The following is a 52,537-nucleotide window of genomic DNA, read 5'->3' on the forward strand; positions in this document are numbered from 1 at the left end:
CGGCGATGCCGGCCAGCCTGAGCATCGGCGGCGACCCTCTGGCCTGCTCGGGCAGCAGGTCGAGGGCCGCGATCACGTCGCCGCGCTCGGCCAGGCGGGGGCCGTGGGAGTTGAGCAGCGCCGCGGCGAGGTCGGGGTGGGCGGTCGCGACGGCGGCGCGCAGGGCCAGCTCGGGCTGGTCGTGCTCGACGTACCAGCGGGCGGCGACGGCGGCCACGTCGTGGGCCTCGTGCCGGTCGAGCGGGGCGTGCCTGGCCAGGACGTGCCTGCTGGTCGAGGTCAGCCGGTGGCCGTCCTGGTCGGCCTCGATGAACAGGCCGCGGCTGGTCAGGGCCGCGAGCGTGTCGGGCGGCGCGCCGAGCGTGGCGGCCAGGCCGGACGTCAGCACCGGCAGGACGGTCGCCGCGCGCAGCAGCTCCCGCATGCCCGCCGGCAGGTCCTTGAACGCGGCGAGCGTCAGGTGTTCGAGCGTGGCCGAGTTGGCGGCCAGGCTCGCCGCGGTGCGCGGCCAGCTCGCCGGCTCCTCGCGGGCCAGCGCGTCGAGGGCGGCCTGGACGGCGGCCGGCCAGCCCGCGCACGCCTCGTGCAGCCTGGCGGCGATGTCCGCTCCCTGCTCGCCCAGCCGCTCCCTGGCCCAGGCGCCGGTCTCGGACGCGGTGAGCGCGAGGTCGGTGGCGTCGAGGTCGAGCACCTCGTGGTCCTGGCGCAGCCGGGCCGTCGGGAACGGCAGCGGCGCCCGCGAGGCGGTGACCAGGTGCAGGTGCCGGGGCGCGGCGCGGACCAGCGTCTCGACGTAACGCACCGAGCCGGGCGCGCCGATGATCGCGTCGACGCCGTCGAAGACCAGCGCCAGCCCCCTGGTCAGCCGCCGGGCCAGCGCCTCGGCCAGCGCGCCCGCCAGCGCGGCGGCCCTGGACAGCTCGTCGGCGTCGGGCCCGAGCGGCGCCCCGGCCGCGGCCAGCAGGTCGGCGGGCAACCCCGGGACGGCCTGGGCCAGCGCCGACGCCACCGAGCCCGCCAGCGTCGGCAGGTCGCGGTCGGCGGGCCCGAGCAGGTGCAGGACGCCGCCCACGGCGTGGCTCCAACCGGCGAGCGCGATCGACTTCCCGTAGCCTGTAGAGGCCACGAGCGTGGTGAGCCTGTGCGTAAGCGCCCCGTCGAGCCGCCGGTCGAGGGCGGGACGGGGTTGCACCCACCCTCGTTCCACCCCCGCATGCTACGCCCGGGCTCGCGGGGGACTCCAGAGTTCGCAAAGTGCCACCTCCCGGTAACTGGCCGGTTGGCGCACTATGGTCGTACTTCATTTCCAGGAGGCACCGTGGAACAGGATCTGCCTGGCGGTGTGAGGCTGATCGTGGGGGTGGACGAGTCCCCGGCCTCGCGTTGGGCACTCGCCTGGGCCATCGGCGCGGCCAGGCTGCACCGGATGGCTCTGGTGGCCGTTCACGTCAGTCGTGCGCCCGTCCATCCCTTTCCCGAGGCGCTGCCCGTGCAGCACGCGATCCGGCAGGGCGAGGAGTCCCGCTGCGCGGAGGTGATCGCGGGCGTGTTCGAGGACGTCGCCGGGGGCGTGCCCGACGACCTGCGCGTGGCGACGCTCAGCAAGGTCGGCGACCCCGGCTACCACCTCGTCGATCTGGCCCGCGAGGGCGACCTGCTGGTGCTCGGCCGGGGGCGGCGGCGGCTGCTGAGCCGGATCCTGCTGCCCTCCACCAGCATGTACTGCGCCCGCCACGCCAAGACGACCGTCGTCATCGTGCAGCAGCCCTCGCCGCCGGACGATCCGGAGCTGACGGGGGACCGGGCGCGGCGGTTCTGGAGCCGGCGCAACTACTGACCGGGCGCGGCGGTTCTGGAGCCGGCGCAACTACTGACCCGGCGTGGTCGTCCTGAGGTTGTCGGTGAGCAGGCGCAGGCCGGGGCCGATGTCGCGCGGCCCGATCGCGCCGTAACCGAGCACCAGGCCCGGCTGTGCCGGGGTCTCGCCGCAGTAGGCGTCGAGCTGCTCGACGGCCAGGTCCGGCACGGGCCCCAGGGACACGCCGGGGGCCAGGCGGGCGCACACGTGCAGACCCGCGGCGGACGGGATCAGGCGCAGCCGCTCGTCCCCGGCCAGAGTCGCGGTGACCAGCTCGTGCCGGGCGGCGTACTCGCGGGTCGCCTTCCTGATGTGCCTGGCCAGCAGGCCCTCGTCGATGAAACGGGCCAGGGCGGCCTGCGTGGGCATGTCGCCGTGCCAGTCGGACAGCTGCCGCGCGGTGCACAGGGCCGGGCCGAGCGAGGCGGGGGCGACGAGGAAGCCGAGCCTGAGCATGGGCAGCAGGGTCTTCGAGAACGAGCCCACATAGATCACCCGGCCCGACCGGTCGAGGCTTTGCAGGGGTTCGAGCGGGCGTTCGCCGAAGCGGAACTCGCTGTCGTAGTCGTCCTCGATCACCACGGCGGCGCGGCGTTCGGCCCAGGCGAGCAGGGCGGCGCGGCGGGCCAGCGACATGGGCGTGCCCAGCGGGAACTGGTGCGAGGGCGTGACGTAGACCAGGCTCGCCGAGCGGGGGATGGCCGCCACGTCCAGGCCCTCGGCGTCCACGGGCACGCCGATCACGCGGGCGCCGAGCGAGCTGAACAGCCGGCGGGCGGGCGGGTAGCCGGGCTCCTCGACGGCGACGGTCGTGCCGGGCTCGATGAGGACGCGTCCGATGAGGTCGAGGGCCTGCTGCGCGCCGTTGGTGATCAGGACGTCGTCGGGTCCCGCGTGCACCGACCGACTGATCCCGATATGACGCGAAATAGCCTCACGCAGTGGCTTGTAGCCGGACGAAGGCTCGTACGTCGCCAGCCCCACCCGCAGTTCCCTGGCCACCAGCCTGCGCCAGGTCTCCATCGGGAACAGCCGCGCGTCCGGCACGCCGACGCGGAAGTCGTACCGGGCGGGCGGCACCTCGACGGTCTCCGCGAGCTCCCGCCAGAACGCCCGCGGCCTGACCACCCCCTTGGGCGCGGCCCGGCCGCGCACCGGCTCGGCCGACACGAACGTGCCCGCCCCCGCCCGGCCGATCAGGAAGCCGTCGGCCACCAGCCGGTCGTAGGCCACCGCCACCGTGTTCCTGGAGATCTCCAGCCGGCCGGCCAGCTCCCTGGTCGGCGGCAGCCGCTCGCCCGAGCGCAGGCGGCCGTCGAGTATGGCGTCGAGCAGCTGCCGGTAGACCTGTGCGGCCAGGTCACCGCGCCCTCGGAGGCTGATGTGAACGTCCAACTTGGCCCAATCAACTTGGCGGAAATTGGAGCTTATGTCGGGACAAGAGTACGGCCAAGATGGGCATATGACCGAACGCATGGAACTCGGCAAGTTCGCCGGCGAAGCGTACAAGGCGATGGCCGGCCTGGACCGGTTCGTGGCCCAGAGCACCCTCCCCAAGCCCCTCCTCGAACTCGTACGGCTGCGCGCCAGCCAGATCAACGGCTGCGTCTACTGCGTGGACATGCACAGCTCCGACGCCAAGCAGGCGGGGGAGAGCGACGCCAGGCTGCACGCCGTGGCCGTCTGGCGCGAGGCCCCCTTCTTCACCCCGCAGGAACGCGCCGCCCTGGCCTTCACCGAGGCCGCCACCCGCCTGTCCACCGACGACGTCACCGACGAGGTCTGGGCGCAGGCCGCCGCGCACTTCGACGAGCAGCAGATGGCCGCGCTGACCGTGGCCGTGGCCACCATCAACGCCTGGAACAGGATGGGCGTCGCCACCCGGATGACCCCGGAGTCATACAAGTCATGAGAACCCAGCGCGTGCTCGCCGCCGCGCAGCTCGCCAACTCCATCGGCGACGGCGCGTACCTGGTCACCTCGGCGCTCTACTTCGCCGACGTCGTGGGGCTGTCGGCCACCGAGATCGGCCTCGGCCTCACGCTGGGCTGGGCGGTCGGCTCGGTGGCGGGGGTGCCGCTCGGGCACCTGGCCGACCGGCGGGGGCCGCGCGGCGTGGCGGTGCTGCTCGCGCTCACGACCGCGGTGGCGGCCGGCTCGTTCGTGTTCGTCCACTCGTTCGCGCTGTTCCTGCTGGTCGCCTGCCTCTACGGGACCGCGCAGACCGGCCTGTCGGCGGCCCGGCAGGCTCTGCTGGCCGGGCTGGTCGAGCCGGCCCGCCGCACGGTCGTGCGGGCGGTGCTGCAGTCCACGCTCAACGGCGGCATGGCCGTGGGGGCCGCGCTGGGCGGCGTCGCGCTGGCCGTCGGCACCCGGGCCGGATACGTCGCGGTGTTCACGCTCGACGCCCTGAGCTTCCTGGTGGCCGCGCTGGTCCTGCTCAGGCTGCCCGCCGTGCCGCCCGCGCCGGCCGCGCCGGGGCCGCGGCTGGCCGTGCTCAGGGACCGGCCGTACGCGCTGGTCACGGTGATCAACGCGGTGATGCTGTTCTACATGCCGCTGCTCAGCCTCGTGGTGCCGCTGTGGATCGCGCAGCGCACGTCCGGGCCCGCCTGGATGGTCTCGGTGCTGCTCGTGCTCAACACCGGCAGCGTGCTGCTCTTCCAGGTACGCGTGGCCCGCCGGGTGCGCGACCTGCGGGACGCGTCCACGGCCGTCCGCCGGGCGGGCGTCGTGCTGTTCGCCGCGTGCGCGGTGTTCGCCCTCAGTCCGCACGGCTGGATCTTCCTGATCGCGGCGGGCTGTCTGCAGGTCGCGGGGGAGATGCTGCTGGCCGCGGGCGCCTGGGAGATCGGCTTCGGTCTGGCCCCCGACGACAGGCAGGGCCAGTACCAGGGCTTCTTCGGCACCGGCACGGCGGTGGCGAGGATGCTCGGCCCGGCCGTGCTCACCACGCTCGTGCTCGACGGCGGGACCGTGGGCTGGTTGCTGCTGGGGCTGGCGTTCATGACGGCCGGCGCCGCGATGGCACCGGCCGTCAGATGGGCTCAACGATCACTCGACCCGGCGGTCACCTGAAGCGGCGCAGCCGGAGGCTGTTGCTGACCACGAACACGCTGGAGAAGGCCATCGCGGCCCCCGCGATCATCGGGTTGAGCAGGCCGAGCGCGGCCAGCGGCAGGGCGGCCACGTTGTAGGCGAAGGCCCAGAACAGGTTGCCCTTGATGGTGCCGAGCGTCCGGCGGGAGAGCCTGATCGCGTCGGCGGCCACCAGCAGGTCGCCTCTGACCAGGGTGAGGTCCGACGCCTCGATGGCGGCGTCCGTGCCGGTGCCCATGGCCAGGCCCAGGTCGGCCTGGGCGAGCGCGGCCGCGTCGTTGACGCCGTCGCCGGCCATCGCCACGACCTTGCCCTCCGACTGCAGCCGCTTGACCACGTCCACCTTGTCGGCGGGCAGCACCTCGGCGATCACCTCGTCGATGCCGACCTCGTCCGCGACCTGCCGGGCGACGGCCTCGTTGTCGCCGGTCAGCAGCACCGGGGTGAGGCCCAGCGCGCGCAGCCTGGCGATGGCCTCCGCACTGGTCTCCTTGACCACGTCGGACACCACCAGCAGCGCCCTGGCCTTGCCGTCCCAGCCGGCCGCGACCACCGTGCGGCCCTTGGCCTGCTCCTCCTCAAGGGTGGCCGCCAGGTCTGCGGGCAGGTGCTGCGACCACTCGGCCAGCAGCCTCGGCCGGCCGACCAGGACCGCGTGCCCGTCCACGATGCCCTGCACGCCGAGCCCCTCGACGTTGGCGAAGTCCTCCACGGTCGCGTCGGACTTCGCCTCCCTGGCGATGGCCTGGGCGATCGGGTGCTCGGAGGCGTGCTCGATGGCGCCGGCCAGCCGCAGCACCTCCTCGCGGCTCTCGCCCTCGGCCAGGTGCACGTCCACCAGCGTCATCCTGCCCTCGGTGACCGTGCCGGTCTTGTCCAGGACGATGGTGTCGATGCGGCGGGTGGACTCCAGCACCTCCGGCCCCTTGATCAGGATGCCGAGCTGCGCGCCCCGGCCGGTGCCGACCAGCAACGCCGTGGGCGTGGCCAGGCCGAGCGCGCACGGGCAGGCGATGATCAGCACGGCCACCGCCGCGGTGAACGCGGCCCCCGCGCCGTTGCCGGTGCCGAGCCAGAAGCCCAGCGTGCCCACCGCCAGCGCGATCACGATCGGGACGAAGATGCCCGACACGCGGTCGGCCAGCCGCTGCACCTCGGCCTTGCCCGTCTGGGCCTCCTCCACCAGCTTGGCCATCTGGGCGAGCTGCGTGTCCGCGCCGACCCGGGTGGCCCGCACCACCAGCCGGCCGCCCGCGTTCACCGTCGCGCCGGTGACGGCGTCGCCGGGACGTACCTCGACGGGCACGGACTCGCCGGTCAGCATCGAGGCGTCGACCGCGGAGGTGCCCTCCTCGATCACCCCGTCGGTCGCGATCTTCTCGCCCGGCCGCACGACGAACGTGTCGCCCACCTTGAGCTGCTCGACCGGCACCCGCCGGCCGTCGGCCAGCTCGACGTCCTTGGCGCCCAGCTCCATCAGGGCCCGCAGCGCGGCCCCCGCCCGCCGCTTGGAACGCGACTCGAAGTAGCGTCCGGCCAGGATGAACGCGGTCACCCCCGCCGCGGCCTCCAGGTAGATGTTGCCCGAGCCGTCGGTGCGCTCGATGGTCAGCTCGAACGGGTGCGTCATGCCCGGCGTGCCCGCCGTGCCGAAGAACAGCGCCCACAGCGACCAGCCGAGGGCGGCCAGGGTGCCGATGGAGATCAGCGTGTCCATGGTGGCGGCGCCGTGGCGCAGGTTCGTCCAGGCGGCCTTGTGGAAGGGCCAGCCGGCGTAGACCACGACCGGCGCGGCCAGCACCAGCGACAACCACTGCCAGTTCGTGAACTGCAGCGCCGGGACCATCGCCATCGCGATCACCGGCACGCTCAGCGTGACGGCGGCGATCAGCCGGTCGCGCAGCGGACGCAGCTCGTCGGCGGGCTCGGCCTGTTCCTTCTGCTCCGTGGCGACCGGGAGCGCGGCGGTGTACCCGGCCTTCTCCACCTCGCTGATCAGCGCCTGGGGGTCGAGCCCGTCGGGAAAGGTGACCTTCGCCTTCTCCGTCGCGTAGTTGACCGTCGCGGTCACGCCCTCAAGCTTGTTCAGCTTGCGCTCGATGCGGTTGGCGCAGGACGCGCACGTCATTCCGCCGATCGCGAGCTCGACGGCCTTTTCCTCGGTGAGGGAAGACATCACCTCTCCTTTCTCGATATCTCGGTGTTTTCAGTGGCCGTGGGGGGCCGACGGTTCCGCGGCGGTCGCGTCGCCCTGCGTGGCGCGCACGGTGAAGTCCGCGGTGCGGACCTCGTCCCCGTGCTTGAAGTCGAGGAACAGCCGGTAGTCGCCGATGCTCGGCACCTCGGCGTAGAAGGTGATCTGCGGACCGGCCTTCTCGCTCTGCTCGGGGTGCACGTGCAGGTAGGCCAGGTCGCCGGCGCGGAGGGCGACCAGGTGGCCGTACGCGCCCAGGTAGGGCTGCAGGTCGGTGACCGGTTCGCCGTCTTTGCTCACCGAGAGGGTGAGCTTGCTCGCCCGCCCGGGGACCAGGTCTCCGTCGAGGCTCACAGTGTAGTCGCCGACCTTCGAGGAGCGGCTCGCCTCGGGCAGCGGCTTCGGCCGGTAGTCGCCGGCGGCCTGCAGGTCCGTGCCGAGCGTCAGCTTCTCGCCGCCGGTCGGGTTCCCACCGCCCGTCGGGTTCCCACCGCCGGTCGGGGCGAAGTCGGCGAAGGCCCGGTACGGCCCCGCCGCCGGCAGCGTCAGCCCGACCGACCAGATGCCGTCGGGGGTCATCTCCGGATGCAGGTGGAGGAAGGTCGTCAGGTCGCGGGAGACCACGATGAAGTGCAGCTTCTTGTCGTGCTCCACCTGGTAGTCGGTCACCGGGCGGCCGTCCGGGCCGGTGACCGCGAAGCGGAAGTCGGTGGCCTTGCCGGTCTCGATCGGGGTCAGCGGGTTGAGGGTGTATCCGTTCTGCGACACTTGCAGCCCCCCGGGGGTGTCACTGGACGCCTGCTCCGGCGTCCCGTGCTCCTGGCTCTTCTCGCTCTTCTGCCCTTCGCGGCCCTCTTGGTCTTCGCCGGCCTCCTGGCCCGCGTGGCCCTCCTGGCCCTTCAGGGCGTCTTGGCCCTCGTGGCCCTCCTGGCTCTTCGCCATGGCGGTGTGGCTCTGTGTCGGCGGGTCCTGGGCCACTGGGCCGACCGCCCGGCCCACGCCCAGGGCCCCGCCGAAGACGACGGCGAGCCCCAGGGCGTAGGAGCCGAGCTTGGCGGCCGTGTTCATGACTGCCCGACCAGCTCGTATCCGGCTTCCTCGACCGCGGAGGCGATCTGGGACTCCTCGATCTGGCTCTCGCTGGTCACGGTGAGCCGCCCGCTGGCCAGGTCGACCTCGACGCCGGTGACGCCGGCCACGCCGCCGACCTCCTCCTTCACCGAGCTCACGCAGTGGCCGCAGGTCATGCCCTTGACGGTGTAGGTGGCGGTGCTCATTACGGTCTCCTTCAACGTGGTTCCGGTTCCTGCCGAATACTCTAACACGGTACCCCCCTAGGGTATTCCGGAGGGCATGAGATTCAGCTCACGGTTTCGCGTACGGACCGCTGGCGCCTCAACGGGGCGGCGAGCGTCGCGCGGCGACCGGCCACCACCGCGGTGCCCGGACGGGCGGCCCGGAAACCGCGGGAGTCGTTTCCGAAGAGCACCACGAGCAGGGGCATCGCGGTGGGGGCGACGAGCGCGCCGCCGACACCCTGCCCTGCGCGCCCGGCGAGCCCGCCCTGGCCATCCCGCCCTGGCCGTCCCGGCCGCGGCGGCGATCACTGGCCCGCCGATCGGCGCCACCCATCCGGGGACGAACGCCCTACACGCCCCGAACAGCTCGGACCACCTCATACAGCGGGCCCCCGCCGCCGGCCGAGAAGCCACGACCGCGCTGCGTCTCCGGCCTCGCGACGGACGCTTTTGCGATCACCATGAACTGGGCGGCGGCGGGAACGTAAGATACGGGCAGGGGTATGCCGCGCGCGCGGGACGTCCGGATATTTGGCATGATCGGGATGTTGTCCGAAGTGATTGGCAGGTTGCCCAGGACGGGATGGAGACAGGCCGGGGTCGAAGGGGTGATCCAGGCCGAGCTGAAGGCTCGTTCTACGCACAAGCCGCACATCAGGTTCGTGCGCAACACAAGGAGCGCAGCCATCCCTTGCTAGGCTGCATGTCAACCGTTGGGTCTCACCCCGGCAGGTGAGACCGTCGAAGAAGTGGGGTCACACCGTGAAGAAGCTGCTCGTTCTGGCGCTGGTCGCCCTTGGGGGATTGCTGATCTGGCGTAAGGTGCAGGCTGACCGCGCCGAGCTCGATCTCTGGACCGAGGCGACCGGCAGCGAGAACTAACCGACCGGCGAGGCGATGAGTGACGTCGTCCCCATCGAGCTGGCGTGCCTGGACCTGGCAGGCACCACAGTCGGTGACATCGCCATGGTCGAGCGCGCCTTCGCCGAGGCGATCGCCACCCAGGGCATAGTGCCCGGGACCGGAGCGTACGCGCGTGCCATGGTTCACGTGCACCGGTCCCGGGGCTGTCCCAAGATCGATGTCTTCCGGGGCATCTTCCCCGGCAACGAGGCCCAGGCTCAGGCGGCGAACCTGACGTTCGAGCGCTCCTACGAGGGTGCGCTGGAACGTGCCGGTCTGGAGCCCATGCCCGGGGTCCTGGAGGCGCTGGACAAACTCCGCGGCACCGGGGTCAAGCTCGCCCTGATCACCGGGTTCAGCCGTACGACGCTCAGCCGCGTGCTCGGCGTCCTCGGCTGGCACGACAAGATCGACCTCGCCATCTCCCCGGAGGACGCGGGCGGCCGCGGCCGTCCCTGGCCGGACATGGTCCTGCACGCCGTGCTGCGACTCGGCGTGGCGGACGTACGGCACGTGGCGGTCGTCGGCGACTCGGAGAGCGACATGCTCTGCGGGCGCCGGGCCGGGGCCTCCGTGGTGGCAGGGGTGATGACCGGCGTGCACAGCAGGGAACGGTTGCTCAAGGGCGGCGCCACGCACATCCTGGACTCCATCGCGGACTTCCCAGGCCTGGTGCTGAGCGACGACCTCGGGACGACGCGGGTGGCTTCCCCGGCCCGGTAAGCTATCTTCGTCGAAGGGGCCTTAGCTCAGTTGGCAGAGCGCCTGCTTTGCAAGCAGGATGTCAGGAGTTCGAATCTCCTAGGCTCCACCGCAGGTGAAAGGCCACTTCCTATGATCGGGAAGTGGCCTTTTCGATCTTGTACAGCTGCAAAGTACAGCTACAGCTCCGCCTTCCATCGAAGGCTGTTCCAAGGTGCGGTTCTCGTAGGCGGGAACGGACTGCGAAAAGATCATCCGCCCTTGACCGGAGCCTCCACTGACATGGCCCTAACGGTGTCCCTCTCCCTCCTTGCTGAGATGCGCGCCAGACGCCGACCTGGGACGAAGGGGGCCCATTGCCCCTGAACGTTGGCATGGCAGAACTACTGCCCAGGTGAGGATGTATCCGATATCTTCTGGCCATGGCTGCCGCCGTTCCGCCTCCATCTAAGGGGTCCCTCGTTGCGAGGGGACGTCGTCGGCTGCGGTCACTTGCGGGTTTAAACCGACCTCGGTACTGGCTCGTGACACGAGCAGTGTGGGTTCTGCTGGCCGTTGGAATACTTTTCGCAATAGACGGATACCTGATTGGCTGGTCGCCAGCTTACGAAGTGCTGATCGGTATTAAGTCTCCGGCGGAAGTTGGCTACGCGCCGGTGAGCTGGGCAGTCTCGCTGGTTGGCTGGCTCATCGCTCCGGCCTTCGTGGGCGGGCTGGTTGGTTATCTCGTTACCAGGCAGATCGACGCTCGACGGACTGAGTCTGAAGCCGACGTGCTTCAAGATCTGCGAAAGCGTGCACGTGCTAACAAGTCTGCTGGGCGTGGAGGCAGACCATGAGGTCGCTCCGTGACCTCCACAGGGAGGGTGAAGGCGGGAAGAAATTCGCAGAACTCTTTGCTGGAAATCCACACGGCGGTAGATGGACGATCGCAGAAGATCACTGGGAGCGTACCGTGCGGGAGCTCCTGCACAGGTCCGAGGAGATGGAGAAGCTCAGTCGAAGAGAAGCCGTCCGCAAGGCTGAAACGGTTGCTCAAGGCTTCCTATGGGGACTTGCGAAGGTGGGTCGCTGCCCATGGTGTGGCTGACCGGGAACTTCTCGTCGGCGCTATGGCGAGTTAGGTTGGAATCATGGCAGAGCGTGTGAGCATGGCGAAGGTCTTGGAGGGCCTGATCGCTGACGCCTGTCCAGAGGTTCCCTCAGATAATGCTGAAAACCTCGCGAACTTCATTGTGGAGTTGTCAGAAAGACGTCCGATAGCTGAAGCGGACGCAGACCGGATTGCAGGCACGCTCCTTCAGTGGCTACCCACGCGCTCGGGAGAGCCTGGAGATCGGCAGCGGCTACGGGCAGGTCACGTTCATACGTCCTCCTCCGGTGTATCAACGGGGACTGTGAAGTGGTTCAACGTAGATAAGGGATACGGATTCATCGCTGTTGATGGTGGTAAGGACGTTTTCGTCCACTACTCGGCCATCCTGACGGACGGGTACAGAAGCCTTGAACAGGGTCAACGTGTTGAGTTCGTGATAACGCAAGGGCAGAAGGGGCCTCAAGCAGAGAGTGTTCGTGTGATATAGCAAGGTTGCAAGCGTCTGCATGACAACCAACGGCGGTGATCGCGAACACCAGCGAACGTGGAAGGCCATCCCCCCGTGATCAAGGGAATGGCCTGGTTGACCTTCGCCGGAGCTGGACGCTACTACGACTCCAACTGATCACCGAGCTTCTTGAGTGCTCGGCGCGTCTCTGCGGACGAGACTTCGCTGTACACGTTCATGGTCACGGAAATCTGTGAGTGGCGAAGGATCTGCATGGTGACCCGCGGGTGGACGTCGAGGGCGACGAGCAAGGATGCACAGGTCTTGCGAGTCGCGTGGACGTGGACTTTCCGGACTCCCCCCTTGGCGCAGGCGTTCGCGAAGCTGCGCCGGAAGTTGGATGCCTCGATCGGCCGGCCACTGGCGGTAGTGAAGACGAATCCCGTGTCCTGCCAGCCGTCTCCAGCCGCTTCTCGGGCGGTGTCGCGTGCTCGTTGACGGGCACGGAGGGCCATTGTGACGATCTCTGGGAACGGCAGCGTGGCGTCGGACGCGTCCGTCTTCGTCTGGCGGTGCAGCAGCTTTCCTCCGACGCGCTGGAGCTGCCAGCCGATCGTCATCTCGGCCTGGTCGAGGTCCACGTCTTCCCAACGCAGCCCGAGTGTCTCACCAAGGCGCAGTCCGAGGACGAGCACCAAGACGTAGGCGGGGTACATCGGATCCTCGTTCTTGCGGGCCGACTCCAGGAAGGCCCGTGCCTCTTCGACCGACCAGGGCTTGACCTTGCGCTTGCGAGGAGCCGGCATCTTGATGTTGGCGGCGACGTTGCGGGTCAGCACCTCCTCGCGTACGGCGTTGCTCAGGGCCGCGCGCAGGGTCATGTAGGCGTCGTGGACGGTCCAGTCGGAGGGGACGGCGTTGCAGCACTTGCCTACGGCGCAACACTGCTGGCGGCGCTTCGGGTTGCTGTGGACTTTGGGGCGGGCGGCGTCCTTGCCCTGGTCGCAGCATTGGCAGGAGCGGCGCATCTTGGTCACCCACGCCTGAACGTCCCGGACGGTCAGCTTGTCGAGCCTCTTGCTGCCGAGTGCCGGAGTGATGTAGAGCCGGGCGAACATCTCGTAGTTGGCGGACGTCTTGGGTGCGAGGTTGGGTTCCACGACGTTCTTGAGCCAGTACGTCAGGTAGTCCGAGAGCTTCGGCGACTTGGTGACCACAGGACCCTTGCGGGCCAGCTCGTGGAGCTTGAGCCACTTCTCGTGGGTTTCCTCGCGGGTCTTGCCATAGGCCCACTTGCGGGTCTTCTTGCCCTCGGGCGTGGTGACCCAGACGTAGCCTGCCCAGCCGTTCTTGTACGGGAAGATCGAGCCTTCGTTGTTCGCGCGGGTACGGCCGCCGTTGCGAGGTCGCTTGGGCTGCTCTTCTGGAGTCGCGGGTGCGGTCTTGGCGGGCATCAGGCAGCCTCCTCACAGAGTTGGGTCACGTAGTCGTTCAGGGCGGACACTGGGATGCGACGACAGCGTTCGCCGACGATGACCGAGGCGAGCGCGCCTGAGCGAATGAGGTTGTAGAGCGTCCACCGGCTGACCTTCAGGACGGTCATGGCCTGCGGAACGGTAAGCAGTTCAGGCGTCAAAAGGTCCCCCGAGGTGTGGCACATGGTGACCGGTGATGGCTGCGGCAAGGAGTTGTTCTCCGATGGACAGGCCCTGTCCGGCGTACTCCCAGTGAGCGACGACGAGGACGGTGTCCTCGTCGAAGAGCGGGAGGCGCCCCGTGATGATCTCTTCTGAGCGCATGTGTTCTTCGCGGGCGGCGCGGAGTTCGCCGAGGGTGGTGGAGTAGTGGCGGCTCTTGGTGGAGAAGTGGCCGCGGAAGCCGAGCATGTGAGCCCAATGGGTGAGCCGCAGGTCAGCCAGGTCGGCGTTCTCGCCAAGGCGCATGCAGGCGGCGATCAGCCGGCGGGCGTGATCGCGAACAGGTAGGGCGTCGAGATTGTCGAGGGGTTGGATGCGGCGGTCCAGAGTGCCGACGCACTCGGCGGCCTTGGTGGCGTACTTGGCGATGTAGGCGGCGACGGCTTGTTCGGTGAGGTCGCCGTTCATGGTGATGCGGCGGACGTCGAGCTGTGTGCCCCATCGGAACGTGCGGCCCAGCGGCTTGATCTCGGCGGTTACGGCGGTTGCCGCGTGCTGGACGGCGTCGGCCAGGGCGTCGGCGGTGGCCCAGGCCGGCGGTGGCGAGTTGGGGCCGTCGGGTCCATCCAGGCGGATGACGGCGTGGAAGTGGACGACGCCGCGGCGCTGGTACTCGGCGACCTTGGCGAAGGCGATGGTCACCTGGTCGCGCAGGACCTTGACGGTCAGGCCGTTGAGCCGGGCGAAGCGGCGGCGCATGGCGAGGGTGAAGCGGCGCCACAGTTCAGGGCTGATGGCGTTGAACAGGACCGAGCCGTCGTAGTCGTAGCAGTCGGGGCAGAGCGGTTCGCCGAGGCGCGGGTCGTCGGCGTGGTGCCGGTCGGTGCAGGACATGAGCTGTCCGTGCGGGCAGGTTTGGGCGTTGCGGCGGGCGTGGCAGGGCTGGACCTTGCCGTCTTTCTCCCGCCGGACGTGGACGCTCCCGAAGGAGGTGCGGTGAGGGTGATGAACAGGCACGGGTGCGAGCTGACCGTCGCCGGGACGCCCTTGCCGCCGATGAGGCCGGCGCGGACGAGTTGGTAGGTGTCGGCGCGGTAGACCTCGGCGCAGGCCGGGCAGCGGGAGGCGCGGCGGGTCTTGCACGGGACGCGCAGGACGCCGTTCGGTTCGCGGTTGGTGGTGTAGCGGTGGAGCAGTTGGCCGGTGGCCTGGTCGTAGTGTTCGACCTTTCCACGCAGGTGGATGGGCTGGCGGCAGCCGCCGGTGCGCTTGATCTGGTGCGCCCAGCGGTCGTAGTCGGGTTGGTGGAGCCGGTCGATCATCCCGGCTACCGCGTGAGAGCGGGCAAGGTGGGGCAAGATGGGTTCCGTCCTATCCAGTGACGCTGGTGTGGATGGCCCCCGGCCTGGCGCGGATCTTGGCGGATGTGTGGCCAGGCGGGGGGCGCTGCGCGTTATGCGCCGTGGTTGTCGATGCCGCTGCCGTCGCAGTCGCGGCAGGTGTCGCTGTCGCCGTCGAGGCCCCTTCCGTTGCAGGTGCAGCAGCGGCCGTAGGCGAGCGAGACGGCGGCGAGGATGTCGGGCCAGTCGGTCCAGGGGTCTTCGGTCGTCATGGGCGGTGGTCCTTGCGCGGTGTGATGGTGACGTAGAGGCGGTAGTTCCGCGGCCGGCTCCTGTCGGGGAAGGCCCGCGACATGCTGGTGACGGTGAAGATCTGGCGTAGGTGGATCATGCCGAGGGTGAGTTCGGCGCGGTTGCCTTCGAGGCGGATGCGCATGGTCAGGGCTCCTGGTTGGTGTCCATCTGGATGCAGTCGCGGTAGCTGTCTTCGGCGGCATAGCGGGCGCGGGCGGCGGCGAGGATGGCGATGAACTCGTAGCGGACCGGTCCGAAGCCGATGCCGGTCATGTAGTGGTCATGGGGCAGGTGGTGGGGGTCGATCTCCGTGCCGAGCAGGGCGGCGACCTTGTCGACCTCGGCGCGCATGTCGTGGTCGGAGCCGTTGTCGGGGAAGGCGCGGAGGGTGACGGGTGCTATCGAGGTCGGGATCTGAGGGTGGGCCTTGAGGAAGCCCGCCATGGAGATGAGTCCGGCGATGAGGGCGTCTCGGTCGTTGTTCATGGTGGTGCGCCTTTCAGATGGTCACTGGGACGGTGCGCAAGGTGTGGATCAGGTCGGAGGCGAGTTGTTCGGACACGCCCAGGCGGGCGCGGAGAACGTCGCGGGTGATGGGCTTGCCGTGTCGGGTGTGGTGTTCGTCGGCGACGCGGCGGGCGTAGTCGACCAGTGCCGGGGACGGTCCGGGGTGTTCGTCCTGGCGCCCCTGGGCGGGGACGAGGGCGGGACGGTCTGCGGACGGGACGGCTACGGGGGCGTCGGGACGCGGTGGGGACGCGGGGACGTCTTCCGGGGACGTCCCGAAGACCTCTGGGGACGAGTCGGGACGCGGGCCGGACGTCCGGCGTTCGAGCATGGAGACGGCGACGAGGAAGGCGGCGGCCGGGGTGGCGGCGGTGATCCAGCCCCAGGCGGTCGGGTCGGCTTGTTGGAGGTTGGCGGCCAGGGACAGGACAATGCCTCCGGTCAGGACGAGGACGGGCCAGGAGATCAGGCCACGCCGTACGCGGGCGGTCTTCTTGTCGCGTTGCCGCTCGCGGGCGGCCATGACGCAGGTGAGGTCGATGCAGACGGCGATCGCCCAGGCCATCCAGCCGGACTGTCCGTGGTCGCTGGCGGTGTCGCGGATGTGGGTGAAAGACCCGGCTCCGGCGATGAGGGCCAGGACGAGGACGGGGCCGGTGTCGAGCAGCCAGTGGGCGAGGCGTCGCATCGGAGTTCAGGCCTCTCGTGGGTCAGGGATGGAGTTGAGGAACTCGGCGAGATCGGTGTCGCTCACCTGGGCGGCGTGGCCGGCGACCACGTCGGCCCAGACAGGTGAGCGGTCGGCGTAGGTCGAGGCGGCGAGTTCGGCGGCTTGTTCGCCGACGTAGTAGGAGCGGGCGCGGTACCACTGGCCGTCCTGTGAGGCGACGATGGCGACGCCCGGTGTCTCGGCGGGGATGGCACGAGCCGAGGCAAGGGCCGCCGGGTCGAGGTCGCCGAGGGTCATGGTGGCGGTTTCGGGGTCGTTGACGCGGTGGCAGATCCGTCCGGAGCACTGAGCACGGAGAGCAGTGACGCCGGGTCCGAGGTCGGAGCCGATGCGCTGGCCGCAGCAGAACAGGTAGATGCCGAACGCCCTGCCGAGCTGGGCGACCCGCAGTAGGGCTGTCGAGGTCTTGGCGATCTCGTCCTTCTCCGACTTGTCGGCCATCAGGTACAGCTCGGCCAGTTCGTCGACCAGGACCACGACGGGCACAGGCCGCTGATCGTCCGGGAGTTGCCAGATGTTGCGGGCGCCGGCCTTCCGGCACTGGGCCATCCGGCCAGTCATCAGACTGACGAGGTCGTCCAGCAGGCCGACGCATTCAGGTCGTGTGGTGCCCAGCGCCGACAGGCGAGGGCTGTACGGGGTGAACTCCACGCCGCCCTTGAGATCGAAGCCGACCAGGGCGACCGGTTGTGGAGCTAGCCCTTGAACCAGAGCGTTGGCGAGGTTGGACTTGCCGGACTGGGTTGCTCCGGCGTTGAGCCAGTGCGGGACGGTCCTGAAGTCGATGGTCCAGGGGCCGCCGGTCTCCAGGCGTCCCACGGTGACCTTGAGCAGTTCGGGCGAGGTCGGCAGAGTCTCGACTCGGACGAGTGGGTCGCGGACGGTGGCAGACAGGACGACTCGTCCAGGACGAGGGGACGAGACGCGGATCGCGTGCACGCCCCACGAGTGGGCGAGCCGTTCGGCGGCGTCGGCGTAGTCGGCGGGGATCTGTCCTTCCAAGGTGTGCAGGGTGACGCGCCAGCCGTAGCGGGTGGGCTTGGGCAGCCACATGAACGGTTTGGTGTCCACGGCGATGCGCTGCCACTTGCGCCGGACGCGGACGACGCCGGTCGAGGCGACCAGGCCGGGGACGGTGGTGAACCAGAAGCGCTGCCGCTTCTTGGTGAGGTGGCAGCCGAGGGCGACCTTGCGCCAGCTCGCCCGTACGCTGATCGCGACCAGCGGGAAGGCTGCCACAAGCCAGAACGACGGGTAGTGCCAGCGGCGCCAGGCCCAGAGCCCGGCCGCCGCAGCGGCCAGGACCCCGAGCGCGAGGAGCGTGGTGTCAGACACGGAGCGGCTCCGTGTCTGCCGGTAGGAGGGTGGCGGCGCGGTATGAGATGCCCCACCGGCCCGCGATCTCCCAGACGTAGCCGACCATGCCGGACGGGTTGACCTGCTGACCGGCGGCGATCGGGGGTTCCCCCGAAGTGCCGATCTTGACGAGTTCGATCCGGCCGAACTCGTCTTCCACCGAGACGGTGATCTCGTAGACGGTGTTGCCGTTCTTGTCGGTCTTGATCTCGCCGGTGTCCTTGTTGACCAGGCGCGGCTTCGGCGCCTTCACGCAGGTGATGACGAGCTTGGAGGTGTCGACGGGGATCGGGATGGTGCGCATGAGAGCTGGTCTCCTTTGGAGTGACTGAGCTAGTTACAAAGATACCTAGGTATCTAGCTCTGTAACCCGAGATCGCTAAAGCGCTTCGAGATTCCTTACAGGTTGCCCAGAGACCTAGGCACCTAGAACCGCTAAAATTGAGTGCATGGCAACCACTGACCGGCGCCGGCCGTACCTGCGGATTGCCGAGGACATTCGGCGCGACATCGCCTCAGGCCGGTATGCAGTGGGAGAGCAGCTCCCCGTAGCACGTGAGCTGTCAGAGAAGTACGGCGTGGCCATGATGACCATCGGCAACGCCCTGGCCGTACTCCGCGATGAAGGGCTCATCGAGACCCGCCAGGGGGCGGGCAGTTTCGTCACCCGCACCCCTGACGACGTCGAGGCCGTCCCCGCCCCTGGCGAGCACAGCGAAGAGTTCCGCATCATCTCCGAGCAGTTGCGCGAGATCCGTCAGCACATGAACAAGCTGACGGTCAGGCTGGACGAGCTGGACGCTCGGACTCGCCCTGATCAAGCCGAGTAGAGACCCTCATCGCACGCCGCTGGAGTTCGGTCAGGTCGACCGCGATCTCCGCCAGCTCGCGAAGCAGGATCTGTCGTTCAGTCTCGCTAAGACCCACGTATCACCCCATCGTGTAGGCAGAACGCCGAAGCGTCCCCGGGTTACCTGCCGGGTGAGGAGCCATTGCGCGGATAGCCCTCCGTTCGTCGTGCTCAGAGCAGCCGCATCACCTTCGCGAGGTTGAGAATCTCGCGCTGACGATGCAGCTTGCCGCTGTCTCGCAGGTCGCGCACGATGTTGCGGACCAACGGACGGTTCCGGACGTGCTGAGGCGCGATCCGGTCGGCACGGAGCAGAGCGTCTGCGGCTTCGTTGTCCTTTCTGTTCATGTGGTAGCCCGCCGCGGTGCAGGTCCAGTAGTGAGCCTGGCGTTCGGACGAGGCGATCTCAGCGATCTCGACGTGTTCGGCCCGCGAGATGACCTCACGAGGCCGGCCCAGCTCCATGCTGACCTCGACGGCGTGAATGGTGGTGTTGACCCGGTTGAACTGGGTCTGGAACGCGTTGCCGTCCCGCGGCAGGACCTCGGCGACGCGGCGGGCCTCGTCCAGGTGGCTCTCCGCCTCTCTCTGGTCCCACAGCCGGGAGTACGCCACGGCGGCCCGTAGATGCAGGGCACCCCACATCGCCTTGATCGTGTCGTCTCCGCTCACGTACGGCTCGATCTGGTCCAGTGCCGACAGGGCCGCGTCCTTGGCCGGGTCGAGCTGCGCTTCGTGCAGCCACACCCCGCACAGGTCCCAACTCGCCGCCGCGATCAGATCGGGTGAGCCGACGTGCTGTGCGGCCACGAGTTCGCGCTGTACCGCCGTCCAGCCGAGATCATGGTGACCCAGCAGGTTCGACGACACCCGCGCCATATGGCAGGCCCGCAGCATCAGCGCCTCGGCCCGGTCGCGATCGGCCGAGGAGCCGTTGATGATCGCGATCAGGTCGGTGAGGATCCTGGGCAGCACCTCACCGAGGGCGGTGAACTTGGCGTCCTGACGAAGCTGCTCCGCCAGGCGGACGTTCGCCTCCAGCTCCTGCAACGTCCGCGGCTCCCCGCGCACCGGCAGCCCGATCCCGCTGGGCAACGACGCCTGCTGGAGCGCGAGCCGAAGCCCCGGAACGGCCGCGTGCCCGGAGTCGAGCTCCGTCGTCTCGTGCTGGTACGGCTGGCCCGTCAGCTCGCCGACCTCCACCCCGAGCGCCTCGGCGAGCTGCCCGACGACGCTCATCCGGTCCAGGGGCATCCGCCCGTTCTCCACTTTCGACAGCCAGGAGACAGATCGGCCGACCTTCTCGGCGAGGGTTGCCTGATCCCAGCCCCTGCGGTGACGAGCCCGCGCGATCCGCTGGCCCTGCGTCACGTACTCTGTTGCCACGTCGCCGCCCCTCCTTCTCGTCGTCGCCTGCTTCGACGATAAGACGGGTGACCTGCGTCACTGGCAGAAAAACTGCCAGTCGAAGGGCATGCGAAACCGCAGGTCGGCCTTCGACCTGCGGAAACGCTCGTCACTGATCGATTTCAGAAAGTGACGCTACGTGTGCATGGCTCGCCGGATCCGCGCGTCGTTACCTCGCTTCCCCTCGCATGAGCTGTCGCCACAGCGTCATGGCATCGGCGACCCGCATGCGCGGGCTCTCCACGACGTTCGGGGAGGGGGCGGACCGGTCGTAGCGCCGGATGAAGCTCTGCCCGCCGGCCATGCAATGCTCGAAGACGGGCGACCGGCATTCGCAGGTGTAGTTCAGGACCCGAGTGCCATCGGGGCGTTGCTCGGCTGGGAGCCACCTCACCGACACCGCGTGCGGTCGAGGCGAGGCGGGGTGCGTACTGTGAAGGTCTCCGACTTCTGTCACCGGGCTCACCGTCCTTCGTAACGCGCGATCGCCGGCGCGGCGCCGGCAGTGCTCGCGGATGTCGCGATCGATGAACAGGCGTTGGTGAACGAGGAGCTGTCTCCAGCCGCACAACGCGTCCTCGCGGAGTGGCAGACCGAAGCGCCCGAACGGAGCCCCACCCGGCGGGACTCCGCACAGCCACTCACCAACGCCATGACCAAAACCTATCCCAGCCTGTCCTAGCCTGTCTATAGCATTGCTAGCCATGCCTGTTCTATGCCGTTAGGTGCAGGGATACCTAGAGTCGTCCCGTGATCGAATGGGACCCGCGGCTCTACAAGTGGGAGCAGATAGCCAACGTCGTTGCCGAGCGCATCGGCGATGGCACCTACCCGCCCCTCACCCTCATCTCCGAGGTGAAGCTGCAGGAGGAGTTCGACGTCGCACGAGTGACCATCCGCAAGGCGATGGAAGCGCTCAGGGAACGAGAGCTGATCACCACAAAGCCCGGCAAGGGCTCCATCGTGTCCCCACAGTAGTCATGCCTGCCCATCTCGAGTGACACCCTGAGGGGGGATCTGTCCACGACACCTTCAAAGGCGCTGGTCTCCGTCATTCGACGAGGATGGTCCTGGAGAGCTTCGGCCTTAGACTCGGGCCGTGGCCAGGATTGACCGCGCCAGCCGGCTGATCGCGGCACCACCGGCGACCGTCTACGGCGCCCTGCTCGACCGGGAGTCCCTCGAAGCCTGGTTGCCGCCGGACGGCATGCGCGGGCGGATCGAGCGGTGGGATCCCCGGCCTGGTGGCGGGTTCCGGATGGTCCTCACGTACCTCGACCCCACCGACAGCCCAGGCAAGACGTCAGACGCGACGGACGTCGTCGACGTCGCGTTCGCCGAACTGGTTCCACCGGAGCGCGTGGTGCAGCGGGCAGTGTTCGAGGCCGATGACCCATCGTACGCTGGCACCATGACGATGACCTGGCACCTGGCCGCCGCCGGCGAAGGAACCGTAGTAACCGTTACCGCCACAGGCGTACCACCCGGCATCAACCAGGCGGTGCACGAAGCCGGGATCACCTCCTCGCTGGCCAACCTGGCCTCGTACGTCGAAGGGGGCCGGCTGACTCAGTCCGGACTGCACCCGAAGGTGCTACCCCCAGCCTGAACAGCATCGCCAGCGCCGGAGAAGTTGACGAAACAGCAGGTCAGAGGGCGTGCTTCACAACCGGATGAGAACTTTCCCTACGATTTCAAGGCCGTCCGCCTGCGGCGCCCGGCGCGCGTCTGGGCGGTCGCTGGCCGCGCTGCGGCTCTTCGGCCGGTCGCGGCCAGCGTCACCCACGCGCGGAAAGCGACGGGGGAATATTGTCCGAAAGTGCGAGTGACGATATGGGGAGCGACCTTATATAACTCTCCATGAATTCCCAATCAGGACTACCTGACGACGTTACAGGAAGCTTGATGACGGACTCTCGCATTCGGGCCGTAAACCACTTCCGGCCATAATTATACCGATACTTCTCCGTGCGGATTACGGTGCACAAGAACATGCAGGCCGCTTCAGATATTGGCTCATTCGGATGGAGAACTACCACGTCATCGGAAGCGACGAAAGGTTCCGGCTGATAGAAAGCTTCGCCGACACTCCCATTGCTAGAGACCGTAATCAGTCCGCCAGGAGAGTTCGGCGGAAGATCCACATACTGACTTACGCCATTCTTGTCTGCAGTCGCTCTAATGTATGGGGTGGCCCCCTCCGCTAGTTCCCTCCGAATGTACCGTATTCCCCGGACAAGGGTGAAGATATCGGAGAATCGAAATTCCTTCCAGGATGCGACGTCGAGAGCGAGATCGTTATGAGTTACCCCTGCCGATTGCCGATCAAACACGGGAAGCTTTGACTTTTCGACCCACTCAGGAACCTCATCGGGGAGCACCAAATGAGGAAGGGTCTTATTAGCCTGCCGTCCATAGTTGAATCGGTATCGATTCGCTCGGATGCAGGCTGCCCACCACAACTTCTCCTTGACACTCATGTCATACTTAGGGAGTAGGTAGCTCACATCTCGACCACAATAGAATGGATTTACTTGGAGACTCGTCTCGAGAGCGTAGTTGCGCCCGCCCAATGAAACGGATAGGGCTCCAGCAGGAGCGGGGGCTAGGCTGTCAATTCTCTTGACCCGCGCGGAAACCCCATTATTTCGCGCAGTCCTGGACACGAATGCTATCGCCCTTGGCCCTGTATCTTTCTCCAGACGATTGAGTTCGAGAGAGTGCCCATAGTGCACCACGAAGAGGTCCATCACTCGGGGCATGCTACTCTTCCCCCTCGACTTCCTCTGACGATGACGTTCTCGTTTGCATCAACCTATAAAGCGCATATTTACGGAGGTCTCTTTCGAAGTCCGCTTGCGTAAGGCTGCTGTAGTCCGTCTCAAGGTAGGCCTCGGCGCACCACTCATCGTCAGCTGATACTCGTCGCAGAACGCTCTTGCCAGGGACAACTGCCCGGCTGTGATAGGACGTCAGCCAGGCGTCGCGGATCGACTCCCACTCTTGGTTGAGATCGATACGTCCGCGATCTTTTGTCTTTACGAAGCCATCGTTTTTCCAATAGCCAAACCACGTGGGCGCAGGAGCGTGGACATGAGGCTGGTGGGCCTTGAAGACCATTGCGCAGGTTACGGTGCCGACAGGCGCGAATAGATCGTTGGGCAGTGACATCACCGCAGTAAGCGTATGTTGCTCCAACAGCTCACTCTTTTTGGGATGCGGCATGATCGCGCATGACATTGGTACAACAACTACCGCCACGCCTCCCGGCTGAAGACATTGCAGCAGTACAGCTACGAAGTCTAGTTCATGCAGTCCCTCTCCCTTCTGGGAGTAAGGAGGATTGATTAGGCCGACATTCGGCCGCTTATGCCGGCGGTCTACGCCCTTTGAAAGTTTTTCGATAATATCAGGCTGAAAACAGCTGGCCCGGTAAAGATTGGCCTTGCCATCTCCTCTCAGGATCATATTCGACGCGGCCAGAGCAAACATGTGCGGCTGCTGCTCTACTCCGATGAGTTGTTCTTCGCGGATACGTCGACGGCCTTCGACATCATTACCTAGCTTAACGTCCATCTCTGCCATGGCGGCAATCAGAAAGCCGCCGGTCCCAGCGCAGGTATCGACGACGGTGTCCTCGGGGCCGACAGCCGCAATCTTTGCGAATAGCTCTGTCAGATGGCGCGGCGTAAGAACGATTCCAAGCCCTCGTTTGTCACCGCCTGTGTAGCGAAGAAACTCGCCGTAGAACTGGCCGATCACATCAACGTCGTGATAAGCATCAAGGAAGGGGCTTACGTGCTCATCGATATCGTCCACAAGACGATAGAGCGGAGTCTCTCCTTCGTTGTTAGGCCTGCTCAGTTCAGGATGAGTACGAATGAATCGGTAGGGATCGAGCATGATTTCACGCTTGGCGTCATTGAAATCTGCCTCTTGTGCAACACGATCGATAGCACTATAGAGTTCACGTGCGAGGTGCTTGGGTCCGTAGTCGGACCAGCTACGCTTAAAAACTGGATCTTGAAGAGCAAGCAGAATGCCAGATACCACTAGTGGCTTCTCTGGCTCTGAGAGCTTTGCGTAGTCCCGCATATAGTTATGCAGAACTCGACTGAAGGCGATTAGCTCCGCTTCATTGCGTGCCCGTACTGCCGGATCCCACGTTAGGAGTTCAATGTAGTTCTGTACTGGCAAAAGCTGATCGACTGGCCCATGAGGCGAAGGGAGCGCTGTTGCAGCATCGGCGCCCTTAAGCTGTCGGAACGTTGACACTTTTAGATGTTCACTAGCAGTCCCGCTGACGGCGATGCCAACTACGTCGAAGTGTCGAGCAAGGTGTGACGAATAGTGCAGGACACCATCGACAGCGAACTCTCCGAACTTATCTCGAGAAGGGCTTTCGTGTTTCGCGGCGTTCGCCTTGCACTCGATGACGATCACTAGTTTGGGATAGGTCTCCGGGAATGAGATCAAGAACTCAGGCTTGCCCACGCCACTGCCGGTCTTGCTTGCACTGGCGAGCGCGCGCTTGATCTGCGGATGAGAGCTCGTCTGCTCCTCCACCCGCTGGCCGGCGACACCGTGAGCCCTGAGATGCTGGCGGACGATGTCCTCCGTCGTGCGCTCGTTGACCACCCTTGCGTCCTCTCCTTGACCGTCTTCAGTCCCGGCCTGAGACGTTGGTCGCAGCCAGGAACCTGACGGCCTAAGGGTATAGACCTCAGCGCGCTTATGGGCACTCCTGTACGAATCGCCTTCAACTCTGATGCGCGTCGACATCTGAGCCCTCTCATCCTCGTCTATGTGACATAGATAAGGTTAGCAGTACGATCTTCGCTTGGACGACGGGGCGTAGGTATGGTTGTGGACAGTCGGCGCGCAAAGAAGACTGATGGGGCCATTGGGCGGCAAATTGGAACGCGACTTTTGGACGGTGCTTGACGTTGCGGAACGTTTGGGAGTAACCCCTGCCACGATCCGGTCGTATCGCTACCGAGGGGTGCTGCCAGAGCCGCGGTATATCGGTCGAACACCCGTGTGGGAGCGTGACGTGATTGAGGCATGGATCATGAAACGTCCAGGGCAAGGAGCAGGAGGCGGTAGGAAGCGGACGGACGGTCGCCAAAACTGATGCAGCGATTGAAGGGCAGGCTGCCGCGCCGCTTCCGGTGCTCGGGCCTGGCGGCCCTGCGCTCCGGGTCGGCTTGCCACTGGATAAGCGGGCTGGTCGCCTGCCTGACTGCTGTACAGCAGCGAAGTACAGCAACGCCGACGTCCAGCAGCACGCTTCACCAGCGATCACCTACCGCTTGGCCAGGCGAAAAAGCGCCCCGCCTTGTGACTGGCTCCCGTTTGCAAGCAGGATGTCAGGAGTTCGAATCTCCTAGGCTCCACTCATACAAAAGCCCAGGTCAATGGCCTGGGCTTTTGATCTTCAGCGGGCCTTGTTCTGGGGTCGTGCCCGCTGCGTGCCCGATGTACTCAGGGCTCCCCTTGCTAGCTCGTCAAGCGCAGGCACGCCTACCGCTGGCCCTCCGCCCGCCCGCCGTCCGGGCGTGCGGCCTGGGGCCGGTCCTGGACGGCGGCGGGACACCGGGCCGGGGGCCACACGCCTGCTGCGTCGTACGAACCGGGCGCACCGACCATGGTTGCCGCGCCGCCGCACCGACGAAGCCCACACGATCGCCACGGCATGGCTGGCCGCCGTGCATGGTCGGAGGCGATCGATGGCTGGTCTGCGAGTTGACCCCTGAACCGGCTGATTGCGGTCCGGTCATGCAGGGGGCAGAGGACGATGCGACACCAGGTGCGTTCCGAAAACGTTGTAAGTGGAGAGGGTGGCGGTTCCCTCTCTACGATCATCATCCGGGTGGGCAAGCACAACAAGACTGTTTCTTGGCCTATGCCTTCGCCAAGCTGTATCCGTGAACGCCACAAGTAGCGAGGTCTGGGATCCGTTCGGCACCCTCCGCAATGCCCTGTGGATCGGAGGTGGGCAATGGGCCGGGAAATCCACCGTTGCCAGGGTGCTGGCCATCCGGCACGGGCTGACCGCCTATCACTACGACTACCACGACGCGCGCGCACACAATGACCGTCGGATCGCCCGTCGAGTGCGACTTGGCGAGCCCACCGCGGATCCTGACCCGGAGACCGTCTGGGTGAACACCACCCCTCAAGAGATGGCCGACGAGACCCTGGCCGGCTTTCCCGCGCGGTTCGAGTGGGCGTTGGACGACCTGCGCGGCCTGGTGTCGGGGCGACCTGTCGTTGCCGAAGGCTGGGGATTGCGTCCCGAACTGGTCGCTCCCATCATCGACTCGCCCTGTCGGATGATCGTCATGGTGCCGAGCGAAGCATTCCGTCAGCGCCAGCTACGCGAACTGCCCCGTGCCGGCAGCCTCCGCCTCCAGGTGAGCGACCCTGAGCGAGCTCAGGAGAACCGGCTTGCCCGAGACCGACTCGTCGCAGATGAGGCGGTCCGCTCCGCTTGCCGCTTGGGCATCCGAGTCCTGGAGGTCGATGGCTCCGACGATGCGGAAGTCGTGGCAGACACCGTGGCCGACCACTTCGGTTCCTATCTGTAGCTCACGTTGATCGACGGGTCTTACAACACAGGTACGTCTCGCCCCTCGTTTGGGATCCAGCGATGCCACGAGGACCTGTCTCGGAGTTACGGTGCTGATCCGCAGGTTCTGCGTTCGCGTCCGGAGATCTCCCTTAGCGTTGGGGCTTCAGTCCTGTTGCAGACGGAAGGCCAAGTCGGGGCCGGAGCAGTCACCAGATGTAAAACCGTCAGCTCTGCCTAGAGGAGCTCAAGCTATCGTTCGCCCTGCTTAACGAGGTGGGCGAACGGTTCAACACGCCCCTGCGACACAATGATCTCGTGCAGCGATTCGATGCCGCAGGAACAGACCTGGTCCCTGGTCAACGGGTCCGGGTTCGAGTGACCCAGCAGCACCCATGGGGCGTCATGGTGGAGATCGTGGGTCACGAGGGCATCGGTGCATCGATCGATGGCGCGGCGATCGACAGTCCCTCCGGCGCCGGACGGGCGTGGCTTGGCGAGTATCCGGCTGTGGGGACGGAGGTGGACGCCGTGGTGCAAGAGATCCGTCGATGGAGTCCGCCGGCGTGGGCGCGTCTGACGATTCGATCTCAGGACCTTCACAGCTTTCAGTGGCTGTGCGATTTCTGCGGTACGCCCACCGTCCTCAGCCCGGCAGGGGACGGCGTGGTCATGGATGTCAGGAGCGCAGACGGCCCTGGCAGCCATACCGTCGTCACGCACCGAGAATGTCTGAGAAGCCGTCTGCATGAGTCGAGCAGCGAGCACGCGCGTGTCGATTCGGTGGGGCGGGGATGAGCGATGGCTGCATTCCGGATGAATCGTCACTACGTGCCAGCGTGCTGGCATGCCGTGGCCATGGCACTCCGCCGCGGTCGCCGACCTGACGCAATGAGCATGCGCCATAGGTGACGAGCTCTATGATCAGGTTCGTCCTGATCGTTGAGATTCGGAGAAGATGTCAATCTCATGCGCCGCGCCATGGTCCTTCTGGGTGGCGTCGCCCTCGCCGTCGGCGCGTTCGTCCTCTTCTACCGGGGCCCGGGACAACCGTTCATCCGTGGCTACGTGAGCGACGTCGCCGCCACCATGCTGGTCTACGCGTTCTTGGGCCTGCTGTGGCGCACCACCGCCGCACGCCGCACCCTGGCCACGGCCGCGATCGCCGTCGCCGTCGAGTTCTACCAAATAGTCGGCATGACCCCGCCGGGCATCGGCGGTGTCCTGGTCGGCGCGTTCCCCGACCCATGGGACCTGGTCGCCTATGCCGTCGGTATCGTCGCGGCCCTGGTCTGGGAACACCGATTGGTCCGATCCGGTGATCAGGCCGGCTGACTCTCGGACACCACCTCACCGGCACGCTGACGGTACGGACGCCCCACAGCGGCGAGGTCATCGGGTTCGTCCTGCGCGGTGGCCAGCCGTCGCAAAGCAGGATCGCCACATCTCGGGATAAGCCGGCGCATCGCGTTTCTCTTGATCGCGGTCAGTCATTGTCGTGCTTCCAGGAACTACGGTAGTAACGGCAAGATCAAGGCATTACGTGTCCATCGACCAGGATTCCGATGTCCGCCCATCGGGATCCTTCTGGCTAACCGCCTGGATGCGCCTGTCCGTCGACCTAGAGTTTTGTATGGCCGCTCACACGTTCCTAAGCCCCGGCCTGCCGAATCTCCTAGGCTCCACCAGCCAAACCGCCGCTTCTCTGATCACGGGAAGCGGCGTTCGTGCCATTAGCCTTCAGGTCGGTCAGGCTCGCCCCTGACTGGGCGGCCAGGGTGTTGCCGGTGTGGCGGAGGTCGAGGAAGTGCAGGCCCTGTGCGTCCATCTCCTTGAGCGCTTTCGCCCACTTGGCCTCGCGTCTGAAGTTGCCGCCCCTCAGGAAGGCCCCGCGCTTGCCTAGGAAGACGAAGGCATCGCCCGGTGGGGCGACGTAGGTGGCCAGGTGTTCGGTCAGTACGGGATGACGACTGCCGGGATGCTCACCGTCCGGCGTCCTGCTCGTGACTTGAGCGGGCCCAGGCGCATCTCGCCGCCGCCCGAGTGGCCGCCCGAGCGCGGCCCCACGCTACGCGTGCGGCCTGAGGGCCGTTCCCGCACGCGTCCGCGCTCGGATCACGCCTACTTACACCTTCCGCACCATGACGCCGGCCGCACGGACGAAGTCCTCCACCGCCACGCGGACTTCCGGAGTCAAAGCCTTCACCTCATCCGAGGTCTCGGCCTTGTTCATGCTCTTGACCAACTCCATGGCGTGGTTCGCGAGTCGTCTGATCTCGACATCCTCTGTGATCAGTTCTACCTGATACAGAGCCGTCCACCCCGCTGCACGTGCGCGCAAGACCTCATCCACCGCCGTGCGGTAGGCCTCGCTGTTCCTGTCGTCCTTGGCCCGCTCACTCCAGGCCCGTCGTTGGGCACTGCGGAAGTCCAGGATTGTACGCGCAAAGTCGCTGTAGATCTTGATCTGCTCGCCTCGAAGCCGCTCCGCTCGAGCGAACCTTTCCGATCTGTCGATGGAACGTCGCTGGAGCAGAAATGTCATCAGAGAACCTAAGAGGGTCCCTGTGACCGCAATGATGGATGTGACGATCGCCGACATTCCCTGAGTTGACCACGAGGTGCTTTCGCGTGTGAAGCGCAGCCAGGTGCTCTTGCCTCCGGCGAGGGCGCTCCGGCTCCGGGATGGTCGTCATGCCGGGTATCAACGCGGTAGGTGGCTGAGGTGCAAGCCTGATCATCGCGCCCGCCATCGGCTCTGGCCGGCTTTCCCTTCGGGCGGGTCGACGGTAGACGGGACGATCAGAGGACGGGGTCCTCGCGTTGGGCGGAGTGCCCAGGTGGCGAGCGTGATCGTCGTGCCATTAGCGTGCCATTAAGGGCGGTCAACAGCGGTTGATCGCGGTCACTCGCGGACTGTCTCCCGCGCAGGTCGAGGCTGTTGTCCTTCAGGATCAGGCCGATTTGCAAGCAGGTGTCAGGAGTTCGAATCTCCTAGGCTCCACCGCAGGTCAAAGGCCACTACTCGTGATCGGGAAGTGGCCTTTTCGATCTTGTATGGCTGCGAGGCCCAGCCACGGCGTCAATCGTCTGCGCGCACGCTCTGCTCTTGCGGGATGGGGAAGCCGTAGCGCTGTGAGATCTCCTTGAGGGCTTGGACGCAGGCCGACTGAACTGGCTGGTAGTTCGCGTAGTTCAGTTTCACGCTCGCGTATGGCTCGTTGCGACACGGTCCTCGACCGGAGGTCGTTCCGTGCCAGCCGCACAGGCCTTTGTATCCCTCTGTGCCTGGGTTGTGATTCTTGCGTTCGTAGGGCTTCACCCAAATCACGACGTCTGCCATGACTGCTGACGTTACGAGCCTTGTCGATGGCAGGGTAGAGAGCGGTTGCTGTACGAAGCCGTGAATTGCGAAAGCCGCCCCGGTCACAGGTGGCCTACTGTGAAAGGTCCTTCTGTCTCCGGCGTTCTAAATGATCTCCAAGGCACTTGAGTATCTTGCGTATGTCTTCTCGTCGATCGTGTCTTCACTCGTAATTAAGGGGTCTGGGGGTCGAATCCCCAAGGCGGCTCCCAGCTCAAAGGCCTCCCGGATGATCCGGGAGGGCCTTTTTTGATCTCCGTACAGCAGCGCCATACAGCAACCCTGCAGCCCATGCCCATCGATGGGCTACGGATTAGGCTGATCCGGTGGATGCGACTGCCCTGGAGAATCTGCGCTTGGCGAGCGTGTTAGCAAGTCAGTTCACACATCGATCTGAAGCCCCGGTCATAGGCGAGGTCTGGCTGAGATTCGAGACGTTGACCGTCAACCTAGGTGTGGCCGCTGATTGGGAACTCAGGATCGACCCCGAGGAGCCGGGGGAGGGCTACGTGATGGAGGAGCTGGGCAGTCGCGTGGATGTGATCACCGCTCCCGATGAAGTTCCCTTCGTGAGGTACATCGGTCAGCGGTTGCGGCGCTTGGTCGAGGAGTTCGATGACTTGTCCGGCCAACGCATGCGCATGGCCTTCGAGTTCGAGGGTGGAGCTGTCATCGCCCGAAGTTGGGGAGGCGACTTGCAGATGGCCCACGCCTAGAACTGAAGCGCCCCGACTTCGATGGAGACCTCAACGGTTGATTCCGGCGGGTTCGTTGGGCTGATGTTGAGTGTAGTAGAGAGCTTCGAACTCCTCTGGTGGTAGGTGACCGATCGCTGAGTGCAGACGGGTGGCGTTGAACCAGGCGACCCATTCGGCGGTGGCCAGCTCGACGTCGGCCAGGCTGCGCCAGGGTCCTCGGGGCTTGATCAGCTCGGTCTTGTAGAGGCCGATCTGCGATTCCATCAGGGCGTTGTCGAGCGCGTCGCCGACGCTGCCGACGGAGGCGTCGATCCCGGCCGCCAGCAGATGCGTGGTGAACCGGAAAGACGTGTATTGACTGCCGGCATCGCTGTGATGGATCAGCCCCGGCTCGACTGGCCGGCCGATACGCTCCCGCCGCCACAGGGCCATGTCCAGGGCGTCGAGTACGAGCGTGGTGTGCTTGGTCAGCGAGGCGGCCCAGCCGACGATCGCCCGGGAGTAGACGTCGACCACGAAGGCGACGTAGACGACGCCGCACCAGGCGGTCACGTGAGTGAAGTCGGCCACCCACGCCGCATTCGGCCGAGTCGTGGTGAAGTCGCGCTGGAGCCGGTCGGTCGCCCGCTCATGGCCGGGGTCGGCCACGGTGGTGCGCACCTTCTTACCGCGACGCGCGCCCTGCAAGCCAAGGGCGCGCATGCGGCGTTCGACCGTGCAGCGGGCCACTTGGTGCCCTTCGCGCTGCAGCTGATGCCAGATCTTGCGGGCGCCGTAGACGCCGTAGTTGTCGGCGTGGATGCGGGTGATGTGCTCGTCCAGGTCGGCGTCGCGCAGGGCGCGAGCCGAGGGCGGTCGGTTCTTGGCGGCGTAGTAGGTGCTGGTGGAGATGGGGCAGCCGTGCTGGGTCAGGACACGGCAGATCGGCTCGACACCGAACACGCCGGCGTGCTGGTCGATGAAGGTCACGAGTGCGTGTGTGGCCGGTCGAGCTCGGCCGCGAAGAAAGCCGACTTAGATTCAAAGAGTCAAGGCAACACATTGGGCCGGGGTTCGGTAGCCGAGGCACTTGCGTGGGCGGTTGTTCAGCCGGGCCGGCTGCCCTCGTCGATCTGGGCCTGGCGGACCCAGGTGCGCAGCGTCTCCGCGGTGCCGATACCGAGCTTGGTCGCGACCGCGTTGATCGTGGCCCACTCGGTCGGGTAATCCGGTCGTACTTCGGCGACCATCCGCACCGCTCGGCGGCGAAGCTCGGCGGGGTAGGGAGACTTACCTGGCATGGACTCGATCCTCTCAAGAGATCAAGTCTCCACCGAACCCGGGACGATTCAAACCGCAGCGGAGACCATCCTCTAGCCATGGGAATGGCCTCCGCTGATGCGTTGCATGACTAGGGTTCTGCGGGGCTAGAGATCTAGGCTGGCGTTGAGCTTGCGAGCTCCCTCCTGGACCCGGCGTCGGTGCTTGAGCGCGGTGACGCACAAGGCCGGGAGCGGCAGCGAGGCGTCTGAGTCGGTGGTTTTGGTGGTGTCGCGGTGGAGCAGTTTTCCGTGGACGCGGTTGAGCTGCTGAGAGATTCACGGCTCTTGGCCGTCGAGGTTGATGCTGTCCCAGGTGAGGCCGAGGACTTCACCACGCCGGAGGCCGAGGACGAGCATGAGCACGAAGGCGGCGTAGAGCGGTTCGTCTATGGTCCGAAGGTGTTCAAGGAACGTCCGGGCATGCTGATCGCCGCGACCTCGAAGAGCATGGTCCGTGGCGAGGCGCGCAGCAGGAGACCTGCCAGGACCACAGGCAGCAGGAGTTCGGCCCACGAGAGCAGCTGCCACCATGCACTTGTCGTCATGAGGAAGGGAATGACGAAGTCGGCTCCCCGGCAGATCCCGATGTTCAGCTCTGCCGCGCTGATCCGGGAGGTCTTCAGGATGACCGGCCCGGAGACGGCCAGGACCGCCCCGGCGCGGAGTGCCCCTGCGAGAAGGTTCGTCTCCGCATGAGGTGTCTGCCCCACGACAGCTTCCGTTCTCCTGCTTGCCGGTAGATCGACTCGGGCGACAGTAGTGGACGAAGGTCATGGTCCAGCAAGCGCGATGACAGCAGCCCTGACCGCAACGTCCCCGCACACGGGCTCACTGCGACGACCGTCCATCACCCTCTGAACACGGCGTCCGCATCAGCCTGGGCTTCTGATCTGGCGTTCATCTGTGGGGTCCTGAGAGGGCAGCGCGGCTCGGGTGCGATCGGTTCGCTCGGAGGAGCTGTCCAGGTAGCTACGTGGAGGACGAAAGCCAGATTCCCCCCACCTGTCCGGGGTGTCGCCACTGGTGGTCGACTTCTCGGAGTGGCGAATAGGGGGCTGCGGCTAAGGGGTCTGAATTTTTGCTGTGCTCAGTCGCCTTGGGCTGGGATTATGCCCTTTGCATGTCAAATCGAGGCAACCCTCGATGAATGGCAGAAAGGTGCGTCATTAATGGTGCTTCGTGGGGCTAGCCCTAGCCAGCAGCAGGTTGTCATGGCTGCCGGACATGCCTATGCGGCGGGGCGGCGGGTCTTCATCGCCCGGTTCACTGCCCCTCTGGACAAGGCGCCCGAAGGGAGAACTCTCCCCGAGATCGGTGAGCTCATCGAGGAGATCGAGGGGCAGGGGTGGTACTTGGAGCACATGGCCACCAGCGTCCTGGTGGCCGCCTTCGGCCGCCGCCACGACAACATCACGTGCCTATTCCGTCGTGGTGAATGAGAGGTGAGCGGCGGTGGCGTCGTCGTAGGTCTTGCCGCGGGGCCAGCGTTCGCCGTGCGGGTCTGAGTGTTCGGCGGCCCGGACTTGAGAGATGAGGTTCGCCGGCCCGTGCTGGTCGAGTACGTCGAGGGCTTCGCGCCAGGTGGCCAGGTGGAAGCGGTCGACGAGGAGGGATGCGCCGTCGCTGAGCAGGGCGGCCGCGCGTACCCGGTTGGCGGGCATGTTGCCGGTGAGGGCCTGGTCGGCGGCGAGGGGGTCGGTGGCGGCGACCCAGAAGCCGCCGTCGCGGTTGCGGTAGGAACGCAGGGTCTCGACGTAGCGTCGGTGGGCCGAGACGTGTGCGTCGCTGCCGGAGTCGAGGGCGTCCATCTCGGCTCCGTAGTGGGCGCCTACCTGGGCTCCCTTCGTCGTCTCAGCTCAGGATGATGGGGTTGGTGAGCGCCGCCATGTGTTCGTTGGGATGACGCACCTCAACGCGGACGAAGGACGATTCCTCCGCATTGGTATGCCACTCCAAGACACCTGATCCATCGCCTGGCAATGCTGCGCGGTGCACCGTCCCTCGATCGGTGTGAAAGCTGACAATGCCGGACGGCACACCACAGACGTCCACCCGGACCACCGCCGGTTCGCCGTAGGTATCCAGCCGCCCCCCGATATCGGCGCTGCCATCACCAGCAAAGGCCTGGAGCGACAGCTCAACCGTGGCCGATTCGGCGATCCAGCTCCGGCCGGCACGGATGCCGGCGAGGACCGCGTCCGCACTCAGTTCCTCAGCCAGCACGACGGTGTGCGGTCTGCCGATCTGGCCCTCCAGATGGGTGTCGCTGTTGCCCATCGCAGGTCGCCACCGTCCACGGCGGATGTCGACGGCCAGGCCCCGGCCCCATTCGGCCAGTGCTGCCGCATTGTCCGCCTGCCAAGGCTCATCGGAGAGCCAAAGCCCGTTCCACACCTCCACCACATCAAATCCCTCGAACGAGTACATGAAGCCACCAGAGGGGTACGGCGCATGCGGGTGGGCCGCCACGCAAAGGCCACCAGCCTCATGTACCTGATCCAGATGCTTGCCGATCACGTCGTCGCGGACGCCGTACCGCCAGTCGACCAGCTGCCCCGGATTGATGCCGAGCGCCAGCCAGTGCCCGGTCTGGCTGGTGGCCTCCTGGCCAAGGATCACCAGCAGGTCGTCGCCGACGAGCGAACCCCACGCACCATGCGCATCTGCGGTGTTGTGCTCAGTGGTCGCGATGAAGTTCAGCCCCGCCGCACGAGCGCCGGCCGCAAGCTGCTCCGGCGTCAGCTCTCCACCGTTCGAGAGAACCGAATGCACATGGCAGTCACCTCGATACCAGCCACGCGCCTGACCAACCACCCGCTTCGGCGGGAACTGCGATTCCGACGTCCCATTGTCCGTGACCATTCCGGCAGCGTATTCACTTCACAGGAGAAATCCACAAGTAAGCTCGTCGGACTTGCGTGCTACTTCGCGTTGACGTTCGTCCGTGGAGTGCTGGCAGGTGAGGGTGGCGCTGGTGCTGTGCGGCCCATGCGGGCCATCGGCTCCTCGATCAAATGGCGGGACACCGGGCCGGCCCCGCACGTATGAACCGAACGCTCCAACCTGGCCCAATGCCGTCGTACAGGTGCAGCCTTGACGATCGCCACGCGTAGTTGGCCGTCGCATATTGCTGGGGGCGGTGTGATTGCGGTCTGCTGCCAATCTGAGGCATGGACCAGTCGGGGCGTAGATGCGGCAAACTACGCACTTTCGGATCGTGGATCAACGTGGGATGCTCTCGCCATGACCGCGGTAGGGACGAGGTGAACGATGCTCCATACAACCCCGCCCACCGAGTCGGACAAGATCGATACCCTCCGCGTGTGTGGCACCGTTGTCCTGGTGCTGGGCCTGGCTCTTTGCGTAGGAGCCCTGTTCTTCGCAGAGGGTGAGCCACCCTGGCAGGTCCTTGGAGTCTTCACGCTCGTGGTCCTGGTTGGGTTGACTCTGCGCATTGAAGCGGCTGTCCGTCACCGTTGACCACTCCAGGCCCCGGAGTACGTTCGATGATCTTGGGCTCAGGTGTGAGCGGTTCGACATGGGGGCAAATCAGAGGGCTGGTGGGGGCGCGGGGAACGCGGTTGAGCTACAGCGCGCCTAGCACCTCGCCCAATAGATCATCCGACCGTACGAACGCAGCATCGTCGAATCAGGTGGCCCGTCATGGATTCGTGACTCGATGCGGGGGCCGTCTCCAGAGAGAAGAGCGTCGAGCTCGAAAATCGCATCCTCGATGTCCTCGTCGAGTTCACTGGTACGGCGTCGATCCCAGAAATGCAATCCGACGCGTTCCGTCTCCACGCAGACTGCGACCGCAATGACGTCAGCAGAAATAAGTCCCAATAATGCTTGGACCGCATCCAGAACTATCGCGTTCTCTCGCTCAAGTTCCTCTGAACTGGTCATGGGCCCACTCCAGTCAGGGGTGACCGACATGATCACAGCGTATGACGTGCTGCTTGAGCAGCGACGATCCGTTGGAGGAGCCGGGTATTCTTCCGGTCTGATCCACAGGGTTCAGGTCGTCAGGCTGCCCTGAGAGTGGTGACGGTCTCCGGCGCTTTCCAGCGCGTGCCTGTCATCCGTACGTGCCACCCACGTTGTAGTCATCGCCGGAGACGACGAGACGGAGATGACTGATGGACGACGGGTTCGCCCAGTACGTGGCGCATCGCCATCTACGGCTGTGCCGGATGGCGTACCTCCTCACCAGGGACTGGGGCACCGCCGAGGACCTGGTGCAGACGGCGTTGGCCAAGGCATGGGTGGCCTGGCGGCGGATCGAGGGCAACCCCGATCCGTACGTCTATCGCATCATCGTCAACACCCACGCCACCTGGTGGCGTCGGTTGTGGCGTGGCGAGGTGCCGGTCGAAACCCTGCCCGAGACGGCCGACCCGCAGGACCACGCGGCCGCCGTGGGGGACCAGGCGGCGCTGTGGAAGGCCATCGCCACCCTGTCGCCCCGTCAGCGGGCGGTGATCGTCCTGCACTATTTCGAGGGACGGACGCTCACCCAGATCGCCGACATCATCGGCTGCTCGCTGGGCGCGGTCAAGAGCCAGCTCGGCAGGGCGCTGACCCGTCTGCGCGTCGATCCGGACATCCGCACCATGAATCTGAAGGAGCTCCAGCGATGAGGCACACGGAGAGCAACCTGCGCACGCTCCTGGACACGTACGCCCATGACGCGAACAGCAGGGAACCGGTCCCCCACCTCGACGCGATCGTCCGCCGAGGCCGCCGGATGCGGCGGGTCCGACGTTCGCTGAACGTCGGGGTGCTGGCCGTCGCCACCGTCGCTGCCGTCACGTTGACGGGCCCCGACCGGACCGATCAGGCCGCGGTGGCCGCGCCGCCCAGCTCGGCGCGGATCCAGACGCCCCCGGAGCTGCCCAAGACGTTCCCCGTAGCGCTGGGAGCCGAGAAGTTCACCCTTCCCCTCATCCACACCCAGCGCTTCGGTACGACAGGCGTCCGCCAGAGCGTGACGTTCACACCAACGAGCTTCTCCACCGGTTACAAGGTGGTTTGTGCTGATCCCCGAGCATGGGTCGTCGTCAGGGTCCCGCTCAGGAGCGGCGAATCGGGCGGCACGTCCGGGCGGTGCGGCGCCGGGGTGGGCGGCCACCACGACCGGCTGTCGGCACCGACCAAATGGCTCAAGGGCCGCCAGACGATCCAGGTATGGGTCTTCCCCGCGGACGCCCCCGTCGTCAGGGTCGCCGAAGAACTCGGCCGCTGCCTGCCGTCCCGGAAGGGGGCGACATGCGACGAGCCGGCGGCCAGCGCCTCACTTCCCCGTCCGGACGTGCTCGAACGCCTGTCGGCGGAGGTCGGCGAACAGCCCGGCGAGTGGGCGGTCGGCGTCTACGACCGCCCAACCACCGTTGATCGCGGTCACCGACCCTCCTGATCACGGGGCACGATGCCGGACGGCGTCCCGCCCGACAGGAGGCACCGGAAGAACGGCACCGCGGCCCTCACCCCGCCCGCCGTCCGGGCGCGCGGCGGGGGCCGGTCCCGGATGGTGGCGGGCCGGCAGTCTGTGCGGGCCGATCGGGGTGTAGTCGATCATCGCCTGTTCGGCCCGAACGGAACATGGCCGGCAGTCGGACTTTCCTGCGCACCGCTCGCGGATGCCTGTCCGCCCACTAGGCTCCAGCCGTGATCACGATGGTCGACTATGACCCCATATGGCCGGATCGGTTCGAGGCGCTGCGCAGGGAGTACGCCGAGGCATTGGCAGCCGCCGAAGTCGCCGTGATCTCCATCGAACATGTCGGCAGCACGTCAGTTCCCGGGCTGGCCGCCAAGCCGATCATCGACTGCGACATCGTGGTGGCGGAGCAGGATGTCGCCGCCGCCACGGACGTCCTGATCGGCCTGGGGTTCTCGCCGTTGGGCGAGCGGGGGATCCCCCAGAGATGGGCCTTCAAGGCACCCGCACGACTCGCCGGGACCCACACCTACGTCATCGTCGACGGTTCGCTGTCCCTCCGCAATCATCTCGCGGTCAGAGACACCCTGCGAACCAACGCGAGACTTCGCGACCAGTACGCCATGGTGAAGAAGCACGCTGCCGGGAACGCCGCCGACATGGACGACTACGTCCGAGGAAAGAACGCGACGGTCCAGGCCATCCTCGCGGAAGCCGGCCTGACCGACGCTGAACGAGCCTCGATAAATGCCAGCCAGGTGCCGTCCCAATAGGGGCTCGGCGTGCACAACCGAGGTCAGGTGTAGTCCGCGTACGCCATGTGGATCCCGCAGTTGCGGCACCTGAACAGGTAGCCGGTCGGGTTGCCGTCTTTGTCGAGCGCGGCAAGGAATTCGTCCACCTGCTCGGTGGTCCACCCGCCGGTGGAATTCTCGAAGCGCAGCATTTCCCGCGCATCCGGGTAAGCGACGAGTTCCGATGCCCCGACTGCGCCGAGGAAAGCAGCTCCGTCGCCACAATGGAACAGCCAACGGTTTCCCTGCCAGGTGGAGAAACCGGGGGTGCGGCGGCTGATGACCTCGATCACCTTCGTTGGGACGTCGTCCGGGACGTCATACACGTCCACGAAGGTGGCATCGAAGCGGGTTGCCAGACTTCCGTCCGCGATGCACCAGGGGCATGGCTCACCGGCGAGAGACTCGACGCAGTAGACCGGCCCTGTATAGACGTAGCCTCTCTGTCTCTCGCAACACACGCAGGCGGCATCAGATGCCGTCACCGATCCCGTGTTGAGGGGGGCCGGGTGATAGGCGAAATCGGGCAGCATGGCGGTAGCGTACGCGGGTGGACAAGTAGAGCCGTGCTGCCGCAAGCCGTCACCTCTCCAGGCCGGGAAACGGGCTCGTAGGAATGAGGGGCCCAGCCGACAGCCGCGTCCTTCCACCGGACGCCACATCCCGATCTGCTGCCTGTGCTGCTCCGGACTCTTCTGCGATGCTCTGCCGTGTGAATGAGCCGGACGACGCCGCCACCCCGGAAACAGGCGCAACAGGTGACGCCCTTACCGTGAGAGCCCTGGGGAACGCCGCTTTCATACTTGCAGCGGTGGTGACCGCTTTCGATCTCATTTTCCAGCAAGAGCTCTCCACCAATGCTCTCCTCGGGACGCTCATTTTCGCTGGGATCGGTGTCGGCCTTCGCATCGAAGCCGCGATTCGCCTGCGTGATTGACCGGCCGTCCCGCTGCCAAGCTGCCTGTAGGCGTCGCATGGGAACAGGTCAGCCGATAAGGGTCGGCCGGGCGTCGTAGGTCATGATGCCCCTGGCGGGTTACCGAAGAGCAGAGGGCGTGTCGATGGCTGTGCGCAGGACGGACCCGCCTTCTCGGCGTGAGCGACGAGCAAGGAGCGGGCTCTTGGGCCCCGCCCTGGCCAACCTCGCGCTCGGCGTGCCCGCGGCCCTGCCGCTCGCTCTGGCGCGCTGGCTACTGACCGAGTACCTGCCGATGGACTGCAGGAGCACGGAAGACCTCGCCAAGCCGGGTCTCGTCAACTGCAACTACACGACGCTCGATCACGCGAGCGTCGTCATATTCCTCCTGGCGGTGACCGGCGCCGTCATCCTGGCGCTGGTGGTCGTGGTCGACGTGGTTCTCCCGGTCCGGCGCGGGCGGGGGCTTGCGGCCCGGCTCGGCACGGCGGTGCTCATCCCGCTGCCGTTCGCGGCCTGCCTGGCGCTGCTCTGACGCCGGGACCTCCCGGGAGCAACCTGTATCCGCACGGTCGTCGTTTTCTGCGGGTGCTCGGGCGGATTTGCGAGGGCTCCGACGGGGTCCATGTCCTGATCGGCGGGGGGCGCGTGCCCGCCTCCGGTGCGGGGTCGGAGGCGGGCGTGGTGCGGGGTTGAGTCGCAGTCAGGCGGGGAGCAGGCCGATGGCTGCCTTGGCCTGACGGACCTTGGCGCCGGCCAGGTCGCGGGCTTGTTCGGCGCCGGCCCGCAGGGCCTTCTGGACGTGGCCGGGATCTTCCGACAGGTGCACGTAGCGGTCGCGGATGGGGGTGAGGGTGGCCACCACCGCGTCGGCCACCGCCTCCTTGAGCTCGCCGTAGCGGTCGAACCGGGACGCCAGGTCCTCAGGGGCGTGGCCGGTGCAGGCGGCCAGGATGGCCAGGAGGTTCGAGACGCCGGGTTTGCGGTCGGGGTCGTACGCGACCGTGTTGTCCGCGTCGGTGACCGCGCGCATCACCTTGCGCCGCAGCACGTCGGGCTCGTCGAGCAGGCGCAGGGCGCCGCCCGGCGTGGCGGCCGACTTGCTCATCTTGTCGGCCGGGGACGTCAGGTCCATGAGACGGGCGGCCACCGGCGGGTTGACCGCCGTGGGCACGGTGAAGACGGGGGCGTACCGGGTGTTGAACCGCTGGGCGACGGTTCTGGCCAGCTCGACGTGCTGGCGTTGGTCCTCGCCGACGGGGACTTCGTCGGTGTCGTACAGCAGGATGTCGGCGGCCATGAGGATCGGGTACGTCAGCAGCGACATGCGGACCTGCTGCTGACGGCCGGACTTCTCCTTGAACTGGATCATCCGCTGGGCCTCGCCGTAGCCCGTGGTGCATTCGAGCAGGTAGTGCAGTTCGGTGTGTTCCGGGACGTGCGACTGGACGAGGAACAGGCAGGACTCGGGGTCGGTGCCGGCGGCGAGCAGCAGGGTGGCGAATTCCAGGGTTCGCCGGTGCACCTGGGTGGGGTCGTGGTCCAGGGTGAGCGCGTGCAGGTCGGAGATGAAGACGACGGTGTCCGTGGTGGTCTGACCGGCGATGATCGGCGCGATGGCGCCGAAGTAGTTGCCGAGGTGCAGGTCGCCGGACGGCGTGAAACCCGTGAGACGTCGTGGCATCGGTGGAGCTCCCTCAGGTCGGGAGCCGCCTGTCGTCCTGGATCGGCCGAGAGATGAGGACACCGACGGGCCGCCCGGGACTGGGCGGCCGCTTTGTCAGGTCTGCGCGGATGAGCAGTGCCGCCCGGTTAGGGGCGCCACCAGCCGAGAAATGAGTGGATCATCCGCATGACGCATACCGTACCACCCGGTTTGGAGCGGGCGGTCCGCCGGTCGATGAGTATGGTCAAACGTCTGGTGGTTCGGTGGGTTGGTCCGGGATCATGCTGCCCGTGGCGATGCTCCGGTTGTTCGCGATAGGCCTGCTTGCCGGTGCTGCGCTGTGCCTGGTCCTGTGGCCGCCGCTACGTGCGGACGATTTTCAGCATGCGCGACTCTCGACGCTGATGGCCCTGGAGATGGGGCAGTTCGTCACCGTGCCGATCGCGCTGGTCGGGGGGTTCGTGCTCGCCGTGAAAGGGGCATGGGCGCGGACTCCTGGCTATCTGCTGGGCACGGTCACGACCCTTTTCGGGGTGCTGGTCGCCACTCAGGCATGGGCCATGGGCGAATGGGTCGAGACCGGCCCGTCCGGGGGAAGGCGAAAGCGTCCTGGTGCTTCTGGGCCTCTTCTCCGGTGCGGTGACCACGGTCGTCGGCCTGTCCATCTTGATGTTGCGATGGTCCGGCTACGATTCCTCGACCGCGCCGGTACGTCAGCGACGCCCGCGCAGGCGCAGAGGTGGTCAGAGCGGCCGGCGTCCAGGATGAACGGGGTCGGCCGAGCGTTTCGTTCAAGACCGGGATGTGGCGTACGGCTGAGACTGCGCTCATGTCGCAACAGACCTTCACCCCCGCCCTCGGACGCCTGAAGTTCACCCGCCTGTACGACCCGGTGGTCGCCCTGACGCGGGAACGGCTGTGGCGCAGCCTGGTGGCCATGCACGTCGCCCCCAGGCCCGACGACACGATCGTGGACGTCGGCTGCGGCACCGGTTCGCAGGCCATGCTGCTGCACCGCCTCGAACCGCGGGCCCGAATCATCGGCGTCGACCCCGATCCGGAGACGCTGGCCCAGGCGCGACGCAAGAGCAGGGCGAGCGGTACGGCCCCGGAATGGCGGCTCGGCATGGGGGACGCGCTGACCGGCCTGCTGGGGCCGGGTTCGGCCGACACGGCGATGTCGAGCCTGGTCCTCCACCAATGTCCGCTTCCGATGAAACGCGCGATCCTCGCCTCGATGCACGCCGTGCTGCGGCCCGGCGGCAAGCTGGTGATCGCCGACTACGGATGGCAGCGGACGGCGTCGATGCGGCTGGCGTTCCGTGTCGTGCAACTGGCCGACGGGGTGCGGGACACGCAGCCCAACGCGGACGGCGTGCTGCCGGAGCTGATGACCGGCGCGGGGTTCGCGGACGTCCGGGAGGCGGAGGTCGTGCGGACGGTGACCGGCTCGATCTCCGTCTACGTGGCCACCCGCGGCTGACCGGCTCGATCTCCGTCTACGTGGCCGACCGCGGCTGACCGGCTCGATCTCCGTCTACGTGGCCGCCAGCGGCTGACCGGCGCAGTAGCGGCAGCACGGTCGCCGGTGTGAGCCCCAGCATGTCGCGCAGCTGCCGGTGGAAGTGGGCCTGGTCGGCGAAGCCGCCGTCGAGCGCGGCCTCGGCGATCGAGCGGCCGTCGGCCAGGGCGCGGGCCGCGCGGGTGAGCCGCCGCCAGATGCGCCACCGGGCGAGCGGCATGCCGAGTTGCAGCCGGGCCAGGGCGCGCAGGCGTTGGGGGGACAGCCCGGCCTGCGCGGCCGCGTCGGCGACCAGGAGGTTCCGCGACGTCAACGCCTCCATCGCGATCACCAGGCGCGGATCGAGCGCCCGGGACGGCCGAGGCTCCGCCACCAGACGGAAGTCCTCCTCACGGAGGGCATGCAGGTCGGCGGCCGCGGTGATCACCCCACCGACGGACGGGAAGCCGGAGCCGCCGAAGGAGCCGACGGTGGGCGGAAGGCCCGAGCCGGCGGGGGAGCTGCCTCCCGCAGCTGAAAGGCCGGAGCCGGTGGATGACCGGTCGGGGGCCGGGGTGCAGCGGTCGCGCAGGGCGGACGCGTACGAGCACTGCGGCTCGACGAACCAGATGCGGACGTCCGGCGCCCCCGGCATGCGGTGCCGGACCATGGGCGGGATGATCAGGGCAGGCCCGCGATGACACGCCCCCCGCTCGTCGATGACGGTCACCTCGCCCTCCACGGCGGCCGTCACCTGGTAGGCGGCGTGACGATGGAGCGAGTTGTCCGCCGACGGCCCCTGGTACGACGCGTACCCCTCACCGATGAAGAACCGGCTCGTCATCCCTCACCCCGCATCACCGAACCACCGCCCATGGTGCCGGAAACCGGGACGTGCGGGATCAGCTCCAGGTGGCGCGCTTGAGCACGCCGGCCAGCCCGTAGGTGTTCCAGGCGTCCACCACCAGGATCCCGGACCGCGGCAGGAACCACTCCTTCTCGTTCCACCTGGCGGTGGTGCGGCCGGTGTCGTTCGTCACGCAGCGGTTCGGCCAGGTGGTGTACGTCGCCTTGTGCCCGGAGCCCACCGGCCGCAGCCCGCGGTAGGACGCCTTCTCGCCGGGATACCAGCTCAGGTTGGAGTTGAACGGGCACGGGATCACCCCGCTGAACGGATGGAACTGCTGCTTGCCCGTGTACGTGACGGACCCGCCGCCGACCGGCACGTTCGTGTAGTCCTTCGGGCCGAAGATCCAGAAGCTCTCGCAGTCGGGCGCGAACGGCTCCGGCTTCTTGCACAACAACCCGGTCACCACCACGACGTGGTCGCCCGACCGGTGCACCTTCCAGTCGGCGGGGATCCGCAGCGTCATGCCGCGGAAGGAGAGCGTCTTCCCGGCGGTGGAGGCCGACGCGAGGGACGCGGTCGCGGGCAGCGCGGTGGCGGAGGCGGCGGTCAGGGCGGCGAGGAGGAGAGGGAGCTTTCTCATGGTTCGGGAAGGTACGCACCCCCACTTGCGGAGGGCTGGCCATCCACTTGGAGGAGGTCCGTCCTGGGTGGGTATGGGGTAAAGCATGATCTTCCTGAGACGGGCCGTCCTGATGGCCGTCCTCGCCTTTCTGGTCGTCCCGATCACCGAGGTCGTCGCCGCGCCGCAGCCGGCCGCGGCGCAGTCCGGCGCGCGCGCCCACGCGGGCGCGCAGGCCGGTGCGGCGCGGGCCCGCCGCATGCTGGCCCAGCTACGGGTCGCCAGGCCCTTATCCCTGCGCGGCTACACCCACCGCCGGTTCCAGCCCAGGTGGGGACGTCACAAGGGAAGGTGTGACGTACGCGAGACCGTCCTGGCCCGGGACGGGCGGCGGGTGCGCAGGAACGCGGCCTGCCATCCGGTGAAGGGCGTCTGGTACAGCCCGTACGACGGCAGGCGGTTGAAGAGCGAGCGCATGGTGGACGTCGACCACGTCGTCCCGCTGGCCTACGCCTGGCGCTCGGGCGCCAAGAGGTGGAGCCAGGCGCGGCGGCGGGCCTTCGCCAACGATCTCACCCGTCCTGAGCTGGTCACCGTCAGTCATTCCGCCAACATCGCCAAGGGCGGGCAGGGGCCGCAGAGCTGGCGTCCGCGCCGCCGCGCCTACTGGTGCCGCTACGCGACGTCGTGGATCACCGTGAAGCACCACTACCGCCTGTTCGTGACGCGCAGCGAGCGCGTGGCGCTGTCCAACATGCTCCGCACCTGCGGCCGCTGACCGCACGTCCAGCCGGCCGCATGTTCACTGGCCGGGAGCCAGCAGTTCCTTGAGCGCCCGAGCCGTCGCGCGCGGGAAGGCCGTGTTGCCGTTGTGGCCGCCCGGCAGCGTGACCGGCTCGACGCCGAGCAGCTCGGCCAGCGCGAGCGCGCAGCGGTAGGTGTGCACCGACGGCCGGGTGGCGAGGCCGATCGCCGGGATCACCCGGGTCCCGGTGCCCACCGTCTCCGCCGGGGCGAGGTCGTCCTCCATGACGGCCGTGAACTCCGTCCCGATGAAGAACCCGAAGTTGGCCTGCCGCCTGGCCGTGAGCGGCTGCGGGGTGAGGCCGTCCTCGGTCTCGTCGTGGGCCGGGTCGATGCCGAGGTGCCGGGTGATCGCGGGGAAGGCCGCGGCCAGCCCCCCGTCCGCGTACGCCCGCTGGATGGCCGCCAACTCGGCCACGTGCTCGGCGCGGCCGGCGGCGGGCAGCAGGTTCGGCAGCACGGGCTCGTGCGCGATCAGCGTGCCGAGCACGCCGGGGTGGCGGGCCGCGACCCGCAGGCCGATCGCGCCTCCCATGCTGAACCCGGCCATCAGGGCGGGCCCGTCGGCGACCTCGGCGAGCAGCCGCGCGACGTCGTCGGCGTGGTCGGCCATGGTGACGGGCGGCGCGGCGGGGTCGAGGGTGCTGCGCGACAGGCCGCGCCGGTCGTAGGTGACGACGGTGAAGGCGTCGGCCAGGAGCGGCACGAGGTCGGCGGTGCGATCGGCGTCGCCCTCGCCGCTCTGCGACAACAACAGGACCGGGCCGCTGCCCTCGACCTGGAAGTGGAGGGTGGCGCCTGGGACGGGAAGGGCGTTCATGGGGGTCTCCTCCGCTAGGGAAAAAGCATCTAAATAGATGTATCGATATAGATGTATCATGACTTCATGAACGGAGTCGAACTGTTCCTGCTCGGCCGCACCCTCATGAAGATCGGCGAGCAGGCGATGCCCCAGCCGAAGGGCGACGGCCCCCGGGGCTCGGTCCGTACGGTGCTCGTCGTCCTCGGCGACGTGGTCGCCCACCCCGGCACGACGGTCAGCGAGATCGCGGCGCGGACCGGCCTGCCGCAGAGCCAGGTGTCCACGGCCGTCGCCCGGCTGGAGTCCACGGGGTCGATCGAGGGCGTGCCCGATCCGGCCGACCGGCGGCGGCGGCTCATCCGTCCCGCTGCGACGCCCTCCGCCCGGGTCGCCGAGGTCAGGGCCGCCACGATCGACGACGCCCTCGCCGCCGCCCTGCCCGATCCGGCCCCCGAGGCGGTCCGCGAGGTCACCGCCGCCCTGGAGGTGCTGGCCCGCCACCTCACGCCGGAGGTCGCCGCCCGCGTACGCGAGGTCGAGGGGGCGGCGGGCGTCCTACGATCTCAACCGTGAAGACACCGGCACGCAGTCTCTATGTCATCGTGTGCGCGGCCGGCCCGGCCGGCGACGTGGCCAGGCTGGTCGTCCCGGCCCAGGAGGAGGGCTGGGACGTCCAGGTCGTCGCCACGCCGTCGGCGCTCGGCTTCATCGACGTGCCGGAGCTGGAGCGCCTGACCGGGCGCCCGGTCCGCAGCCGTTACCGCAAGCCGCACGAGCCCAGGCCGCCGAGGGCCGACGCGATCATCGTCGCCCCGGCCACGTACAACACGATCAACAAGTTCGCCATGGGCGTCGCCGACACCTACGCGCTCGGGCTGCTGGCCGAGGCCCCGGGGCTCGGCATCCCCGTGGTCGTGCTGCCGTTCGTCAACAGCGCGCTCGCCGCCCGCGCGCCCTTCCGGCGCAGCGTCGAGGAGCTGCGGTCGGAGGGGGTGCGCGTCCTGATCGGGCCGGGGCAGTTCGAGCCGCACACGCCGAGCGCGGGCGACGGCAACGACACCTACGTCTGGGAGAGCGCGCTCACGGCGCTGCGTCCGTGACGAGAGGTCCCTCCGTGACGAGAGGTCCGTCCGTGACGAGAGGTCCCTCCGTGAGGAGAGGTCCGTCCGTGACGAGAGGCTCGTCCGTGACCAGAGGCCGGAAAGAGGCGCGGTAGGACCTGGCTGCGTTCCCCTCGAAACCGGCAGGAAGTGCCCCATGTCCATCCTCATGCCGATCCTGATCGGCCTGGTCGCCGTCTCCCTCGTCTCCCTGATCCCCGAGCCGCACGGCCGCCGCGCCAACGCCGTGCTGGTGGCCGGCGCGGGCGCCGCCTACCTCAGCGGCGGCGGGCTCGGCTACTGGGAGTTCCTGCTGCCGGTCGTGATGACCTACGTCGCCTACCGCGGGCTGGAGAGCTGGACGTTCATCGGCATCGGCTGGCTGCTGCACACCGCCTGGGACGTGCTGCACCACCTCCAGGGCAGCCCGCTGCTGCCCTTCGCCGCGGACTCCTCCTTCGGCTGCGCCATCTGCGATCCGGTGATCGCGTTGTGGTGCTTCGCGGGCGGTCCGCCGGTCCTCGGTCGGCTGCGGGCCCGCTTCGCCCGTCCGCGGGCCTTGTCGAACGAGATTCGCGAATGACATTCTGGAATTCGGAACCTCGTCCCCGGAGGACGTATGGACAAAGAAGCCCTCCGCCGCAAATACCTCGAAGAGCGCGACAAGCGGCTGCGCCCGGACGGCGACGACCAGTACGTCCGCCTCACCGGCCGCTTCGCCCACTACCTCGACGACCCGTACACGCCGAGGACCGAGCGCGAAGCGAAGACCGACCACGTGACGGTGGCCGTCGTCGGCGGCGGGTTCGCCGGGCTCGTCACCGGCGCCCGGCTCAGGGAGGCGGGGGTCGGCGACGTGCGGATCGTCGAGAAGGGCGGCGACTTCGGCGGCACCTGGTACTGGAACCGCTACCCGGGAGCCCAGTGCGACACCGCGTCGTTCGTGTACATGCCGCTCCTGGAGGAGACCGGCCACATGCCGACGGAGAAGTACGCGCACGCGCCCGAGATCCTGGAACACTGCCGCCGCATCGGCAAGCACTACGGCCTGTACGACGACGCGCTCTTCCACACCGAGGTCCAGGACCTGGAGTGGGACGCGTCCCGGTCGCGCTGGACCGTCCGGACGAACCGCGGCGACGCCTTCACCGCCCGGTTCGTGGTCATGGGCATCGGCCCGCTGCACGTGCCCAAACTCCCCGGCATCCCGGGCATCGACGAGTTCCGCGGGCATTCGTTCCACACCAGCCGCTGGGACTACGACTACACCGGCGGCGACCCCACGGGCGCGCCCATGGACCGGCTGGCGGACAAGCGCGTCGCCGTCATCGGCACGGGCGCGACGGCCGTCCAGTGCGTGCCGCACCTGGCCCGCGCCTGCGCCGAGCTGTACGTGTTCCAGCGCACCCCCTCCTCGGTGGACGTGCGCGACAACCGGCCCACCGACCCCGCCTGGTTCGCCGGGATCGCCACCCCCGGCTGGCAGCAGCGCTGGCTGGAGAACTTCACCGGCAACCAGACCGGCGGCCTGGTCGACGAGGACCTGGTGATGGACGGCTGGACCGACATCGCCCGCCGGGTCCGCGCCCGCATCGCGGCCCTGCCGCCCGAGGACCTGACCCTGGAGAAGATGGCGCAGGCGTACGAGGAGTCCGACTTCGAGAAGATGGAGGAGATCCGGGCCCGCGTCGACGCGATCGTCGCCGACCCGGAGACCGCGGCGAAGCTCAAGGCCTGGTACCGCCAGCTCTGCAAGCGTCCCTGCTTCCACGACGAGTACCTGCAGTCCTTCAACGTGCCGGGCACCCGCCTGGTGGACACCGACGGCAAGGGCGTCGAGCGCGTCACCGGGCGCGGGGTGGTGGCCGCGGGCGTCGAGTACGAGGTCGACTGCGTCATCTACGCCTCGGGCTTCGAGGTGACCACCGACTACACCCGGCGCGCCGGCTACGAGCTGACCGGCCGCGACGGCCTCCGGCTCACCGACCGCTGGGCGGACGGCATGCGCACTTTGCACGGCATCCACGTGCACGGCTTCCCGAACGTCTTCGTCGTCCAGCCCACGCAGGGCGCGAACCTCATCTCCAACATCCCGCACAACCTCACCGAGGCCGGCCGGACCATCGCCACGATCGTCAGCCACGCGCTCGACCAGGGCTTCGACGAGGTCGAGGCGACCCAGGAGGCCGAGGACGCCTGGATCGAGCTGCTGCTGTCGGGCCCCGGAAGCATCCTGGGCGCCTCCGCCGACTGCACCCCCGGCTACTACAACAACGAGGGCCGCGACGCCGGCATGAAAGGCCGGCTGAACATCGGCCATCCACAGGGGGCGATGGCGTACTTCGCCTACATCGACGGCTGGCGCACGTCGGGGGCGTTCGAGGGGCTGGAGTTCCGCAAGCGCGCAGAGGGAGAATGATCCGGCGCGCACCGTGAAAACATTACTGCCGCCGCAGTGAATTCACTCTTCCGTGACAGGGACATTGTCCGTCATGGCATTCGATGTCACACTCATGCGTAACGCCACCAGGGAAAAGAGGTTTTGCCGTGGCGCGTCCATGGGAAGCTGACGCATCGGCCGAACTGCGACGACGCCTGGGGAGGTCGGCCCTTGAGCTCGGCGATACCACGGCAAGTCCCTCATGTCCTGACATCTGGGAGCTTTCCAACGGCGATATCGCGGTGATCGGACGCGACCTCACGGAGAGTTATCGTGGCCGCCTGCCCGCGGGGGTTAGTATTGCCCGAGACGAACGCCTGGTCGTCATTCCTCGCAAGATGCTCGTAGCCGCCAAGCCGGATATCCCTGATGCTTAGAAACGTCGCTGCGGCGCAGTCCCAGCTGCTCACTCCAGATGAGTATTTCTCCGATTTCTGGCCGTACTTCCAAGGGCTCGAACGCGTCTTCTGGAAACTGGAGACCCGCCAGAGCTACCGCGAGCCGGACGAGCCGAGCTGGCTGGCCCTCGACGCCGGCGACTGGGGCGAGGCGATCCGGCTCATCGACGAACGCCGCCACGAGATCCAGCGGCCGCTGCGCGAGGCGGGGGAGTTCGCGATGCGGCGCGTCCGGCTCGTCGAGCGGCCCTTCAGCCGCTACCTGCAGTGGGAGCTCTACTACATCCGCCTGCGGGCGCTGGCGGGTGAGCACATCCGCGTGCTCGAAGCCGACCGCCTGCCCGCGCTCGGCTTCCCCGGGCCGCTGCCCGAGCTGGTCGTCCTTGACTCGACGGTCATGTACGAGGTGCTCTACAGCGAGGACGGCACACTGACCGGAGCGCGCAAGATCCTCGACCGGTCGTTGATCGAGAGCTGCGGAGACGACATGGAGAAGATCTTCGGCCAGGGGGTGGAGCTCATTCCGTACATGGCCGCCGAACGCGACGTCCTCCCCCCGCCCCTGCGCCACTCCGCCACGTTGTAGCCCGGTGAACAGGCGGTCGTTCGGACGCTACTGGGTGACCATCCTGCTCCTGCTGTCGGTGGTCGCCGCTGCCGGGCTGGTCGTCGCCTCGCCGTTCTTCCTGGCCGCCCTGGGGCGCAGCCGCGGCGACTGGTCGGTGCTCGGCGACATCGGCCAGACGTACGGCGCGGCCTCGGCCATCCTGGCCGTCCTCGCGCTCATCGGCGTGGCGTTCTCGCTCGTGCTCCAGGCCAGGGAGGCCAAGTCCGCCAGGGAGCAGGCGCTGCGCACGCTGCACGGCGACCTGATGAAGATGGCGATGGACGACCCGCTCTACCGGGCCTGCTGGGGAGCGTTCTTCGCCTCCGGCGACGAGGAGGGCCAGCGGGCCCACCTGTACGTGAACATGATCCTCAACCACTGGCTGCTGATGTGGGAGCTGCGCTCGATCACCGAGGCGCACCTGCGGGAGATCGCCGCCACCGTGCTCGCCGGGCCGATCGGGCGTGACTTCTGGCGGCAGGCGCGGACGCTGCGGACGGCGAGCGCCGGGTCGCGCAGGGAACGCCGGTTCAACCTGATCATCGACGACGTCTACTCGGAGGTCACCGCCGGCGGGGCGGCGCCCGTGGCCGCGCGGGCGGCCCGCGGGGGGAGTTCCGTGGTGGTGGGGGTCGGGGTGGCGCTCGCGCTGGTTGTTGTCGTTCAGCGTATTTTGCGTGGATTCGTCAGGGGTGGGCGCTAGTTTCGTCCACCATGAGCTACGACCTGTACTTCGGCTCGGAGGACGCCGAGCCGCGCCCGCCGGACCCGGTGGCCTGGAACAACGTCGTCACCCAGGCCCGCGCGCTGCTCGGCGACGTGACGGTCTTCGAGGACCCGCCCAACTGGGAGCTCGAACACGAGGGCACCGGCATCTCCGTGGACCACTGGGCGGGCGGCTGGGGGATCAGCGTGCCCTACTGGTGGCACGGTGAGGCCGCGGGCCGGGTCGTGGACCTGATGTACCAGGTGGCGCGGATCGTCGAGCGCGAGTCGGGGCTCGACGGCAACGATCCCCAGCTCGACTGCCCGCTCGCGGACGCGGACGCCGCGGCGGCGGTCCGGATCTTCGACGCGGTCGCGGTGCGCTCCGGAAGGATCTGACGGGGTGCGCTCCGGAAGGATCTGACCCAGCAATCTGAACGATCGGTCGTTAATGTATGCTGGCGGCATGGCCGACGTGAAGGAAGACGGTCGCCGGGCGCGCGGGCAGCGCAGCCGTGAGGCGATCCTCGGGCAGGCCGTGTCGCTGGCCTCGGTGCACGGTCTGGACGGGCTGACCCTGGGCCGGCTGGCCGAAGCCGCCGGAGTCAGCAAATCCGGATTTTTCGCCCATTGGAGGGATAAAGAGCAACTTCAGCTCGACACCATCGAGTGGGCCGTCCGCCAATGGACCGACGAGATCGTCAAGCCCGCGCTCAAGGCCCCTCCCGGCGTGGCCCGCGTCCTGGCCCTGCACGAGGCCCGCCTGCGGTTCTACGAGAGAGGCGTCCTGCCCGGCGGGTGCTTCTTCTACACGGCGCGGGTGGAGTTCGACGACCGTCCCGGCCCGGTCAGGGACCGGGTGGCCGAGTCGATGGCCGACTGGCTGAGGTTCATCGAGCGGCTGGTCCGGGAGGCGGTCGAGCTGGGGGAGCTGCCCCCGGAGACCGACCCGGCGCAGCTCGCGTACGAGATCGACGCCCTCGGCGAGGCCGCGGTCACCCACACCCGCCTGCTCGGCAGGGGCGAGGCCGCCTACGAGCGGGCCCGCCGAGCCGTCCACGACCGACTGAAGGAGTTCGCGTGACCCAGACCCGCCCCGCCCAGGTGCACTTCGACGACCTCGACGCGATGGGCCTGCTGCACAACTCGCGTTACGCCCTGCTGGTCGAGCGCGCGATCTCCGCCTACTGGGCCGAGCAGGGCTGGAGCTTCGACCCGGCGATCTCCAAGTTCAAGGACCTCTACCTGGCCGTACGCGAGTTCAAGATCACCTACAACGCGCCGGTCATGGGCGCGGGCGAGGTGCAGGTCGACTTCTGGATCGACCGCATGGGCCGCACCAGCGGCGTGTACGGCTTCCGCGTCCTGTCGCAGGACCGCTCGGTGGTGCACGCCGAGGGCTACCGCGTCAACGTCAACCTCGATCCGCAGACCTTCCGGCCCACGCCGTTCAGCGCCGAGCTGCGCACCGCCGCCGAGCCGCTGATGGCGGGCTGAGCCGCCGACGGTAGACCCTGCACTACTGCGGGCCGTTCCCGGCCCCGGATACGGTCACCGGGTGGGAGACAGGACCGCGCTCGAAGCGCTCACGCGGCGGCCGCCCGGCTTCCTCCGGTCGGCCTGGCCGTGGCGGTGCGTGGCGTACCTGGTGGGCAGCGTGGTCCCGGGGGCGGCCGTCGCCCTCGGGGCCATCGCGGTCGGGCTCGCCGGGCCGCCGGCCGGCCTGCTGCTCGTGCCGGTGCTGATGGCGCTGGTCGTGCCGCTGATCGCCCGGTTCGAACGGGTGCGGCTGCGTCTGGTGGACACCGTGCCGCTGCCGCCGGTGCCCGACCGGCGCCGGCGGGAGATCGGGGTCGCGGTCATGACGGTGTTCGCGATGTGGTGGATCGACCTGGTCATGCTGGGGTTCACCGTCGGAGGGCCGGTGCTGCTGATCCTGTCGCCCGTGGTCCAGCCGGAGGCCGGGCCGGGCCTCGGCGCCGTGGCGAGCGTGGCGGGGGTGCTGCTGCTGCCGGTGGCGGCGTACACGATCACGGCCTGGGGCGGGGCGCGCGGCGCGATGGTCAGGGCGGTGCTCGCGCCGGCCGGGTCGGAGCTGGGCGAGGTCGTGCGGTCGCGGGCGCGCCTGGTGGACGCGTTCGAGACCGAACGCCGCAGGATCGAGCGCGACCTGCACGACGGCGCGCAGCAGCGGCTGGTCGCGCTGTCGATGACGCTCGGCCTCGCCCGGCTGGACGTGCCC

64 protein-coding genes, 1 tRNA gene and 2 pseudogenes (2 of these 67 cut by a window edge) are annotated in these 52,537 nt (G+C 67.5%); 38 read left to right on the forward strand and 29 right to left on the reverse strand.

Features of this window, described 5'->3' with window-relative positions; all coding sequences use genetic code 11:
• Positions 1–1,207: the beginning of a BTAD domain-containing putative transcriptional regulator gene (locus ACFYUV_RS25735; RefSeq protein ID WP_387671832.1), read on the reverse strand. 1,991 nt of this gene lie to the left of the window's left edge; 1,207 of the gene's 3,198 nt are visible here — the first part of the coding sequence; it begins with the start codon at positions 1,205–1,207; the stop codon falls past the left edge of the window.
• A gap of 111 nt (positions 1,208–1,318) precedes the next feature.
• Here ACFYUV_RS25735 and ACFYUV_RS25740 point away from each other — a divergent pair, with 111 nt between their 5' ends.
• On the forward strand, positions 1,319–1,837 hold the full coding sequence (locus tag ACFYUV_RS25740) for a universal stress protein (protein ID WP_352362352.1): 519 nt from the start codon (positions 1,319–1,321) through the stop codon (positions 1,835–1,837).
• Positions 1,838–1,867: 30 nt separating this feature from the next.
• On the opposite strand, the gene ACFYUV_RS25745 is transcribed toward ACFYUV_RS25740, so the two are convergent.
• Positions 1,868–3,253, reverse strand: a complete 1,386-nt coding sequence (locus ACFYUV_RS25745) for a PLP-dependent aminotransferase family protein (RefSeq protein WP_387671834.1) — start codon at positions 3,251–3,253, stop codon at positions 1,868–1,870.
• Between the two features lie 67 nt (positions 3,254–3,320).
• On the opposite strand from ACFYUV_RS25745, the gene ACFYUV_RS25750 reads away from it, so the two are divergent.
• On the forward strand, positions 3,321–3,770 hold the full coding sequence (locus tag ACFYUV_RS25750) for a carboxymuconolactone decarboxylase family protein (protein WP_352328679.1): 450 nt from the start codon (positions 3,321–3,323) through the stop codon (positions 3,768–3,770).
• Positions 3,767–4,936 (forward strand): MFS transporter, encoded by a 1,170-nt coding sequence (locus tag ACFYUV_RS25755; protein WP_387671836.1) that lies wholly within the window; start codon positions 3,767–3,769, stop codon positions 4,934–4,936. Before ACFYUV_RS25750 ends, ACFYUV_RS25755 begins: the two co-directional genes overlap by 4 nt.
• Here the strand turns inward: ACFYUV_RS25755 and ACFYUV_RS25760 are convergent.
• Genes ACFYUV_RS25760 through ACFYUV_RS25770 form a run of 3 tightly spaced genes read right to left on the reverse strand, consistent with a single transcriptional unit; the run spans position 4,929 to position 8,428 of the window.
• Positions 4,929–7,133: a heavy metal translocating P-type ATPase gene (locus tag ACFYUV_RS25760; protein WP_387671838.1), complete on the reverse strand. Its 2,205-nt coding sequence runs from the start codon at positions 7,131–7,133 to the stop codon at positions 4,929–4,931. The genes ACFYUV_RS25755 and ACFYUV_RS25760 overlap by 8 nt on opposite strands.
• Positions 7,134–7,163: 30 nt before the next feature.
• Positions 7,164–8,219, reverse strand: a complete 1,056-nt coding sequence (locus tag ACFYUV_RS25765) for a hypothetical protein (RefSeq protein WP_387671840.1) — start codon at positions 8,217–8,219, stop codon at positions 7,164–7,166.
• Complete coding sequence (locus ACFYUV_RS25770) at positions 8,216–8,428, reverse strand: heavy-metal-associated domain-containing protein (protein WP_387671842.1); 213 nt, start codon at positions 8,426–8,428, stop codon at positions 8,216–8,218. The genes ACFYUV_RS25765 and ACFYUV_RS25770 overlap by 4 nt, the downstream gene beginning before the upstream one ends.
• Positions 8,429–9,211: 783 nt before the next feature.
• On the opposite strand from ACFYUV_RS25770, the gene ACFYUV_RS25775 reads away from it, so the two are divergent.
• The 6 genes from ACFYUV_RS25775 to ACFYUV_RS25800 all read left to right on the forward strand — a co-directional run bounded on the left by ACFYUV_RS25775 (position 9,212) and on the right by ACFYUV_RS25800 (position 11,637).
• Positions 9,212–9,331: a DLW-39 family protein gene (locus tag ACFYUV_RS25775; RefSeq protein ID WP_013130296.1), complete on the forward strand. Its 120-nt coding sequence runs from the start codon at positions 9,212–9,214 to the stop codon at positions 9,329–9,331.
• Between the two features lie 15 nt (positions 9,332–9,346).
• On the forward strand, positions 9,347–10,075 hold the full coding sequence (locus ACFYUV_RS25780; protein ID WP_387671844.1) for an HAD-IA family hydrolase: 729 nt from the start codon (positions 9,347–9,349) through the stop codon (positions 10,073–10,075).
• Positions 10,076–10,090: 15 nt separating this feature from the next.
• Positions 10,091–10,163 (forward strand) — tRNA-Ala (locus ACFYUV_RS25785).
• A 313-nt stretch (positions 10,164–10,476) separates the two neighbouring features.
• Positions 10,477–10,893 carry a DUF6313 family protein gene (locus tag ACFYUV_RS25790; RefSeq protein WP_387671846.1) on the forward strand — a complete coding sequence of 139 codons (417 nt, stop codon included), beginning with the start codon at positions 10,477–10,479 and terminating at the stop codon, positions 10,891–10,893.
• Entirely contained in the window at positions 10,890–11,144 is a 255-nt protein-coding gene (locus tag ACFYUV_RS25795; RefSeq protein WP_387671849.1) for a DUF6313 family protein, read from the forward strand. The genes ACFYUV_RS25790 and ACFYUV_RS25795 overlap by 4 nt, the downstream gene beginning before the upstream one ends.
• Before the next feature lie 307 nt (positions 11,145–11,451).
• Positions 11,452–11,637 (forward strand): cold-shock protein, encoded by a 186-nt coding sequence (locus ACFYUV_RS25800; RefSeq protein WP_387672207.1) that lies wholly within the window; start codon positions 11,452–11,454, stop codon positions 11,635–11,637.
• Positions 11,638–11,759: 122 nt separating this feature from the next.
• On the opposite strand, the gene xerC is transcribed toward ACFYUV_RS25800, so the two are convergent.
• The 3 genes and pseudogenes from xerC to ACFYUV_RS25815 all read right to left on the reverse strand — a co-directional run bounded on the left by xerC (position 11,760) and on the right by ACFYUV_RS25815 (position 14,509).
• Positions 11,760–13,052: a tyrosine recombinase XerC gene (gene xerC, locus ACFYUV_RS25805; RefSeq protein ID WP_387671851.1), complete on the reverse strand. Its 1,293-nt coding sequence runs from the start codon at positions 13,050–13,052 to the stop codon at positions 11,760–11,762.
• On the reverse strand, positions 13,052–13,258 hold the full coding sequence (locus tag ACFYUV_RS25810; RefSeq protein WP_387671854.1) for a helix-turn-helix domain-containing protein: 207 nt from the start codon (positions 13,256–13,258) through the stop codon (positions 13,052–13,054). The genes xerC and ACFYUV_RS25810 overlap by 1 nt, the downstream gene beginning before the upstream one ends.
• Positions 13,224–14,509, reverse strand: a pseudogene (locus ACFYUV_RS25815) (replication initiator). Before ACFYUV_RS25815 ends, ACFYUV_RS25810 begins: the two are co-directional and overlap by 35 nt.
• Here ACFYUV_RS25815 and ACFYUV_RS25820 point away from each other — a divergent pair.
• Positions 14,423–14,617, forward strand: coding sequence for a hypothetical protein (locus ACFYUV_RS25820; RefSeq protein WP_387672216.1), 195 nt, complete (start codon positions 14,423–14,425; stop codon positions 14,615–14,617). The pseudogene ACFYUV_RS25815 and the gene ACFYUV_RS25820 overlap by 87 nt on opposite strands.
• 71 nt (positions 14,618–14,688) lie before the next feature.
• Here the strand turns inward: ACFYUV_RS25820 and ACFYUV_RS25825 are convergent, their stop codons facing one another.
• From ACFYUV_RS25825 to ACFYUV_RS25850, 6 genes are read right to left on the reverse strand one after another with little or no spacing between them, the layout of a single operon-like run.
• Entirely contained in the window at positions 14,689–14,847 is a 159-nt protein-coding gene (locus tag ACFYUV_RS25825; RefSeq protein ID WP_387671855.1) for a hypothetical protein, read from the reverse strand.
• Positions 14,844–15,011, reverse strand: a complete 168-nt coding sequence (locus ACFYUV_RS25830; RefSeq protein ID WP_177240695.1) for a hypothetical protein — start codon at positions 15,009–15,011, stop codon at positions 14,844–14,846. The genes ACFYUV_RS25825 and ACFYUV_RS25830 overlap by 4 nt, the downstream gene beginning before the upstream one ends.
• A gap of 2 nt (positions 15,012–15,013) precedes the next feature.
• Entirely contained in the window at positions 15,014–15,355 is a 342-nt protein-coding gene (locus tag ACFYUV_RS25835; RefSeq protein WP_387671858.1) for a hypothetical protein, read from the reverse strand.
• A 13-nt stretch (positions 15,356–15,368) separates the two neighbouring features.
• Entirely contained in the window at positions 15,369–16,064 is a 696-nt protein-coding gene (locus ACFYUV_RS25840) for a DUF2637 domain-containing protein (protein WP_387671861.1), read from the reverse strand.
• 6 nt (positions 16,065–16,070) lie between these two features.
• Positions 16,071–17,441 (reverse strand): FtsK/SpoIIIE domain-containing protein, encoded by a 1,371-nt coding sequence (locus tag ACFYUV_RS25845; protein WP_387671863.1) that lies wholly within the window; start codon positions 17,439–17,441, stop codon positions 16,071–16,073.
• Positions 17,434–17,766 carry a hypothetical protein gene (locus ACFYUV_RS25850; protein ID WP_357692955.1) on the reverse strand — a complete coding sequence of 111 codons (333 nt, stop codon included), beginning with the start codon at positions 17,764–17,766 and terminating at the stop codon, positions 17,434–17,436. The genes ACFYUV_RS25845 and ACFYUV_RS25850 overlap by 8 nt, the downstream gene beginning before the upstream one ends.
• 145 nt (positions 17,767–17,911) lie before the next feature.
• Between ACFYUV_RS25850 and ACFYUV_RS25855 the strand changes: the two genes are divergently transcribed.
• Positions 17,912–18,292, forward strand: coding sequence for a winged helix-turn-helix domain-containing protein (locus tag ACFYUV_RS25855; RefSeq protein WP_352365802.1), 381 nt, complete (start codon positions 17,912–17,914; stop codon positions 18,290–18,292).
• 191 nt (positions 18,293–18,483) lie between these two features.
• Here ACFYUV_RS25855 and ACFYUV_RS25860 read toward each other — a convergent pair whose 3' ends face one another.
• A complete protein-coding gene (locus ACFYUV_RS25860) occupies positions 18,484–19,698 on the reverse strand; it encodes a helix-turn-helix domain-containing protein (RefSeq protein WP_387671867.1) in 1,215 nt (404 codons plus the stop codon).
• Between the two features lie 771 nt (positions 19,699–20,469).
• Here ACFYUV_RS25860 and ACFYUV_RS25865 point away from each other — a divergent pair.
• Positions 20,470–20,697 (forward strand): winged helix-turn-helix domain-containing protein, encoded by a 228-nt coding sequence (locus ACFYUV_RS25865; protein ID WP_363943795.1) that lies wholly within the window; start codon positions 20,470–20,472, stop codon positions 20,695–20,697.
• Between the two features lie 121 nt (positions 20,698–20,818).
• On the forward strand, positions 20,819–21,328 hold the full coding sequence (locus tag ACFYUV_RS25870) for an SRPBCC family protein (protein WP_387671870.1): 510 nt from the start codon (positions 20,819–20,821) through the stop codon (positions 21,326–21,328).
• Positions 21,329–21,497: 169 nt separating this feature from the next.
• On the opposite strand, the gene ACFYUV_RS25875 is transcribed toward ACFYUV_RS25870, so the two are convergent.
• Both ACFYUV_RS25875 and ACFYUV_RS25880 read right to left on the reverse strand, forming a co-directional pair.
• On the reverse strand, positions 21,498–22,481 hold the full coding sequence (locus ACFYUV_RS25875; protein ID WP_387671873.1) for a restriction endonuclease subunit S: 984 nt from the start codon (positions 22,479–22,481) through the stop codon (positions 21,498–21,500).
• Position 22,482: 1 nt separating this feature from the next.
• A complete protein-coding gene (locus tag ACFYUV_RS25880; RefSeq protein ID WP_387671876.1) occupies positions 22,483–24,357 on the reverse strand; it encodes a class I SAM-dependent DNA methyltransferase in 1,875 nt (624 codons plus the stop codon).
• 256 nt (positions 24,358–24,613) lie between these two features.
• Here ACFYUV_RS25880 and ACFYUV_RS25885 point away from each other — a divergent pair, with 256 nt between their 5' ends.
• The 4 genes from ACFYUV_RS25885 to ACFYUV_RS25900 all read left to right on the forward strand — a co-directional run bounded on the left by ACFYUV_RS25885 (position 24,614) and on the right by ACFYUV_RS25900 (position 27,625).
• Positions 24,614–24,853 carry a helix-turn-helix transcriptional regulator gene (locus ACFYUV_RS25885; protein WP_387671879.1) on the forward strand — a complete coding sequence of 80 codons (240 nt, stop codon included), beginning with the start codon at positions 24,614–24,616 and terminating at the stop codon, positions 24,851–24,853.
• Positions 24,854–25,646: 793 nt separating this feature from the next.
• Positions 25,647–26,309 carry a hypothetical protein gene (locus ACFYUV_RS25890; protein ID WP_387671882.1) on the forward strand — a complete coding sequence of 221 codons (663 nt, stop codon included), beginning with the start codon at positions 25,647–25,649 and terminating at the stop codon, positions 26,307–26,309.
• A gap of 386 nt (positions 26,310–26,695) precedes the next feature.
• Entirely contained in the window at positions 26,696–27,088 is a 393-nt protein-coding gene (locus ACFYUV_RS25895) for a hypothetical protein (RefSeq protein WP_387671884.1), read from the forward strand.
• A 171-nt stretch (positions 27,089–27,259) separates the two neighbouring features.
• Positions 27,260–27,625 carry a DUF2809 domain-containing protein gene (locus tag ACFYUV_RS25900; RefSeq protein ID WP_387671887.1) on the forward strand — a complete coding sequence of 122 codons (366 nt, stop codon included), beginning with the start codon at positions 27,260–27,262 and terminating at the stop codon, positions 27,623–27,625.
• A 340-nt stretch (positions 27,626–27,965) separates the two neighbouring features.
• Here ACFYUV_RS25900 and ACFYUV_RS25905 read toward each other — a convergent pair whose 3' ends face one another.
• The 3 genes from ACFYUV_RS25905 to ACFYUV_RS25915 all read right to left on the reverse strand — a co-directional run bounded on the left by ACFYUV_RS25905 (position 27,966) and on the right by ACFYUV_RS25915 (position 29,633).
• A complete protein-coding gene (locus tag ACFYUV_RS25905; protein ID WP_387671889.1) occupies positions 27,966–28,118 on the reverse strand; it encodes a hypothetical protein in 153 nt (50 codons plus the stop codon).
• A 297-nt stretch (positions 28,119–28,415) separates the two neighbouring features.
• The gene (locus ACFYUV_RS25910) at positions 28,416–28,835 is read right to left on the reverse strand and encodes a hypothetical protein (RefSeq protein WP_387671892.1); all 420 of its coding nucleotides are present in this window, start codon (positions 28,833–28,835) and stop codon (positions 28,416–28,418) included.
• Positions 28,836–29,372: 537 nt separating this feature from the next.
• The gene (locus ACFYUV_RS25915; protein WP_387671895.1) at positions 29,373–29,633 is read right to left on the reverse strand and encodes a hypothetical protein; all 261 of its coding nucleotides are present in this window, start codon (positions 29,631–29,633) and stop codon (positions 29,373–29,375) included.
• Positions 29,634–29,980: 347 nt separating this feature from the next.
• Here ACFYUV_RS25915 and ACFYUV_RS25920 point away from each other — a divergent pair, with 347 nt between their 5' ends.
• The gene (locus ACFYUV_RS25920; protein WP_387671898.1) at positions 29,981–30,370 is read left to right on the forward strand and encodes a hypothetical protein; all 390 of its coding nucleotides are present in this window, start codon (positions 29,981–29,983) and stop codon (positions 30,368–30,370) included.
• Positions 30,371–30,400: 30 nt separating this feature from the next.
• Here the strand turns inward: ACFYUV_RS25920 and ACFYUV_RS25925 are convergent.
• Positions 30,401–31,632 (reverse strand): annotated as a pseudogene (locus tag ACFYUV_RS25925) (IS3 family transposase).
• 270 nt (positions 31,633–31,902) lie between these two features.
• Between ACFYUV_RS25925 and ACFYUV_RS25930 the strand changes: the two are divergent.
• Positions 31,903–32,349, forward strand: a complete 447-nt coding sequence (locus ACFYUV_RS25930) for a hypothetical protein (protein ID WP_387671901.1) — start codon at positions 31,903–31,905, stop codon at positions 32,347–32,349.
• 515 nt (positions 32,350–32,864) lie between these two features.
• Complete coding sequence (locus tag ACFYUV_RS25935; RefSeq protein WP_387671904.1) at positions 32,865–33,092, forward strand: hypothetical protein; 228 nt, start codon at positions 32,865–32,867, stop codon at positions 33,090–33,092.
• Here ACFYUV_RS25935 and ACFYUV_RS25940 read toward each other — a convergent pair.
• The 3 genes from ACFYUV_RS25940 to ACFYUV_RS25950 form a co-directional block, all read right to left on the reverse strand.
• Positions 33,072–33,461 carry a hypothetical protein gene (locus tag ACFYUV_RS25940; protein ID WP_387671907.1) on the reverse strand — a complete coding sequence of 130 codons (390 nt, stop codon included), beginning with the start codon at positions 33,459–33,461 and terminating at the stop codon, positions 33,072–33,074. The genes ACFYUV_RS25935 and ACFYUV_RS25940 overlap by 21 nt on opposite strands.
• Before the next feature lie 43 nt (positions 33,462–33,504).
• The gene (locus tag ACFYUV_RS25945) at positions 33,505–34,515 is read right to left on the reverse strand and encodes a CehA/McbA family metallohydrolase (protein WP_387671910.1); all 1,011 of its coding nucleotides are present in this window, start codon (positions 34,513–34,515) and stop codon (positions 33,505–33,507) included.
• Positions 34,516–35,250: 735 nt separating this feature from the next.
• A complete protein-coding gene (locus ACFYUV_RS25950) occupies positions 35,251–35,559 on the reverse strand; it encodes a hypothetical protein (RefSeq protein ID WP_387671913.1) in 309 nt (102 codons plus the stop codon).
• Between the two features lie 233 nt (positions 35,560–35,792).
• Here ACFYUV_RS25950 and ACFYUV_RS25955 point away from each other — a divergent pair, with 233 nt between their 5' ends.
• The 3 genes from ACFYUV_RS25955 (at position 35,793) to ACFYUV_RS25965 (ending at position 37,866) form a co-directional block, all read left to right on the forward strand.
• Positions 35,793–36,293 carry a SigE family RNA polymerase sigma factor gene (locus ACFYUV_RS25955; RefSeq protein ID WP_387671916.1) on the forward strand — a complete coding sequence of 167 codons (501 nt, stop codon included), beginning with the start codon at positions 35,793–35,795 and terminating at the stop codon, positions 36,291–36,293.
• Positions 36,290–37,069 (forward strand): hypothetical protein, encoded by a 780-nt coding sequence (locus tag ACFYUV_RS25960; protein WP_387671919.1) that lies wholly within the window; start codon positions 36,290–36,292, stop codon positions 37,067–37,069. The genes ACFYUV_RS25955 and ACFYUV_RS25960 overlap by 4 nt, the downstream gene beginning before the upstream one ends.
• A 260-nt stretch (positions 37,070–37,329) precedes the next feature.
• Complete coding sequence (locus tag ACFYUV_RS25965; RefSeq protein WP_387672210.1) at positions 37,330–37,866, forward strand: GrpB family protein; 537 nt, start codon at positions 37,330–37,332, stop codon at positions 37,864–37,866.
• Positions 37,867–37,889: 23 nt separating this feature from the next.
• On the opposite strand, the gene ACFYUV_RS25970 is transcribed toward ACFYUV_RS25965, so the two are convergent.
• Positions 37,890–38,420 (reverse strand): CbrC family protein, encoded by a 531-nt coding sequence (locus ACFYUV_RS25970; RefSeq protein ID WP_387671921.1) that lies wholly within the window; start codon positions 38,418–38,420, stop codon positions 37,890–37,892.
• A 179-nt stretch (positions 38,421–38,599) separates the two neighbouring features.
• On the opposite strand from ACFYUV_RS25970, the gene ACFYUV_RS25975 reads away from it, so the two are divergent.
• Together ACFYUV_RS25975 and ACFYUV_RS25980 are read left to right on the forward strand one after the other, a co-directional pair.
• Positions 38,600–38,824 carry a hypothetical protein gene (locus ACFYUV_RS25975; protein ID WP_387671924.1) on the forward strand — a complete coding sequence of 75 codons (225 nt, stop codon included), beginning with the start codon at positions 38,600–38,602 and terminating at the stop codon, positions 38,822–38,824.
• 184 nt (positions 38,825–39,008) lie between these two features.
• A complete protein-coding gene (locus tag ACFYUV_RS25980; protein ID WP_387671927.1) occupies positions 39,009–39,338 on the forward strand; it encodes a hypothetical protein in 330 nt (109 codons plus the stop codon).
• A gap of 168 nt (positions 39,339–39,506) precedes the next feature.
• Here the strand turns inward: ACFYUV_RS25980 and trpS are convergent, their stop codons facing one another.
• Entirely contained in the window at positions 39,507–40,487 is a 981-nt protein-coding gene (gene trpS / locus ACFYUV_RS25985) for a tryptophan--tRNA ligase (RefSeq protein ID WP_387671930.1), read from the reverse strand.
• An 811-nt stretch (positions 40,488–41,298) separates the two neighbouring features.
• Here trpS and ACFYUV_RS25990 point away from each other — a divergent pair.
• Positions 41,299–41,952, forward strand: a complete 654-nt coding sequence (locus tag ACFYUV_RS25990; RefSeq protein WP_387671933.1) for a class I SAM-dependent methyltransferase — start codon at positions 41,299–41,301, stop codon at positions 41,950–41,952.
• Positions 41,953–41,968: 16 nt separating this feature from the next.
• Here ACFYUV_RS25990 and ACFYUV_RS25995 read toward each other — a convergent pair whose 3' ends face one another.
• Complete coding sequence (locus tag ACFYUV_RS25995) at positions 41,969–42,814, reverse strand: helix-turn-helix domain-containing protein (protein ID WP_387671936.1); 846 nt, start codon at positions 42,812–42,814, stop codon at positions 41,969–41,971.
• Positions 42,815–42,872: 58 nt separating this feature from the next.
• Complete coding sequence (locus tag ACFYUV_RS26000; RefSeq protein WP_387671939.1) at positions 42,873–43,460, reverse strand: hypothetical protein; 588 nt, start codon at positions 43,458–43,460, stop codon at positions 42,873–42,875.
• Positions 43,461–43,545: 85 nt separating this feature from the next.
• On the opposite strand from ACFYUV_RS26000, the gene ACFYUV_RS26005 reads away from it, so the two are divergent.
• Positions 43,546–44,217, forward strand: a complete 672-nt coding sequence (locus ACFYUV_RS26005) for an HNH endonuclease family protein (protein WP_387671942.1) — start codon at positions 43,546–43,548, stop codon at positions 44,215–44,217.
• A 24-nt stretch (positions 44,218–44,241) separates the two neighbouring features.
• On the opposite strand, the gene ACFYUV_RS26010 is transcribed toward ACFYUV_RS26005, so the two are convergent.
• Positions 44,242–45,063 carry an alpha/beta fold hydrolase gene (locus tag ACFYUV_RS26010; RefSeq protein ID WP_387671945.1) on the reverse strand — a complete coding sequence of 274 codons (822 nt, stop codon included), beginning with the start codon at positions 45,061–45,063 and terminating at the stop codon, positions 44,242–44,244.
• Between the two features lie 66 nt (positions 45,064–45,129).
• Here ACFYUV_RS26010 and ACFYUV_RS26015 point away from each other — a divergent pair, with 66 nt between their 5' ends.
• The 11 genes from ACFYUV_RS26015 to ACFYUV_RS26065 form a co-directional block, all read left to right on the forward strand.
• Positions 45,130–45,618, forward strand: coding sequence for a MarR family transcriptional regulator (locus ACFYUV_RS26015; protein ID WP_364333401.1), 489 nt, complete (start codon positions 45,130–45,132; stop codon positions 45,616–45,618).
• Positions 45,615–46,145 (forward strand): flavoprotein, encoded by a 531-nt coding sequence (locus ACFYUV_RS26020; RefSeq protein WP_387671949.1) that lies wholly within the window; start codon positions 45,615–45,617, stop codon positions 46,143–46,145. Before ACFYUV_RS26015 ends, ACFYUV_RS26020 begins: the two co-directional genes overlap by 4 nt.
• A gap of 157 nt (positions 46,146–46,302) precedes the next feature.
• Entirely contained in the window at positions 46,303–46,728 is a 426-nt protein-coding gene (locus tag ACFYUV_RS26025) for a DUF6010 family protein (RefSeq protein WP_352363358.1), read from the forward strand.
• 36 nt (positions 46,729–46,764) lie between these two features.
• Positions 46,765–48,564 carry a flavin-containing monooxygenase gene (locus tag ACFYUV_RS26030; protein ID WP_387671953.1) on the forward strand — a complete coding sequence of 600 codons (1,800 nt, stop codon included), beginning with the start codon at positions 46,765–46,767 and terminating at the stop codon, positions 48,562–48,564.
• A gap of 128 nt (positions 48,565–48,692) precedes the next feature.
• Positions 48,693–48,962, forward strand: a complete 270-nt coding sequence (locus ACFYUV_RS26035) for a hypothetical protein (RefSeq protein WP_358291054.1) — start codon at positions 48,693–48,695, stop codon at positions 48,960–48,962.
• Positions 48,955–49,569, forward strand: coding sequence for a DUF6879 family protein (locus ACFYUV_RS26040; protein ID WP_387671956.1), 615 nt, complete (start codon positions 48,955–48,957; stop codon positions 49,567–49,569). The genes ACFYUV_RS26035 and ACFYUV_RS26040 overlap by 8 nt, the downstream gene beginning before the upstream one ends.
• Before the next feature lie 4 nt (positions 49,570–49,573).
• Positions 49,574–50,293 (forward strand): DUF6082 family protein, encoded by a 720-nt coding sequence (locus tag ACFYUV_RS26045; protein WP_387671959.1) that lies wholly within the window; start codon positions 49,574–49,576, stop codon positions 50,291–50,293.
• Positions 50,294–50,304: 11 nt separating this feature from the next.
• The gene (locus tag ACFYUV_RS26050) at positions 50,305–50,694 is read left to right on the forward strand and encodes a hypothetical protein (RefSeq protein ID WP_387671962.1); all 390 of its coding nucleotides are present in this window, start codon (positions 50,305–50,307) and stop codon (positions 50,692–50,694) included.
• Positions 50,695–50,761: 67 nt separating this feature from the next.
• Complete coding sequence (locus ACFYUV_RS26055) at positions 50,762–51,379, forward strand: TetR/AcrR family transcriptional regulator (RefSeq protein ID WP_387671965.1); 618 nt, start codon at positions 50,762–50,764, stop codon at positions 51,377–51,379.
• Positions 51,376–51,792 (forward strand): thioesterase family protein, encoded by a 417-nt coding sequence (locus ACFYUV_RS26060; RefSeq protein ID WP_352363345.1) that lies wholly within the window; start codon positions 51,376–51,378, stop codon positions 51,790–51,792. The genes ACFYUV_RS26055 and ACFYUV_RS26060 overlap by 4 nt, the downstream gene beginning before the upstream one ends.
• A 61-nt stretch (positions 51,793–51,853) precedes the next feature.
• Positions 51,854–52,537, forward strand: partial view of a sensor histidine kinase gene (locus tag ACFYUV_RS26065; protein WP_387671968.1) — the 5' portion only. The gene runs 477 nt beyond the window's last position; 684 of the gene's 1,161 nt are visible here — the first part of the coding sequence; the start codon lies at positions 51,854–51,856; the stop codon falls past the right edge of the window.

It is taken from the genome of Nonomuraea sp. NPDC003560, from assembly GCF_042878785.1.
GTDB lineage: Bacteria > Actinomycetota > Actinomycetes > Streptosporangiales > Streptosporangiaceae > Nonomuraea.

Excerpts from the sequence above, each read along its gene's own strand:
- ACFYUV_RS25750 (WP_352328679.1), top strand. The coding sequence starts at position 3,321 with ATGACCGAACGCATGGAACTCGGCAAGTTCGCCGGCGAAGCGTACAAG.
- ACFYUV_RS25825 (WP_387671855.1), bottom strand. The coding sequence starts at position 14,847 with ATGACGACCGAAGACCCCTGGACCGACTGGCCCGACATCCTCGCCGCC.
- ACFYUV_RS26025 (WP_352363358.1), top strand. The coding sequence starts at position 46,303 with ATGTCCATCCTCATGCCGATCCTGATCGGCCTGGTCGCCGTCTCCCTC.
- ACFYUV_RS25910 (WP_387671892.1), bottom strand. The coding sequence starts at position 28,835 with ATGACATTTCTGCTCCAGCGACGTTCCATCGACAGATCGGAAAGGTTC.
- ACFYUV_RS25755 (WP_387671836.1), top strand. The coding sequence starts at position 3,767 with ATGAGAACCCAGCGCGTGCTCGCCGCCGCGCAGCTCGCCAACTCCATC.
- ACFYUV_RS25935 (WP_387671904.1), top strand. The coding sequence starts at position 32,865 with ATGGCTGCCGGACATGCCTATGCGGCGGGGCGGCGGGTCTTCATCGCC.
- ACFYUV_RS25840 (WP_387671861.1), bottom strand. The coding sequence starts at position 16,064 with ATGCGACGCCTCGCCCACTGGCTGCTCGACACCGGCCCCGTCCTCGTC.
- ACFYUV_RS25970 (WP_387671921.1), bottom strand. The coding sequence starts at position 38,420 with ATGCTGCCCGATTTCGCCTATCACCCGGCCCCCCTCAACACGGGATCG.
- ACFYUV_RS25830 (WP_177240695.1), bottom strand. The coding sequence starts at position 15,011 with ATGCGCATCCGCCTCGAAGGCAACCGCGCCGAACTCACCCTCGGCATG.
- trpS (WP_387671930.1), bottom strand. The coding sequence starts at position 40,487 with ATGCCACGACGTCTCACGGGTTTCACGCCGTCCGGCGACCTGCACCTC.
- ACFYUV_RS26005 (WP_387671942.1), top strand. The coding sequence starts at position 43,546 with ATGATCTTCCTGAGACGGGCCGTCCTGATGGCCGTCCTCGCCTTTCTG.
- ACFYUV_RS26000 (WP_387671939.1), bottom strand. The coding sequence starts at position 43,460 with ATGAGAAAGCTCCCTCTCCTCCTCGCCGCCCTGACCGCCGCCTCCGCC.
- ACFYUV_RS25835 (WP_387671858.1), bottom strand. The coding sequence starts at position 15,355 with ATGAACAACGACCGAGACGCCCTCATCGCCGGACTCATCTCCATGGCG.
- ACFYUV_RS25875 (WP_387671873.1), bottom strand. The coding sequence starts at position 22,481 with ATGCCCCGAGTGATGGACCTCTTCGTGGTGCACTATGGGCACTCTCTC.
- ACFYUV_RS25945 (WP_387671910.1), bottom strand. The coding sequence starts at position 34,515 with ATGGTCACGGACAATGGGACGTCGGAATCGCAGTTCCCGCCGAAGCGG.
- ACFYUV_RS26050 (WP_387671962.1), top strand. The coding sequence starts at position 50,305 with ATGAGCTACGACCTGTACTTCGGCTCGGAGGACGCCGAGCCGCGCCCG.
- ACFYUV_RS25960 (WP_387671919.1), top strand. The coding sequence starts at position 36,290 with ATGAGGCACACGGAGAGCAACCTGCGCACGCTCCTGGACACGTACGCC.
- ACFYUV_RS25990 (WP_387671933.1), top strand. The coding sequence starts at position 41,299 with ATGTCGCAACAGACCTTCACCCCCGCCCTCGGACGCCTGAAGTTCACC.
- ACFYUV_RS26010 (WP_387671945.1), bottom strand. The coding sequence starts at position 45,063 with ATGAACGCCCTTCCCGTCCCAGGCGCCACCCTCCACTTCCAGGTCGAG.
- ACFYUV_RS25795 (WP_387671849.1), top strand. The coding sequence starts at position 10,890 with ATGAGGTCGCTCCGTGACCTCCACAGGGAGGGTGAAGGCGGGAAGAAA.
- ACFYUV_RS25950 (WP_387671913.1), bottom strand. The coding sequence starts at position 35,559 with ATGACCAGTTCAGAGGAACTTGAGCGAGAGAACGCGATAGTTCTGGAT.
- xerC (WP_387671851.1), bottom strand. The coding sequence starts at position 13,052 with ATGCCCGCCAAGACCGCACCCGCGACTCCAGAAGAGCAGCCCAAGCGA.
- ACFYUV_RS25855 (WP_352365802.1), top strand. The coding sequence starts at position 17,912 with ATGGCAACCACTGACCGGCGCCGGCCGTACCTGCGGATTGCCGAGGAC.
- ACFYUV_RS25895 (WP_387671884.1), top strand. The coding sequence starts at position 26,696 with ATGGTGGAGATCGTGGGTCACGAGGGCATCGGTGCATCGATCGATGGC.
- ACFYUV_RS25995 (WP_387671936.1), bottom strand. The coding sequence starts at position 42,814 with ATGACGAGCCGGTTCTTCATCGGTGAGGGGTACGCGTCGTACCAGGGG.
- ACFYUV_RS25885 (WP_387671879.1), top strand. The coding sequence starts at position 24,614 with ATGGGGCCATTGGGCGGCAAATTGGAACGCGACTTTTGGACGGTGCTT.
- ACFYUV_RS26055 (WP_387671965.1), top strand. The coding sequence starts at position 50,762 with ATGGCCGACGTGAAGGAAGACGGTCGCCGGGCGCGCGGGCAGCGCAGC.
- ACFYUV_RS25900 (WP_387671887.1), top strand. The coding sequence starts at position 27,260 with ATGCGCCGCGCCATGGTCCTTCTGGGTGGCGTCGCCCTCGCCGTCGGC.
- ACFYUV_RS25810 (WP_387671854.1), bottom strand. The coding sequence starts at position 13,258 with ATGTGCCACACCTCGGGGGACCTTTTGACGCCTGAACTGCTTACCGTT.
- ACFYUV_RS25905 (WP_387671889.1), bottom strand. The coding sequence starts at position 28,118 with ATGGACGCACAGGGCCTGCACTTCCTCGACCTCCGCCACACCGGCAAC.
- ACFYUV_RS26040 (WP_387671956.1), top strand. The coding sequence starts at position 48,955 with ATGCTTAGAAACGTCGCTGCGGCGCAGTCCCAGCTGCTCACTCCAGAT.
- ACFYUV_RS25765 (WP_387671840.1), bottom strand. The coding sequence starts at position 8,219 with ATGAACACGGCCGCCAAGCTCGGCTCCTACGCCCTGGGGCTCGCCGTC.
- ACFYUV_RS25770 (WP_387671842.1), bottom strand. The coding sequence starts at position 8,428 with ATGAGCACCGCCACCTACACCGTCAAGGGCATGACCTGCGGCCACTGC.
- ACFYUV_RS25965 (WP_387672210.1), top strand. The coding sequence starts at position 37,330 with ATGGTCGACTATGACCCCATATGGCCGGATCGGTTCGAGGCGCTGCGC.
- ACFYUV_RS25955 (WP_387671916.1), top strand. The coding sequence starts at position 35,793 with ATGGACGACGGGTTCGCCCAGTACGTGGCGCATCGCCATCTACGGCTG.
- ACFYUV_RS25940 (WP_387671907.1), bottom strand. The coding sequence starts at position 33,461 with ATGGACGCCCTCGACTCCGGCAGCGACGCACACGTCTCGGCCCACCGA.
- ACFYUV_RS26030 (WP_387671953.1), top strand. The coding sequence starts at position 46,765 with ATGGACAAAGAAGCCCTCCGCCGCAAATACCTCGAAGAGCGCGACAAG.
- ACFYUV_RS25790 (WP_387671846.1), top strand. The coding sequence starts at position 10,477 with ATGGCTGCCGCCGTTCCGCCTCCATCTAAGGGGTCCCTCGTTGCGAGG.
- ACFYUV_RS26015 (WP_364333401.1), top strand. The coding sequence starts at position 45,130 with ATGAACGGAGTCGAACTGTTCCTGCTCGGCCGCACCCTCATGAAGATC.
- ACFYUV_RS25915 (WP_387671895.1), bottom strand. The coding sequence starts at position 29,633 with ATGGCAGACGTCGTGATTTGGGTGAAGCCCTACGAACGCAAGAATCAC.
- ACFYUV_RS25850 (WP_357692955.1), bottom strand. The coding sequence starts at position 17,766 with ATGCGCACCATCCCGATCCCCGTCGACACCTCCAAGCTCGTCATCACC.
- ACFYUV_RS25780 (WP_387671844.1), top strand. The coding sequence starts at position 9,347 with ATGAGTGACGTCGTCCCCATCGAGCTGGCGTGCCTGGACCTGGCAGGC.
- ACFYUV_RS25760 (WP_387671838.1), bottom strand. The coding sequence starts at position 7,133 with ATGTCTTCCCTCACCGAGGAAAAGGCCGTCGAGCTCGCGATCGGCGGA.